Source organism: Duganella violaceipulchra (assembly GCF_019166075.1).
In the GTDB taxonomy this organism is placed as follows: Bacteria; Pseudomonadota; Gammaproteobacteria; order Burkholderiales; family Burkholderiaceae_D; genus Rugamonas; species Rugamonas violaceipulchra.
Window position 1 is genome coordinate 56,850 of sequence record NZ_JAHTGR010000017.1, and the last position, 57,671, is coordinate 114,520.

The window sequence follows — 57,671 nt, forward strand, 5'->3', positions numbered from 1 at the left end:
GGATGAATCTTTATTTGGACGACGCATAGCGCAATAAGAGTCTCATAAAAGTGGATAAAGCGGATCAGTCATGCAGATGATAACCCTTATGGACCGTATTGTAGTTGATTCGCCCGGCAGCCTCATATTAGTTCTGAACGAAGCGCTAAATTGCCGCCCGGCGACAAAGTTTGCGCAAGCCGGGAACGCGGCGCCCCCGGTCGCCATCTAATGCCGCACAAACAGTTATCAGACGGGAAGCCCCGGCATGCAAGACCATCCCAGCCTTCCGCTTTCCCCGGACGTTCCTGGGCCATCCGGTGGCGGCCAAGGCCAGATATGCCTTCCCGACCCGACAAGCTGCAATCGCAGGAAGACGTGCTGCGCTTCGCCGGTGCCGTCGGCCTTCATGTCGTGAGTGTGATGAGGACGCTCTTGGCGGCCACGCTGCTGGCGCTGGCCGGCGGCGCGGCCGCCTACCTGAAGCAGGCCAACGGCACGCCGGATTGCAATGGCGTGAAATAAAAAAACGCCCTGGGGCCGAGGCCGCAGGGCGTTTTTTAGGTGGAGCTTAAAGAATTAAGCAGCCAGCAGCTGACGCAGCACGAATGGCAGGATACCGCCATGCTTGTAGTAGTCGACTTCGATCGGGGTGTCGATACGCAGCAGCACTTTGACTTCCTGTGCCGGCTTGCCTTCGCGATGGATGACCAGGGTAGCCAGTTGCTGTGGCTTGATCTCGCCTTCCAGGCCCTTCAGGTCGTAGACTTCCTTGCCGGTGATGCCCAGCGATTCAACGCTGTCGTTGCCGATGAATTGCAGCGGCAGCACGCCCATGCCGACCAGGTTCGAGCGGTGGATACGTTCGAACGAACGCACGATCACAGCCTTCACGCCCAGCAGCTGGGTGCCCTTGGCTGCCCAGTCGCGCGACGAGCCGGTGCCGTACTCTTCGCCGCCGAACACCATGGTTGGCGTGCCTTCAGCAACATACTTCATCGCCGCGTCGTAGATCGACAGCTGTTCGCCGGTCGGCTGGTGAATCGTGATGCCGCCTTCAACCGCCGAACCGTCCGCCTTGGCAGGAATCATGCGGTTCTTGATGCGCACGTTGGCGAAGGTGCCGCGCATCATGATCTCGTGGTTGCCGCGACGCGAGCCGTAGGAGTTGAAGTCCGCCTTCATCACGCCGTTGGCCAGCAGCCATTTGCCCGCTGGACCGTCTTCCTTGATCGAGCCGGCAGGGGAGATGTGGTCGGTGGTGATCGAATCGCCGAACACGCCCAGCGCGCGCGCGCCGGTGATGCCGGTGGCGGCCGCTTTCGGGACCATCTCGAAGCCGTCGAAGAACGGCGGCTCGGCGATGTAGGTCGATGCAGGCCAGTTGTAGACATTGCCTTCGGTCGACGACACATGTTCCCACAGCTTGCCCGGGTTGCCCTTGACGTCGGCGTAGTTCGACTTGAACACTTTCGAGTTCATCGCGAACTTCATCAGCTTGGCGATCTCTTTCGAGGTCGGCCAGATGTCGCCCAGGTACACGTCCTTGCCGTCCTTGCCCTTGCCAACTGGCTGGGTCATCAGGTCGACGGTCATGTTGCCGGCGATGGCGTAGGCCACCACCAGCGGTGGCGATGCCAGGAAGTTCGAGCGAATGTTCGGGTGAATCCGCGCTTCGAAGTTGCGGTTACCGGACAGCACGGCCGAAGCGACGATATCGTTGTTGCTGATGGCGGCGTTCAGTTCCGGGGTCAGGTCGCCGGCGTTACCGATGCAGGTGGTGCAACCGTAGGCGGTCACGCCGAAGCCCAGTTGCTCCATGTATGGCAGCAGGCCGGCGGCGGTCAGGTACTCGGTCACCACGCGCGAGCCAGGCGCCAGCGAGGTCTTGATGTGCGGAGCGACGGTCAGGCCGGCTTCGACAGCTTTCTTCGCCAGCAGGCCGGCGGCCAGCAGCACGCTCGGGTTCGAGGTGTTGGTGCACGAGGTGATCGCAGCGATCAGCACGTCGCCGTTTTTCACGTTCACGCCGTTGGTGGTGGTGTAGGTCTTGTTCAGGTCTTCGGCTTTTTTGTTGAAGCCGTTGTCGGTGGTCGGCTTCGAGAACAGTTCGGTGAAGTTGTTCTTGACGTTGCCGATTTCGATACGATCCTGTGGACGCTTAGGGCCAGCCAGGGAAGGCGTAACGCTGGTCAGGTTCAGTTCCACCACGCGGGTGTAGTCGATGTCGCCGGCCTTGGGCACGCCGTACAGGCCCTGGGCCTTGAAGTAGGCGGCGAAGGCGGCGATTTCGTCCTTGGTGCGGCCGGTGCCTTCGAAGTATTCGATGGTGGCGTCGTCAACCGGGAAGAAGCCCATGGTCGCGCCGTATTCAGGCGCCATGTTGGCGATGGTGGCGCGGTCGGTCAGCGACAGCGTCTCGGTGCCTTCGCCGAAGAACTCGACGAACTTGCCGACGACTTTTTCCTTGCGCAGCAGTTCGGTGATGGTCAGTACCAGATCGGTCGCGGTGCAGCCTTCGCGCAGGATGCCGGTCAGGTTCACGCCGATCACGTCCGGGGTCAGGAAGTAGACTGGCTGGCCCAGCATGCCGGCTTCCGCCTCGATGCCGCCCACGCCCCAGCCGACCACGCCGATGCCGTTGATCATGGTGGTGTGCGAGTCGGTGCCGACCAGGGTGTCCGGGTAGTAGACGCCGTCAGCGGTCTTGTGCACGCCGCGCGCCAGGTATTCCAGGTTGACCTGGTGGACGATGCCGAAGCCGGGAGGCACGACGCCGAAGGTGTCGAAGGCTTGCATGCCCCACTTCATGAACTGGTAGCGCTCGTTGTTGCGCGAGAATTCCAGCTTCATGTTCAGGTCCAGCGCGCCTTTTTCACGGAAGTGATCGATGGTGACCGAGTGGTCGACCACCAGGTCAACTGGGACCAGCGGTTCGATCTTCTTGGCGTTGATGCCCATCTTGTAGGCGACGTTGCGCATCGCGGCCAGGTCGGCCAGCAGTGGTACGCCGGTGAAGTCCTGCAGCACCACGCGGGCGACTACGAACGGGATTTCGTCGGTACGGTCGGCGGTCGCGCCCCAGTTGGCCAGCTGCTTGACGTGTTCTTCGGTGACTTTTTTGCCGTCGCAGTTACGCAGCACGGATTCCAGCACAACACGGATCGATACCGGCAGGCGGGAGATTTTGGCGCCCAGGCTCTTTTCCAGGGCTGGCAGGGAGTAGAACTTGCCCTTTTTGCCGGAAATGTTGAAATCCTTAAGCGTGTTCAGAGTGTTGCGGGACATGACCTCTCCTTCGTGGGTATCGTCTATTATTGAAGTTAAAACCGTGGTGCTGGCGCCCGTGCCGGCGCGCCCCTTTGGAACTAGACCACCCCGCACTTCGCTGCGGCCGGGGTCTGACCCCGCATGGGGTCAGACCCCTTCGGTTTGGGGTTGGTTTGAATCTAAAACGGTATTACTGAATCGTGATCTTGGTGCTGGTCGGCTCGGTGGCGCTCGGGGCGACCGGCTTCAGTTGCTCGGCGTTGCGGCATTCATTGGCCAGCTGGCGGTTCTGCTTGGAGTCCAGCAGCATGCCCTTGGCCGGAATGCCGATCCAGATCAGGCCGTACAAGCGGTTTTCGAAACGCTGCGCGCCGGTGGTGGTGCCCACGCGGGTCAGGCGGTGCAGGCGCTTCTTCCAGCGCAGCGCGATGTGCGCTTCGTCGTTGGTGTTGGCGTAGATGGTGATCTTGTTGCCCAGTTCGCAGTCGAAGTCGGTCACGGCCGCGTCGGTGACGGCCGGCTCGTCGGCGTCTTCATCCGGCGCCTTGGTTTCGACCGGCTTGGCGGCGGCTTTGGACTTGCCCGCCTTCTTGACGGATTTCTTGGCTGGCTCGGTGCTCTGCGCTTGCGCGCCGGCGGCCAGGGTCATGGAGGCCAGCGCGAAGCTGCAGGCCAGGAGTAGTTTGGAGATGGACGTCATGGTGTTTCCAGTGTGGGGTCGGTGGGGCTGCCGTTCATCAGCGTGGTGGCGGACTCGGGCAAGCTCAGCCCGGCCAGCTTGGCGCGCTGTAAAACGGTCCAATAGTATCTGTAGCTTGCACGGTCATGCAAGCGCCCGTTTTGGGAAATTGGCCCCCATTGCTTCGCCTCTGCTTCAAGCAGGATGGCGGCCGCCTCGCTGACCTCGGACAGGCGCGGCGTGAAGGTCTTGATAATTGGTTTGATCTGGTTCGGGTGGATGCTCCACATGCGCGTGTAGCCGAATTCGGCGGCGGCGCGCTGGGCATCGTTGGCGGCGACCGCCGTGTCCTTGATTTCGGTGGTCACGTTATGCGACGGCACCTTGCCGTGCGCGTGGCAGGCGGCGGCGATCTCCAGCTTGGCGCGCACCACCAGCGGGTGCGTGAACTGGCCCGGCGTGCGCATCGCGTTGGCGGGAATCGCGCCGTAGTGCGAGGAGACGAAATCCATGATGCCGAACGACAGGCACTGCACCTGGGGCAGGGCGGCGATGTCGTAGGCTTCGCGCAGCGCGCCGTGGGTTTCGATCAGCACGTGCACCGGCAGGTCCTTGCGGCCGGCCTTGGCGGCGTGGGTGTTGATCAACTTGATGGCGGCCGCCACTTCCTTGGCGCCGTGCACCTTGGGCAGCACGATATAGGCCAGGCGCTGGGCGGCGGCGCAGATGATCTCCACGTCCTGCGCGAAGAACGGGCTGGCGACATCGTGCACGCGGGCGCCGATGCGGTTGAATTTGTTATCGTCCGACAGCAGCAGTTCCGCCACCAGGCGGGCGTGGGCTTCCTCGTTGCCGGCGCTGGCGCCGTCTTCGCAATCGAGGGTGATGTCGAACAGGGGGCCAAGCTCTTGTTGCAGGGCGATCGATTTGCGCATCAGCTTTTCGGAGCCGGCGTAATGGTCGCAGGCCGGCAGCAGCAGCGGCTGGCGATTGCCCTGGAATAAAACCTCGGATGGGTGCATGCGGGAATCTTGAGTAGATACAGACACCGCGCTGCTCTCGGCAGCGCGGCGGGTGCGGCGGATCGGTGGTTTAACCGGTTCCACTTGCGGGTGGTGTCAGAACTTAGGCTGGCAGCAGGTGCTTGACGCCTTCGCGCTCTTCGGTCAGTTCTTTCAGCGTCAGGTTGATGCGCTCTTGCGAGAAGGCGTCGATTTCCAGGCCCTGGACGATTTTGTATTCGCCGTTTTCGGTGGTCACCGGGAAGCCGAACATGGTGCCTTCAGGGATGCCATACGAACCATCCGAAGGAACGCCCATGGTGGTCCACTTGCCGGCGGTGCCGACGTGCCAGTCGTGCATGTGGTCGATGGCGGCGTTGGCTGCCGATGCTGCCGACGACAGGCCGCGTGCTTCGATGATCGCTGCGCCGCGCTTGCCGACGGTTGGCAGGAAGGTGTTGGCGTTCCATTCCTGGTCGTTGATCAGGTCCTTGACGGCCTTGCCGTTCACGGTAGCGAAACGGTAGTCGGCGTACATGGTAGGCGAGTGGTTGCCCCATACGCACAGCTTTTCGATGTCCTTGACGGCGGTGCCGGTCTTGGCAGCCACTTGCGACAGCGCGCGGTTGTGGTCCAGGCGCAGCATGGCGGTGAAGTTCTTGGCCGGCAGCGAAGGCGCCGATTTCATGGCGATGTAGGCGTTGGTGTTGGCTGGGTTGCCGACCACCAGTACTTTGACGTTGCGCGATGCGACAGCGTCCAGCGCCTTGCCTTGTACGGTGAAGATCTGGGCGTTCGCTTCCAGCAGGTCTTTACGTTCCATGCCTGGGCCGCGTGGACGGGCGCCAACCAGCACTGCGTGATCGACATCCTTGAAGGCGGTCATCGGGTCGGAGTGGGCGGTCATCTCGGTCAGCAGCGGGAAGGCGCAGTCGTCGATTTCCATCATGACGCCCTTGAGTGCTTTCTGGGCTTTCTCGTCGGCGATTTCCAGCAATTGCAGAATGACTGGTTGGTCTTTGCCCAGCATGTCGCCGTTGGCGATGCGGAACAGCAGAGCGTAACCGATTTGACCGGCGGCGCCGGTGACAGCGACACGCATTGGGGTTTTAGCCATGATGAATCTCCAAAGTGGGAATTAAAACGTTCTCGAAGCTGGACCGGTGCCGGTCCGGGAAATCGTAATCATACTGCAAATTGAGCGCTTAGAATGGTTGCCGAGGCGTTAGCTAATGCGTCTCGCCGGGGAGTGTAGGCGTGTGGCAGGTATCTGTCAATCCTATCTTATGTCTTATATAAGACAGATAAGTTATTGCTTGTTTTTGCTGGACGGCACCGGGCATTTGTGGTGAAATCTTGGTCTATGAATTCCGTCCCGCCCAATCCGAACAGCAATTCCACCGTCAGCAACGGCGGGGCTGCCGAACCGTCTGCGGGCTCCGCAGCCGCGCCGTCGCCGACTTTCTCCCCACTGTACCAGCAAATCAAGGCGCTCATCACGCAAAGCCTGCAATCGGGCGAGTGGAAACCGGGTGAATTGATCCCCAGCGAGGTGGAGCTGGCCAACCGCTTCAAAGTCAGCCAGGGCACGGTGCGTAAGGCGATCGACGAACTGGCGGCGGAAAACCTGGTGATGCGCAAGCAGGGCAAGGGCACCTTCGTGTCCACCCACCATGAGGCGCGCGCCCATTTCCGCTTCCTGCGCCTGATGCCCGACGAGGGCGTGCCGCACTACCCCGAAAGCAAATTCATCGAAGTCAAGCGCATGCGCGCGCCGGCCGACGTGGCGCGCCTGCTCGACCTGAAGTCCGGCGACGCCGTCATCTTCATCAAGCGTGTGCAATCGTTCGACAGCCTGCCGACCATCGTCGAGGAGCTGTGGTTGCCGGGCATGACCTTCAAGGGACTGACCGCCGAGCGCCTGGTGGAATACAAGGGCCCGATGTACGGCCTGTTCGAATCCGAATTCGGCACCCGCATGATACGCGCGACGGAAAAGATCCGCGCCGTCTGCGCCGGCGCCGATGACGCCGAATTGCTGCATGTTCCCGTCAATACGCCCTTGCTGGCGTCCGAGCGTGTGTCGTTCACCTATGGCGACAAGGCGGTGGAATTGCGCCGTGGCTTGTACTCCACCGAGCGCCATCATTATCACAATGAGTTGAATTAGGAGACCCTGGAGCAGCTTGACACCCGCTTCAGGCAGCGCGAACAGGGCGCCGTCACACCCCGGTAGCATTGTTGCGCTGATAATACGTTGAGCTACAGAAAGTAGCCGTCGCATAGTGTCGCCAAACACTATTTTAGTTATATGTAACAATAGATATTGGTTATGAGTGCGAAAATCGGCGAAAATCGCAGTCTCGATATTTTTGTTTAAGCTTAGGAGGTCTTGTTATGTCAGAAGCCGTAAGGGAAACCCCAAAAAAAGAACGGCCGGAGTTCCGTAACATTCATGTTACCGAATTGTCCAACTACCGCATGCCTTTGGCGAGTATTGTATCCATCCTGCACCGCATCAGCGGCTTCATGATGTTTGCACTGCTGCCTTTCGTGCTTTATCTGTTGGAGCAGAGCTTGCGCTCCGAGATCTCCTTCGCCTACTACCAGGGGATTGTTTCCTACCCGCTGGTCAAACTGATCATCCTGGCCCTGGTCTGGGGTTATATGCATCACTTCTGCGCTGGCGTGCGCCACCTGGTGATGGATGCCCACATCGGCCTGGACAAGGATTCCGCCCGCAAATCGTCCGTTGGCGTGCTGGTCGTCAGCCTGACGCTGACCGCGATCGTCGCCCTCAAATTGTTTGGAGTTTTCTGAGATGGCAAATAACAATATTGGTCCAAAACGCCTGGTCGTCGGCGCCGGCTACGGCATGCGCGATTGGCTGGCACAACGCGTGACCGCCGTGATGATGGTGCTGTACACCGCTATCCTGCTGATTTCCTTCCTGACCGGCCAGAACTTCACCTATGAAGGCTGGGCTGGCCTGTTCGCGCAACAATGGTTCAAGCTGATCAGCGCCGTGACCCTGTTCGGCCTGTTCTTCCACGCCTGGATTGGCGTGCGCGACATCTGGATGGACTACGTCAAAGCCGTCGGCCTTCGCCTGACCCTGCAAATCGCCACCATCCTGTGGTTGGTCGCTTGTGCCGTTTGGTCGGTACAGATACTCTGGAGTGTGTAATCGTGGCAGCTATCAAATCTGCAATCCCTACCCGCCGCTTTGACGCGGTAATCGTCGGCGCCGGCGGCTCCGGCATGCGCGCATCCCTGCAACTGGCTGAAGCCGGTCTGAACGTGGCGGTGCTGTCGAAAGTTTTCCCTACCCGTTCGCACACCGTGGCGGCGCAGGGCGGCATCGGCGCATCGCTGGGCAATATGGCGGAAGACAACTGGTTCTGGCACATGTTCGACACCGTCAAGGGCGGCGACTACCTGGGCGACCAGGATGCGATCGAATTCATGTGCCGCGAAGCACCGAAGGTCGTCTACGAGCTGGAACACTTCGGCATGCCGTTCGACCGCAATCCTGACGGCACCATCTACCAGCGTCCGTTCGGCGGCCACACCGCCAACTTCGGCGAGAAAGCCGTGCAGCGCGCCTGCGCCGCGGCCGACCGTACCGGCCACGCACTGCTGCACACGCTGTACCAGCGCAACGTCCGCGCCCGCACCCACTTCTTCGTTGAGTGGATGGCGATCGACATCATCCGCGACGCCGAAGGCGACGTGGTCGGCGTGGTGGCACTGGAAATGGAAACCGGCGAAACGATGATCCTGGAAGCGAAGACCACCATCTTCGCCACCGGCGGCGCAGGCCGCATCTTCGCCGCATCGACCAACGCCTTCATCAACACCGGCGACGGCATGGGCATGGCGGCACGCGCCGGCCTGCCGCTGCAGGACATGGAGTTCTGGCAGTTCCACCCGACCGGCGTGGCCGGCGCGGGCGTCCTGATCACCGAGGGTGTACGCGGCGAGGGCGGTATCCTGATCAACTCCGAAGGCGAACGCTTCATGGAGCGCTACGCTCCGACGCTGAAGGATCTGGCGCCGCGCGACTTCGTGTCGCGCTCGATGGACCAGGAGATCAAGGAAGGCCGCGGCTGCGGTCCGAACAAGGATCACGTCATGCTGGACCTGCGCCACATCGGCGCCGACACCATCGCCAAGCGCCTGCCGTCGATTCTGGAAATCGGCCACAAGTTCGCCAACGTCGACGCGACCAAGGAACCGATCCCGGTCGTGCCAACCATCCACTACCAGATGGGCGGTATTCCAACCAACATCCACGGCCAGGTCGTCACGCCTGGCGCCGACGGTTCGCAGAAGGTCGTCAACGGCCTGTACGCGATCGGCGAATGCGCCTGCGTCTCGGTGCACGGCGCCAACCGCCTGGGCACCAACTCGCTGCTGGACTTGCTGGTCTTCGGCCGCGCTGCCGGCAACCACGTGGTCGCGTCCAACCTGAAGCAGAAAGAGAACAAGCCTCTGCCGAAGGACGCCGCCGACTTCGCGCTGGGCCGCCTGAACAAGCTGGAAACCTCGACCGGCTCGGAAAAAGTGCAGGGCGTCGCCAACGACATCCGCGCCACGATGCAGAAGTACTGCGGCGTGTTCCGTACCGACGAAATGCTGACCCAGGGCGCCAAGGAAATCATGGTGCTCGACGAGCGTCGCAAGCACGTGTCGTTCAAGGACAAATCCATGGTGTTCAACACCGCGCGCGTCGAAGCGCTGGAACTGGACAACCTGATCGAAACCGCGAAAGCGACGATCACGTCGGCCGTGGCCCGCAAGGAATCGCGCGGCGCCCACGCCCACAACGATTTCCCGCAACGCGACGACGACAACTGGATGAAGCACACCCTGTGGTATTCGGAAGGCAACCGACTGGAATACAAAGCGGTCGTTACCAAGCCATTGACGGTTGATACCTTCAAACCGAAACCACGTACTTTCTAAGGGCTAGAACATGGCACGCACTCTCAAACTGAAAATTTATCGTTACGATCCGGACCAGGACGCCAAGCCGTACATGCAGGACGTGACGGTCGAGCTGAAAGACACCGACAAGATGCTGCTCGACGCACTGCAGCGCATCAAGTCCGACGTCGACGACTCGCTGGCCCTGCGCCGCTCGTGCCGCGAAGGCGTGTGCGGTTCGGACGCGATGAACATCAACGGTAAAAACGGCCTGGCCTGCACCACCAACCTGAACGAGCTGAGCGAGCCTATCGTGCTGCGCCCGCTGCCAGGCCTGCCGGTGATCCGCGACCTGATCGTCGACATGACCCAGTTCTTCAAGCAGTACGATTCGATCAAGCCTTACCTGATCAACGATTCGATCCGTCCAGAAAAAGAACGCCTGCAATCGCCGACCGAGCGCGAAGAGCTCGACGGCCTGTACGAGTGCATCCTGTGCGCCTGCTGCTCGACGTCGTGCCCATCGTTCTGGTGGAATCCGGACAAGTTCGTCGGCCCGGCCGGCCTGCTGCAAGCCTACCGCTTCATCGCCGACTCGCGCGACGAAGCCACCGGCGCGCGCCTGGACAACCTGGAAGATCCTTACCGCCTGTTCCGTTGCCACTCGATCATGAACTGCGTCGACGTTTGCCCTAAGGGTCTGAACCCGAACAAGGCGATCGGCAAGATCAAGGAATTGATGGTCCGCCGCGCGATCTAAGCGGCACCACACGGGCGGCGGCCTCGCCGCCCGTTTTCGTATAAAGTAGCACATCCATATGACTGAACCGAACAGCTCAGCGCATCAGGCCGACCCCGCCAACCGAGCACGCCTGCGGTGGCGTTCCCGCCGGGGCCTGCTGGAAAACGACATTATCCTGACCCGTTTTCTCGATGCGCATGAAACCGAATTGACCGACGAAGAAGTGGACGCGTTCACGCGGCTCCTCGATTTGTCGGACAATGACCTGATGGATCTGGTACTGGCCCGCAAGGAGCCCCAAGGCGAGGTCGACCTGCCGCATGTGCACGCACTGCTGCAGCGACTGCGTCGCGCGTAACGACACACCCAGAAAAGTTTCGTTTTTTTTATTTGCCGCATCTCTCCAAGAAGGAAGAGTCCATGAACACCTCTGATAACAAAGCCACCCTATCGTTTTCCGATGGCAGCCCATCGGTAGAATTCCCGATCTACAAAGGCACCGTCGGTCCTGACGTGATCGACATCCGCAAACTGTACGCCGGCACCGGCAAGTTCACCTACGATCCAGGCTTCATGTCGACTGCGGCATGCAACTCGTCGATCACCTACATCGATGGCGACAAGGGCGAGCTGCTGTACCGCGGCTACCCGATCGAGCAGCTGGCCGTGAACGCCGACTTCCTGGAATCGTGCTACCTGCTGTTGAACGGCGAACTGCCGAACAAGGTCGAGAAAGCCGAATTCGTGGAAACCGTGACCAAGCACACCATGGTCCACGAGCAGATGCAATTCTTCTTCCGCGGCTTCCGCCGCGACGCGCACCCGATGTCGGTACTGGTCGGCACCGTCGGCGCGCTGGCTTCGTTCTACCACGACTCGCTCGACATCAACGATGCCAAGCACCGTGAAGTGTCGGCCATCCGTCTGATCGCCAAGATGCCTACCCTGGTGGCGATGGCGTACAAATACTCGATCGGCCAGCCGTTCGTGTACCCACGCAACGACCTGTCGTACAGCGCCAACTTCATGCGCATGATGTTCGGCAATCCATGCGAAGAATACAAGGTCAACGACGTGCTGGTGCGCGCGCTGGACCGCATCCTGATCCTGCACGCGGACCACGAGCAGAACGCATCGACCTCGACCGTCCGTCTGGCCGGTTCGTCGGGCGCGAATCCGTTCGCCTGTATCGCTGCCGGTATCGCCTGCCTGTGGGGCCCTGCCCACGGCGGCGCCAACGAAGCGGCATTGAACATGCTGAAGGAAATCGGCACCGTCGAGAACATTCCTGCCTTCATCGCTCAGGTGAAAGACAAGAACTCCGGCGTCAAGCTGATGGGCTTCGGTCACCGCGTGTACAAGAACTTCGATCCGCGTGCAAAACTGATGCGCGAAACCTGCTACGAAGTGCTGGAAGAGCTGGGCCTGCAAGACGACCCACTGTTCAAGCTGGCGATGGAACTGGAAAAGATTGCGTTGAACGACGAGTACTTCGTGTCGCGCAAGCTGTACCCGAACGTCGACTTCTACTCGGGCATCGTGCAGTCCGCGCTGGGCATTCCAGTGTCGCTGTTCACCGGTATCTTCGCCATGGCCCGCACCATCGGCTGGATCGCCCAGTGGAACGAAATGATCGCCGATCCGGAACAGAAAATCGGCCGTCCACGCCAGCTGTTCGTCGGTTCGACCACCCGCGACGTCAAGCCGCTGGACCAGCGTTAATCGCCGGTCGTTGCTTCACGCGAAAAAACGGGCTTTCAAGCCCGTTTTTTTTCGCGCCGCCAATTGCGGCGGCCGTTGACCATGGCTAGGCAGGCCAAGCCGAACAACAGCGAGACGTACGTTGTTGGCTCTGGCACTGCACTGACTGACAGCATGAAGGCATGTCGGCTGGAGGTCAGGAAGTTGATGGCCTCGCCGACAATCGCGCCGTTGTCGTTGATACCGTATGCCTGCGTCAGCACCCAGCCCGCCTCCCTGGAATCGCTGTCGAGAAAGTTGTTGAGATCGATCATCCGTCCGCCATCCCACAGCGTTGCGCGCCAGGTGCGGCTGTTGATGTTGGTGTCCCCGTAGGTGTAGCCGACGACTTGGTCGCGGTTGTTGATCGCCCAAGCCTGTCCGCCATCGTTGCCGGGCGCCCCCAGATTGGTGATCTTGTCGCCGTTCCAGAGCGTCGCTTGCCAGCTGCCGTCTACCCGTTGGGAGGCGCCGACTATCCTGCCGTTGTTATTCACCGCTTCCGCGTCGCTGCCGGCGCCTCCTAGTGTGCCTAGTTCGCTGACGCCCTTGCCATTCCAAACGGTGGCGTGCACTAGTTCACCTCCGTCCAGGTAGGTGTTGCCGACCACCAGTCCGTGATCATTGATGCCGGTGGCTGCGCCGTTGCCGCCCAGTGTCGCCAGGTAGGTCGTGCGGTTGCCGCTCCAGATCGTCGCCGTTGAGGAGCCATCTTCTGCTGTTGTATTGCCGGCGATTTGGCCTGCGGTGTTAATCGCCTTCGCATTGCTTGCAACGCCGGACGCGAGAGCGTGCGCGGTCCCGGTCGCAGTATCCCAGGTGGTGGCTGTCAGAACAGAGGACGGGAACATGGAGTACCCAACGGTCTGGCCATTGCCATTGATCGCCCTGGCGGCGCTGCCGTTCGGGCCGAGTGAGCCGAGGCCGGTGGAGGTCGATACGCTCCACAGCGTCGCATGGACGCCGACGCCTGCGATGTAGCTGGAACCCACGATCTGGCCCTTGTTGTTGATTGCCCTCGCGACCCCACCGGTGTCGGGCGTCAGGTCTTTGTAAATATACGATTGAGCCTGCGCGGCGCCAAGAAACAGTACGCTTGTCGCCATTGCGGCACACCAGGTTTTCATTTTCAAGACGCCCCCTATGAGCAGTATTAAGGAAATTGCATTATCAATAATTAAATATTAATTTGAAAACACTTTGGTTTCTTGATCAATAGGGGTTGGGGGATGCGCTGCAGGATTGCTACTCCATCCGCCGGTCCGGCCGCACCACCAGCAGCCACCAGGCGATCACGCCCAGCGTCGCTTGCGGCAGGTTGAACAGGAACTTGTCGATGACGACCTGCTGGCGCTGCGGCCAGGGGAGGTTGGCGGTGTCCGCGATGATGTTGGTGTGATACAGGCAGACGCCCAGCAACAGCACCATGGCGATCGCCCAGATCGACGGCAGGCCGGTGACCCTGCGGCGCAGCAGTGCCGCGATCGGATAGACCGCGATGAGGCAAGCGAAATAGGCGAACAGATTGGCCAGCAAATCCTGCAAACGGAAATGCGGCAGCAGGATGGGCGCGGCGCAAATGGCCAGCGCGAGCATGACGGCGATGACGGGGTGAGGGCGTTCGGGCCAGTGGTTAAAGCGGCTGATCATGAGTAAGGCTCCGATGAATGGGGCCTCATTGTAGTAGAAAGCAACGGAGGGTCAAGTCCTGAACCTTCCCCTCAAATTTTGAAGATAGCGATTAACGATCTCAGCTCGCCAAGAGCGATGGTGAGCTGACTTCGAGTAATTTTGAGGTGACGGTTCTGGTCCAGCCAGAACATGGCTAGGCCTACGACAGACAAGGTGGGCGTCGACTGCTTGACACTTCCGTAGTTGATAGCGGGGGCACTGCGGCGTTTTGCCAGACCGATGATCCATAGCGCGTAGGAAGAGGAAGCCGAGGCGCCAATGGGTAGCAGCATAGCCATCCGTGGCCCGCTGCGGGTTTGGCAGGTACTCAATCCCAATGCCGAGCGTTGGCACTTCAGATCACGAAAGGTCTGTTCAATCTGCATGCGTCCTGTGCAAGCACGAATCACCTCCCTTGCACTGAGCGACTTCAGACGAGGCGACACCGCCAACAACCAGGGTTCTTTTTGAGCTGCACGCGCCTTGTTGCTATTGGAGCTACGGCAAGGCTTGCCCAGCTTGGTCTTATGGTGACGCTGCTTGGGTGGGCGGCGATGAATCATCAGACAGCATCGAACGGGATTGGCGCGGGCGTAAGAAAAATTGCCGAGATCGCGGGGCTGTAAGGTCTCGCTGCTATTTCTCCTGATCCCAAAGCGCCTGGATTTCCTCGCGTTCCTTCTTGCTGACATGGCCGCCGCGCAGCGCGGCCAGCACCAGCGCCTTGCCTGAGCCGGAGATGGCTTTCTGGATCAGCTCTTTCAGCAGATTGGTTTGCAGCGAATCTTGCTCCTGCTCCGGTGCATAGCCTTGGGCGCGCTGGCGTTCGTCGGGACCGGCAGGGCCTAGCGTTGCCTTATCTGGTGCAGCTGCGACTGAAGCATCGTTACTAAACCCATGTCAGTGCTGGATGCCGCGACTTCCCGAAGTCTGCTTGGTTGCGGAAGTCGCTAGCTGGGAGATGTCAGTTACCACTTTCTATCCTGAATATTTGTTTTTGGTAATTAGTTGCGATACAGCAATGGCATTTCTGAAGATCCGATCAAAATAGCATACAGCTACCACAGAGATTGGGGCAGGAGGTACACATGAGCAGCATGCTATTTCGAGAGGAAGTTTTGGCAGCGCAGACGCGTCAGTCTCTGGGGGCGATAGTGCTGATGCAGCCGCTGTCGATGCGCTGCGCTGCATGGACTTCCGTGTTCTTAGTCGCCGCGCTTGGCTTTTTTCTAGTGACGAGTGAATACGCGCCGAGAGTGCGGGTGAGCGGGCACATCAGGCCCATTGGCGGCCTCATTAAGGCGGTAACGCCGCAATTTGGTCGCGTTGTAGTGTGCCACGTTCGCGAGGGGAGCAAGGTAGCGGCGGGCCAAGTTATCTATGAGCTGTCTTCTGAGCGCAATTCAGAGAACCGCAATATTGATTCGGGTATTACTGCTGTCTTTGCCGAGAAATATAGGTTACTGGAAAGAGAACAATCACTTCAGGTTGAGCAGTGGGCAGGACGCGAGAGAGCGTTGAGCGAACGTCTTCAGTTCATAGCTGCCGGCCTGATCCGATTTGAACAGGAAATATCTCTTCAAAAACAACGCGTGGCTATCGCTGCACAGGTAGTGACGCGCTATCGCTCCTTACGGGACGCAGGATACGTCTCGGAGTTGCAAATAATGCAGCATGAGAGCGAACAGAGCGAACAGTTTGCTCGACTGCAGGCGTTGGAACGCGCCAAGCTAGAGTCACAGCGAGATTTGGCGCAAACCAGATCAGAAGTAGAGCAGCTTCATAGCCAAATCGCGATCAACAATCTTCAGATACTTCGCGCTAGAGCGATGTTGGATCATGAGTCCGCTGAGCAGTTGGCGCATTCCCGGATTCAGGTAGTAGCCCCGGCTTCCGGCATGGTTACCTCGTTGACCGCAGTGGTAGGGGAGTCGGTGAGCGCGGGGGCTTCCCTAGCCACAGTCGTTCCCACTGGCGGTGAGTTGGAAGCGCAACTCCTGGCGCCGTCGCGCGCAATCGGATTTGTCATGCAGGGACAAAGTGTTCGACTTCGTTTAGACGCATTCCCCTATCAGAAATACGGATACCTGGAGGGTTCGATTGTAAGCGTTGAGCAGAGTCCGCTGTCTGCGGGAGGCTCGGAGCCTACATATCGAATTACTGTCCGACTTGCTCAACAATTCCTAAGTGTCACCGGGCAACGTCAGCAGTTTAGGCCGGGGATGGGGCTTGAAGCGGACATCCGTCAGCGGCCGCAGCGTCTTGTCAGTTGGTTATTCGGGCCGATGCTGGGTGCCGTGAAAGAGCATAAAAGTTGATACTCGTGCAGAATTTTCGGCCTTGCGCCGGAAAGATCGTGCACCAGATAGGCGCACGAAGATAACAAACCATTCTATGCGAATGGCCATCTAACCAAGCATTGGAGGTTCACATCATGCGTGCAATTACTCACCACGAATTAGCGGCCGTTGTAGGAGGGGGATATCAAGCAGTCACTATCACTAGAAAGAAAGATGATGGTTCTAGCCTTGGAACGCTACAGCTTGCCGTCGGTGTTCACGGCGCCAATAGCGCTGGTGCTGCTGCGGGAGGCGCTGGGGGAGGCGCTGTGGGAGGTACCCCAGCCAGAACCACCTACTCATGCGTCGAGACTATCGAGCAAACCTGCCAGACCGCGCAATACACCAAATTCTCATTTGGAGTTCAGGGCGCAGCAATCGAAAAGACGGCAGGCGGTTGCGTGGTAAAACAAACCAGTGTCTGTACGCCAATCCCCCAGATAAGCAAATAATTGCTTTTCGGCATATCCATGGTGAATAGTTTGAATCGCCGGTGAGCCACTCACTGGCGATTCATGAAATTTTCGCAGGGAGGTTCTATGAAGTCAGCTATTTTCGTTGAAAAGTTACTATTTGGTTTTGCGATACTTCTGCTCTCGCTAACATCTACTGCCTTTGCAGCGGAGCATCGCCAGTTTTCGGTAGCTCAAACTGAGCGAACGGAAGCGATTACCGGTCAAATTGATTGGCCCGGAGGGAAGCTTGATCGTTGGCACGGCCCCGTGGTGGCTTTCGTCTCATCGGGAAATCCCAACGATCGCGATGGTTGGCTTGTGCGGGCAATGGAGACTGTCTGGGCGGATCGTCTGCCGTTGAAAGAACTCTCCAACGCTCTGGTCAGCGAGGGGGTAGCAGTGATCCGATTTGATAACCCTGGTGTCCTCCGACCTCAACTGAAATGTAGAGAGACGATATTGAAGGCCGGTCTCTCCGCTGATGTCGTGCGACATCGGTGTCTGGACGCCAGGATTCTCGCCGGCTTTACCGTTGAAAAGTATCAACGCAGCATAGAGGCGGTGCTCATGCATGTTCAGCGCGTGATGCCAGCTGCTCGTGATCGACTGGTCCTATTTGGCTTTTCTGAAGGGCTGGTTCACGCGGCGTCGATTGCCGATAGAGGGTTTGTGAGGTTGCGAGGTTTAGTTTCGATTGGTTCACCCGCCGAACCCTTGGAGTCCTTAACTCGTTGGCAGGCCGTTGATCGCATGATGGAAACTCTTTCTGAATTCGATCTTAACGCCGATGGGATCGTTAGCAATAGCGAGATTCAAGAGGGCTATGGGCGTGGGATTGGTAATGTGATGGGGATCGAGGGGTGGTTCAGCAAGACTGGATATTGGAACGCCGAGAATCGGGATGTATTGAAAGCCGAACTGGAAGCCGTGTATGCGGTGTTTCGCCGAGAGACCGATACTGGCACCGAAGCCGGAAAACTGGAGTGGACGTCCCAGAAAAATGGCGTGCTAATTCCGGATATGACTGACGCCCTATGGCATTTGCATTTTTACGGTCAAGTCGCTTCAGCTGAGGTGATGCACAGATTGGGAATTCCGGGGCTGTTTATGTGGGGGGGTAAAGATAAACAAGTGAGCGTGCCTCGTCAGGTTAAATTAGTTGATGAGCTGAACCAGCAGGGAGGCAGCATCCGATATCTTCGATTCCCTGATCGTCACCACCTGCTTTCCCTGCGTAGGGATCTGGACTGGGTTGAGCCGGGTTTTATGCCTGTCATCGCCAAGGAGGTTCGGACTTTCTTGGAGCACTGCCTCTCGACAAACACAGGGACGCAGCCGCAGGTGCCTAAGGTTTCAGATACCCACAGTGAGCGAAAAAACGTTGATCTATATAAGCCGATTGCTGGGCCACGATAGCGCTGTCTAATTCGTTCAAGAACTCCGCTTTTAGACTCGATTACAACGTTTTGTCTCAGGGCTACCGCAAAATGAAAACATCTCATCTTGAGTTCGGCACAAAACGTGTCCCTTTGCAATTGCAGACTGAGGCTGCGGAATGTGGGTTGGCCTGTTTTACACTAGCCGGAGACATGGGGACCACTCTCTCTGGGCGGCAGTAGCAGCGCATTCTTTTGGCTCGCGCTCTATACAAGTCGCCTCGAGTTCTAGTGCTTGACGAGGCTACTAGCCATCTTGATATTTTGCGTGAGCGCGCGGTTAATCATTTAATCAGCGGGTTGGACATTACTCGGATTTGCGCAGCGCACCGTCCCGAAACGATCGCCATGGCCGGACGCGTCATTCGTCTCGACGGTGGCAACTTGGCAATCGAAGACGCTGAGACAATTCCACGGAAACCTTAAATCGACGCGCTATTTCTCCTGATCCAAAAGCGCCTGAATTTCCTCGCGTTCCTTCTTGCTGACATGGCCGCCGCGCAGCGCGGCCAGCACCAGCGCCTTGCCGGAGCCGGAGAAGGCTTTCTGGATCAGCTCTTTCAACAGATTGGTTTGCAGCGAATCTTGCTCCTGCGCCGGCGCGTAGACGTGGGCGCGCTGGCTTTCGTCCCGGGTCAGCAGGCCTTTGGTGTGCATCACCTGCAGCAGCCGCAGCACCGTCGCGTAGTTCATGTCGGGACGCGCCTCCATCGCCGCCTGGTGCACCTGCTTGGCGGTCGCCGGCCCGCTTTGCCATAACAGGCGCAGCATTTCCAGTTCGGACGGGGTGGGCTTCGGTGGGGCAGTGGTCATGATGATGGTGGAATGCGGGATAATGCATCTAGAATAAAATATCTAGATGCATTTGTCTAGTTCTACCGCGTTCTTTACATCACCACTTCATCTCGCCCTTGGCGACCTTGGCGCTGGTATCCAGTGCGCCGTTCAGGCCTGCGCTCGGATACAGTTCCTTCATGCGGGCGATCAGGGCGGCCGAGTTGGCTGCCCTGGCCGTCTCGGCCTCGAAGCGCACCAGATAGTCGCGGGTGAACGCGATGCTGTCCGGCGTCAGCGCGGTGCCCAGTTTGAAGTGGCCAGGCACGATGGTGGCCGGCTTCAGCGCGGCGATGCCGTCCAGCGTCGCCAGCCACTGCTTACGCGATTCGGCAGTTTGCGTGTCGGCGGTCCAGACGTGCAGCTCGTTGAACAACACCACGCCACCCACCACCGCCTTGATCGATGGAATCCACACATAGCTGCGGTCCGGCGTCGCGCCCTTCAGGCCTTCGATCTTCAGCGACTGGCCTTCCAGCTGGATGGTGTGCCAAGGCAGCGGCTGCGGCACGATGATGCTCTGCGGCGCGTTGTCTTTCAGGATGGGACCCCAGAAAGCCACCTTGGCATCCTTCTTCTTCTCGATGCCGGCGATGGTTTGCGGCGTGGCGACGATCTTCGCGTCCGGGAAAGCGGCGTGGATTACGTCCAGGCCGAAGTAGAAGTCCGGGTCGCTATGGCTGACATAGACCGTGGTCAGGTGCTTGCCGCCGGCGCGGATCTGTTCGACCAGCTTGAGCGCTTCGTCGCGCGAGAACTGGGCGTCGATCAGCACCGCATCCTTGGCGCCGCTGACGATCACCGAGGCGACCGGGAAGATGGCCGCTTCGCCCGGATTGAACACTTCCAGTGTCAGCGGTGCGGCGGTGGCGCCGGCAACGGTGGCGGCGAGGGCGGCGGACAACAGGCTTTGCTTGATCATGATGGTCTTTCGTGTGAAGTTGGAGTGATGCCATCTTAAATTTCTTTATCCGATAGAAAAATAGGGTAATCTGCACCAGTTAATTGCATAAATCGGACGAATAGATGGACAGGATCACGGCAGCGCAGGTTTTCGTTAGCATCGCCGAGCGCGGCAGCATGATCGCGGCGGCCGAGGCGTTGGACATGTCGCGCGCCATGGTCACGCGCTATCTGGCTGAGATGGAGCAGTGGGCTGGCGCCCGTCTGCTACACCGGAGCACTCGTCGCTTGAGCCTGACCGACGCCGGCGACCTCACGCTGGCGCGCTGCCGCCGCATGCTGGAGCTGGCCGAGACGATGGAAGTAAGCAGCGGCGTCGATGCCGATACGCCGCAAGGCCTGCTGCGCATCACTTGTTCGCAATCGCTGGCGCAGGCCGCGCTGGCGATCGCCGTCACGGCCTTCCTGAAGCGCTACCCGCGCACGGCGGTCGACCTGCAGATGAATAACCGCGCCGTCAATCTGGTCGAACAGCGCATCGATCTGGCGCTGCGCATCACCAACGCGCTGGAACCGAACCTGATCGCGCGCCAGCTGGGCTGGTGCGATTCGGTGGTGTGCGCGGCGCCGTCCTACCTGGCAGAGCGCGGCTCGCCGCTGCGGGCAGAGGACCTGGCCGTGCACAACTGCCTGACCTACACGTATTTCGGCAAGAGCCTGTGGCAGTTCACGGACCGCGATGGCGAGGCGGTGTCTGTGCCGGTCAGCGGCAACCTGTCGGCCAATGAGGATTTGATTTTGCTGAAGGCGGCCGAGGAGGGCGCCGGCATCGCGCTGCAACCCTTGTACAGCGCGGCCCCTCTGATCGCCGAAGGCCGGCTGGTGGCGCTGCTGCCGGACTACGCGCCGCAGCAGATGGGCATCTACGGCATCTACACCTCGCGCCAGCACATGTCACCGGCGCTGCGGGCGATGTTGGACTTCCTGCTGGACTGGTTCGCCCGCGACCCGGCCTGGCTAGGCCACGCCACGCCGCGTTAAACTTGAAGCGCCATGATCCGCTGCTCCACATCCGCCAGCGATGGCCGGGCGGCGGGATCGGTTTGAACGCAGGCTGCTTGTAGTTCCGCCAGTGCCGCCTGCTGCGCGGCCGGCAGATCGCAACGCGCCATCAACTCATCGAGCAAATGGCCGAAGGCCCGTACTTCCAGCCGTTGCAAGCCGCCCGCGTGCGGCGCGCCCGGCGCGAACAGCGAGGCCGCGCCGAAGTCGCCCAGCAAGCTGCGGCCCTGGTCGCAATGCAGGATGTTGTGGCCGTAAAGGTCGCCATGCATGATGCCTCGTTCATGCAGGTGGCGCGCAGCTGAAGCAATGCCGCCCGCAATGCCGAATAATTCCGCCGGACTGAAGCGTTTGCCATCCGGGTAGGTGTCGCGGGTGCAGCTCTCCAGGCTGGGCGGCCCGGCCAGGTTGCCGAAGCCTGGATCGATCAACGGCATCACGCAGCCGCTCGCGCCTTCCGGGTGATCGTACACCTCGCCAAGCACTGGAATCAGACTGGGATGTTCGCCCGAACTCACACAGGCCGTCATCTCGCAGCGGGGCAGGCCATCACTGGTCACCGCGCCCTTGAACATCTTGACGGCCACGGCCCGTTCGCCGTCGGCCTGCCGCAGCGCGGCCTGGTGGATCACGCCGGATGCGCCTTCGCCCAGCTTCTGCTGGAATTGCAAGCGATCCCACGCGATACCGGCGATGCCGGCGCTGGTTTCAGCGGCCAGTTCGTCCGCCGCGCAGAAGGGATTGCCGGCGTAAGCCAGCCAGGACAGGTGCGGCATGTCGAGCAGCCAGAGCGGCAGCTCGGCCAGCTGGTTGGCCGCGATGCGCAGCAGTTCCAGCCGCGAGCAGGCGGCCAGTTCGGTTGGCAGGGCGGTGAGCCGGTTCCCCGCCAACATCAGCTTTTGCAGTTGGCCGCAGTGGCCGATGGCGGCCGGCAGTTCCTCGACCTGGTTGTCGGTCAGGATCAGCCAGCGCAGGTCCGGCGGCAGCGCGGCGACCGGAACTTCGCGGATCTGGTTGCTTTTGAAGCCGATCATCGTCAAAGCGGGGCAGGCGCCCAGCACCGCCGGCAGCGTCGTGAACTGATTGAGGGAGCAGAAAATCACGCGCAGCTTGCGCAGGCGCGGCAGGTCGTCCGGCAGCGAGGACAGGACGTTGCCCGATAAATCCAGGATTTCCAATGTGTCGGCGAGGTCGAATATCTCTTGCGGGAACTCGGTCAGGCCGCAGGACATTTGCAGGCGCTGAACGCCGGCCAGTTGTCCGGCGCGTAACTGCTCTAAGGTGTGCATGAAGGGCGGACGGGATCAGAAAGCGCTATTCTACAACCTTCGCGGCCAGCCCAAAAAGCCGTTAAATATATGGAAACATTACGCCCGAACCGCGCAGCCATGCGGTTTAAGTGAAAACGCGTACCGAAACATTTGTTACGCTTTTTGTCGCGGAATTGGTTGTTGGGATACAATACCGGTGCTATCCTGAATGACCGATTTTTGTAGTACTGAAGAACTATAGCCCTTCCCCACAACTTGATGTGCAATCCGCTAACCGGTCAGGCCGTGTCGCGGAAGGTTAGATTAACCCGCTAATTCCTCGCGAAGCGCGAAGAAAGGTGAGCAAGATGATGCAACAATATACGTCCAATTCCTACCTGTTTGGTGGGAACGCACCGTACGTCGAAGAACTGTACGAGGCGTACCTCAACAACCCAGGTTCCGTGCCAGACAACTGGCGCGCCTACTTCGACGCCATGCAGCACGTGCCGGCCGTCGACGGTTCCAATAAGCCAGACGTCGCCCACGCTTCGGTCATCGCCTCCTTCGCCGAACGCGCGAAAGCCGGCCCGATCCGCACCGTGGTTGCCTCCGCCGACGCTGAAATGGGCCGCAAGCGCGTCGCCGCGACCCAACTGATCGCCGCTTACCGCTACCTGGGTTCCCGCTGGGCCAACCTGGACCCGCTGCAACGCCAGGAGCGTCCATCGATTCCCGAGCTGGAGCCGACCTTCTACGGCTTCACCGATGCGGACATGGACACCGTATTCAACATCAGCAACACCTACTTCGGCCCCGAGACCGCGACCCTGCGCGACCTGCTGAACTTCCTGCGCGACACCTACACCCGTTCGATCGGCGCGGAGTACATGTACATCTCCGATCCGGCCGAAAAGCGCTGGTTGCAGGAACGCCTGGAATCGATCCGTTCGACCCCGAGCTTCACCGCCGAGAAGAAAAAGCACATCCTGGAGCGCCTGACCGCGGCCGAAGGCCTGGAACGCTACCTCCACACCAAATACGTCGGCCAGAAACGCTTCTCGCTGGAAGGCGGCGAAACCTTCATCGCCTCGATCGACGAAATCATCCAGCGCGCCGGCGAAAAAGGCGTGCAGGAGATCGTTATCGGCATGGCCCACCGCGGCCGCCTGAACGTGCTGGTCAACACCCTGGGCAAGTCGCCCAAGGAACTGTTCGAGGAATTCGAAGGCAAGCACGGCGACGACCTGCCGGCCGGCGACGTCAAATACCACCAAGGCTTCTCGTCGGACATCTCGACCGCTGGCGGTCCGGTCCACCTGTCGCTGGCGTTCAACCCGTCGCACCTGGAAATCGTCAACCCTGTGGTTGAAGGTTCGGTCAAGGCGCGCATGGACCGTCGCGGCGACACCCTGGGCAAGCAAGTGCTGCCTATCCTGGTGCACGGCGACGCGGCCTTCGCAGGCCAGGGCGTTGTGATGGAAACCCTGAACCTGGCGCAGACCCGCGGCTACGGCACGGGCGGCACGGTGCACATCGTCATCAACAACCAGATCGGCTTCACCACGTCCGACCCGCGCGATGCGCGCTCGACCATCTACTGCTCGGACGTCGTCAAGATGATCGAAGCACCTGTGCTGCACGTGAACGCCGACGATCCTGAAGCCGTGGTTCTGGCTTCGCAGATCGCCATGGACTACCGTCTGCAGTTCCAGAAGGATATCGTTGTCGACATCATCTGCTACCGCAAACTGGGCCACAACGAACAAGATACGCCAGCGCTGACCCAGCCGCTGATGTACAAGAAAATCGGCACCCACCCAGGCACCCGCAAGCTGTACGCGGACAAGCTGGTGGCGCAGACCGTCATCGCAGCCGATGGCGGCGAGCAGATGCAAGCGGCCTTCCGCGACGCGATGGACGCCGGCAAGCACACCGTCGATCCAGTGATCTCCAACTTCAAGAACAAGTACGCGGTCGACTGGCTGCCGTTCCTGAACCGCAAGTGGACCGACTCGGCCGACACCGCCGTGCCGATGACCGAACTGAAGCGCCTGGCCACCCGCATCACCACCGTGCCGGAAAACTTCAAAGTGCACTCGCTGGTCGAGAAAGTATTGGGCGACCGCGCCAACATGGGCAAGGGTGAACTGAACCTGGACTGGGGCATGGGCGAACATCTGGCCTACGCGTCACTGGTCGGTTCGGGCTACGCAGTGCGCCTGACCGGCCAGGACGCCGGCCGCGGCACCTTCGTGCACCGTCACGCAGTGCTGCACGACCAGAACCGCGAGCGTTGGGATGCAGGCACCTACGTGCCGCTGCAGAACATCGCCGAAGGCCAGGCGCCGTTCACCGTGATCGACTCCGTGCTGTCCGAAGAGGCGGTGCTGGGCTTCGAATACGGCTACTCGACCGCGGAACCAAACACGCTGACGATCTGGGAAGCCCAGTTCGGCGACTTCGTCAACGGCGCGCAAGTGGTCATCGACCAGTTCATCAGCTCCGGCGAAGTGAAGTGGGGCCGCGCTTCGGGCCTGGTCATGATGCTGCCGCACGGTTACGAAGGCCAGGGGCCTGAGCACTCGTCCGCGCGTCCGGAACGTTTCCTGCAGCTGTGCGCCGACAACAATATGCAAGTGGTGCAGCCGACCACCGCGTCGCAGATCTTCCACGTGCTGCGTCGCCAGATGGTGCGTCAGTTCCGCAAGCCGCTGGTGATCCTGACGCCTAAGTCGCTGCTGCGTAACAAGGATGCAGGTTCGGCGCTGACCGAACTGGCCAAGGGCGCATTCCAGACCGTGATCGGCGAAGTCGACGAGAAAATCGACGCCAAGAAAGTCAAGCGCGTGGTCGCCTGCTCGGGCAAGGTCTACTACGACCTGGTCAACGCACGCAAGACCCGCGGCCAGACCGACACCGCCATCATCCGCGTTGAACAGCTGTATCCGTTCCCGCACAAATCGTTCGCTGCCGAACTGAAGAAGTTCCCGAACCTGGCGGAAGTAGTGTGGGCGCAGGACGAACCGCAGAATCAGGGCCCATGGTTCCAGATTCAGCACAACATCTTCGAGAGCATGGACGCAGGTCAGCGCCTGGCATACGCCGGCCGCCCAGCGTCGGCATCGCCGGCTGTCGGTTACTACGACAAGCACTACGCCCAGCAAAAAGACCTGCTGGAGACGGCGTTCTCGAAGCTCAAAGGTTTCATCCTGACGAAATAGAGGTCAAAGGCGTCGTGCGAGTCGCACGACTCCTGACCAAATAATCGCACTTAATGACGGAGCGCCCTGCTGCTACGCGGCGGGGCGCCGCAACAATAAAATAAACGGAGTTTTACATGGCACAAATCGAAGTCAAAGTCCCCCAGCTGTCGGAATCGGTAGCAGAAGCAACCATGCTGACCTGGCATAAAAAAGTCGGCGACGCAGTCGCTCGCGACGAAAACCTGATTGACATCGAAACCGATAAAGTAGTTCTGGAACTGCCTGCGCCAGCCGCCGGCGTTCTGATCAAGATCATCAAGGGCGACGGCAGCACCGTGGTTGCTGACGAACTGATCGCTGTTATCGACACCGACGGCGTTGCAGCCGCCGCCGCTCCAGTAGCCGCAGCAGCTCCAGCAGCAGCCGCACCAGCACCAGCAGCAGCCGCCGCAACCGGCGGTTCCAAAGGCGACGTGGCCATGCCTGCTGCCGCCAAGATCCTGTCGGAAAAAGGCCTGAGCGCTGGCGATGTCGCCGGTTCGGGCAAAGACGGCCGCGTGACCAAGGGCGACGCCCTGGCCGCTTCCGCTCCATCGACCCCAGCCGTTGCCGCACTGGCGCCGGCCGCCGCCAAGCCGGCCCTGCAGCAAGTCGCCGCTCCTACCGTCGCCAGCCTGGGCGCACGTCCGGAAGAGCGCGTGCCGATGAGCCGCCTGCGCGCACGTATCGCCGAGCGTCTGATCCAATCGCAATCGACCAACGCCATCCTGACCACGTTCAATGAAGTGAACATGGCGCCGGTCATGGAACTGCGCAACAAATACAAAGACAAGTTCGAAAAAGAGCACGGCGTCAAGCTGGGCTTCATGTCCTTCTTCGTCAAAGCCGCTGTGGCAGCGCTGAAGAAATACCCGATCATCAACGCATCGGTCGACGGCAACGACATCGTCTACCACGGCTACTTCGACATCGGTATCGCGGTCGGTTCGCCACGCGGCCTGGTCGTGCCTATCCTGCGCAACGCCGACCAGATGTCGATCGCCGACATCGAAAAGAAAATCGGTGAATTCGGCGTCAAGGCCAAGGAAGGCAAGCTGACCCTGGACGACCTGACCGGCGGCACCTTCTCGATCTCGAACGGCGGCACCTTCGGCTCCATGCTGTCGACCCCGATCATCAACCCGCCACAATCGGCCATCCTGGGCGTGCACGCGACCAAGGACCGCGCCGTGGTTGAAAACGGCCAGATCGTGATCCGTCCGATGAACTACCTGGCAATGTCCTACGACCACCGCATCATCGACGGCCGCGAAGCCGTGCTGGGCCTGGTCGCCATGAAAGAGGCGCTGGAAGATCCGGCACGCCTGCTGCTGGACCTGTAATTTTGCCGTGACTCCCGAGGCCCGGCCGGGCCTCGGGGAATTCTCAGAGGGTCATCAATGAGCGTATCTGAAGAAATCAAGCGTTTGCACGAATTGCACCAGGCTGGCGTGCTGTCGGACGAAGAGTTCGCCGCTGCCAAGGCCCGGTTGCTGGACAAGGAAGCCTCTTCCGGCATCTCCAACGACATCACCCGATTACGCCGCTCGAACACCGATCGCTGGCTGGGTGGCGTATGCGGCGGGCTGGGCCAGATCACCGGGGTTGAATCCTGGATCTGGCGCTTGCTGTTCGTACTGTTTGTGCTGACCTTTGGCTTCGGACTCGCCATCTACATTCTGCTATGGATTTTCGTACCAGAAGAGAACTGATTGGAAAATAAAAAATGAGTAAACAATTTGACGTGGTAGTCATCGGCGCCGGTCCTGGCGGTTACATCGCGGCGATCCGCGCAGCGCAACTGGGTTTCTCGGTCGCTTGCGTCGACGCATGGGAAAATGAAAAGGGCGGCCCGGCCCCAGGCGGCACTTGCACCAACGTAGGCTGCATCCCGTCGAAGGCGCTGCTGCAATCGTCGGAGCACTTCGAGCACGCCGGTCACGCGTTCAAGGAACACGGCATCGATGTCGCCGGTCTGTCGCTGAACCTGCCGCAAATGCTGAAGCGCAAGAACACCGTTGTGAAGCAAAACAACGACGGCATCCTGTTCCTGTTCAAGAAAAACAAGGTCACCTTCTTCCACGGCCGCGCAGCGTTCGCCGGCGCCGCCACCGCGGACGGCTACCCGCTGACGATCTCCGCGCCCGCCAACGAGACCATCAACGCCAAGCAAGTGATCATCGCCACCGGCTCCAACGCCCGTGCCCTGCCGGGCGCGGAGTTCGATGAAAAACTGATCCTGTCGAACACCGGCGCGCTGGCCATCGAAGGCGTGCCTGCCAAGCTGGGCGTGATCGGCGCCGGCGTGATCGGCCTGGAAATGGGTTCCGTATGGCGCCGCCTGGGTTCCGAAGTGACCGTGCTGGAAGGCCTGCCTGTGTTCCTGGGCGCGGTCGATGAGCAGATCGCCAAGGAAGCCGGCAAGCTGTTCGCCAAGCAGGGCCTGAACATCAACCTGGGCTGCAAGATCGGCACCATCACCAAGGGCGCCAACAACGTCACTGTGGCCTACGACAACGCCAAGGGCGAAGCGCAGACCGCCGTGTTCGACAAGCTGATCATCTCGATCGGCCGCACCCCGAACACCGACGGCCTGGCCGCCGACAAGGTCGGCCTGAAGCTGGACGAGCGCGGTTTCGTGGCCGTCGACGACGACTGCAAGACCAACCTGCCAGGCGTCTGGGCAGTGGGCGACGTGGTACGCGGCCCGATGCTGGCGCACAAGGCGGAAGAAGAAGGCGTTGCCGTGGCGGAGCGCATGGCTGGCCAGCACGGCCACACCAACTTCAACACCATCCCTTGGGTCATCTACACCTCGCCGGAAATCGCGTGGGTAGGCCGCACCGAGCAGCAACTGAAGGCGGACGGCGTGGCTTACAAGGCCGGCACCTTCCCGTTCCTGGCGAACGGCCGCGCACGCGCGCTGGGCGACACCTCGGGCATGGTCAAGTTCCTGGCCGATGCGACCACCGACGAAATCCTCGGCGTGCACATCATCGGACCGATGGCTTCCGAGCTGATCTCCGAGGCGGTCGTGGCGATGGAATTCAAGGCTTCGGCTGAAGACATCGCGCGCATCTGCCACGCACACCCGTCGCTGTCGGAAGCGACCAAGGAAGCTGCGCTGGCGATCGACAAGCGCACGCTGAACTTCTAAGCAGCACCCCTAAGCGGACTGCGGGCGGACTGCGGTCCGCCCGTTTTTATTTGCGCGCCGCCACAAAGAATCGAACACATGAACGTCGAAGAGTTTTATCAGCATGCGCTGCAAGAGCGCAATTTCAAGGCCGACGCCGCCCAGCGGCGCGCGGTCGACCGCCTGCAGCTGTGCTATGACGAATGGGTGGCCTACAAGGGCCAGCGTTCCAGCACGTTCAAGCGGTTGATCAATCGTCCTGGCGTGCCGAAAGGCGTCTACATGTGGGGTGGGGTGGGGCGCGGCAAGTCCTTCTTGATGGACAGCTTCTATTCGGTGGTGCCGCTGGTGCGCAAGACGCGCCTGCACTTCCACGAGTTCATGCGCGGCGTGCACCGCCAGCTCGACGAGCTGACCGGCGTCGCCAATCCGCTGGACGAAGTGGCCAAGCGCATCGCCAAGAAATACCGTTTGATCTGTTTCGACGAATTCCACATCTCGGACGTGGCCGACGCCATGATCATGTACAACCTGTTGAGCGCATTGTTCGACAACGGCGTGTCCTTCATCATGACCTCGAACTACGATCCAAAACTGCTGTACCCGGACGGCCTGCACCGCGACCGCATCCTGCCGACCATCCAGCTGCTGTACGACAAGCTGGACGTGATGAACATCGACGCCGGCGTCGACTACCGCGGCCGCGCGCTGGAGCAGGTCGATTCCTACCTGACGCCGCTCAACGCCCATACCGACGAGGCGCTGCGCGAGGCCTATGCCCGCATCGCCGAGACCGCCGACGAAGATCCTGTGGTGCGCATCGAGGCGCGCGAAATCCGTGCGCTGCGCCGCGCCGGCACCATCATCTGGTTCGACTTCAACACCCTGTGCGGCGGTCCGCGCTCGCAGAACGATTACCTGGAAATCGCCAGCCGCTTCCATACCGTGATATTGTCCGGGATTCCGATGATGTCGGCCGCGATGTCGTCGGAGGCGCGGCGCTTTACCTGGCTGATCGACGTGTTCTACGACCAGGGCGTCAAGCTGCTGATGTCGGCCGAGGTGGAGCCGGAAGAGCTGTACACCAACGGCACGCTGGCCAACGAATTTCACCGCACGGTGTCGCGCATCGTCGAGATGCAATCGCGCGAGTACATGGATAAAGAGCAGCGCGCCGCGGCCGGCGCGCTGGCGTGATGCAACAGGAAAAAAATATGAGACCAAGTTTGAAACCGCTGGGCGAGATGATTGCGGTCGCCGCGCTGGCGGCCCTGGCGGCGCTGGCCGCGCCGGTGCAGGCCGAGACGGCCGGCCAGACCCATTCGGTCGAGCAGGCCAACGCCACGCTGGAGCAAGTGGCCAAGGACCGTGCGGTGGTCCAAGACGAATTCGCCGCCAGCGAGAGCGTGTGCTACACCAAGTTCTTCGTCAACCACTGCCTGGACCAGGCCAAGGAAAAGCGTCGCGCCGCGCTGGCCAAGTTGCGCGCCACCGAGGTGGAGGCCCAACATTTCAAGCGCGCCGACTCGGTCGAGAAGCGCGACGCCGACCTGGCCGAGCGCGCCCGCAAGGATGCGGCAGACGAAGCGCAACGCGCAACGCTGCCGCCCAAGGAAGCCAAGGTCGTGGATGAAACGCCGCGCCCGGCGCCTAACGGCGGCAAGCTGGTGAACCGCGAAGCCGAGCATGCGGCCAAGGTCAAGCGTCAGGCAGAGCAGGACGCGGCCGACGCCGGCAAGCGCGCCGCCAATGTCGCCGCGTTCGCGCAGAAACAGGCTGAATCGGAAAAACGCCTGGCGCAGGTCGCCAAGAAGAAGGCCGAAAGCGACGCCAGGCGCGCCGCGCATGAGGCGTCCGAGAAGAAGAAGGCGGCAGCCGCCGAGGCGGCCGCTGCCGCGGCCTCCGCCAGGAAGTAGCCAGCGTGCCGCGCCTCAGACCGCGCGGCGCATTTTCTGGATGGTGTAGTTCGGAATTTCCTTGGGCTGTTCGACCAGTTTGATGATGGCCATCGAGCAGTTGTCGCCCTTGCCCTGGGCGCGTTCGCCGGCCTTGCTGATCAGGCGTTCGGCTGCCTGGCGCGGCGTGTTGCGCGCCACGGCCGCGGCCAGTTCCGTGTCCTTGAATAATTGCCACAGCCCGTCCGAGCACAGCAGGAAAGCGTCGCCCGCCTGCAAGCCGTCGTGGTAGCCGGCCGTCACGAAGGGGGCGTTGAAGTTGTTGCCCAGTGCGTTGTTGAGCAGCTTGGAGCTGCGGTGGCGCTTGGCCGCTTCCAGCGGCAGCTTGTCCTGCTGGACCAGGTGTTCGATGTAGGCGCCGTCGTTGCTGCGCATGGCGCAGGTCTCGCCGTCAAAGCGGTACACCCGCGCATCGCCGACATGGGCCCACACCGCCTGGCCGGCCGGCGTCAGCACCATCAGCGCCAGCGCGCTTTGCGGTTCGGCAGTCTTGGCGATCGGGTTCATCTTGATGACCTGGTGCGCTTCCTCGGCTATGTTCCGCATCAATTCTTGCAGGCGCGGAATGCTGGGCGTGTCGCCGACGCGCATTTCGTCGAACAAGTGTTTGCTGGTCAACAGCACCTGGTCCGAGCCGATGGCGCTGGTGTTGCCGTCGGCTAGCACCGCCATCACATAGCCGGGCGCCTGGGCGGCCGTGTACAGGGCCACCCGGTCGTTTTGCTGGGACCGGTTTCCAATATGTTGGGCAGTGCCTGCTTCTATTTTGTATGCGCTCATATGCGACACTGTATCCTAGACGACGGGTGAGCGATCATTATGTTGGCGGCAAGCCCGCCGTAGATTAAACTATGCACCGTGTCGCAGTTTGTTTGCAATACTTTTGTTGTTCCAGTGAAACTATTTGTGTGGGTAAAGACTGAGAATTATGACTGATGTACAAGATATCCAGCGTCGTCTGATAGAACTCGACGTCGAACACCGCGATTTGGACGCGGTCATCGACCTGCTCACGCTGGACGGCCATCACGACCAGCTGCAATTGCGCCGCCTCAAAAAGCGCAAGCTGCAATTGAAAGACCATATCACTCTGCTGAAAATGCAATTAGTGCCCGACGTTCCGGCCTGAGTCCGGCTCAGCGCCACAACTAAGTTTACCTTGACCGACCACCTTCCCACGCCCGCCGACACCATCCCCGCCGTAGTCGGCGCCACGCCCGACCAGCCCCCCGGAAAACATGACGCCGAGGTCGAACGCCTGTTCGGCGCCGGTGGACCGCTGGGGCCGGCTGTGGGCGAGTACCGTCCGCGCCGCTCGCAGACCGAGATGGCCAAGGCGGTGGCCGACGCCATCGCCAACCAGACCACGCTCATCGCCGAGGCCGGCACCGGCACGGGCAAGACCTTCGCCTACCTGGTGCCGGCGTTGCTGTGGGGCGGCAAGACCATCGTTTCCACCGGCACCAAGAACTTGCAGGATCAACTGTTCCTGCGCGACATCCCGACCGTGCGCGCCGCCTTGCAGGCGCCGGTGTCGGTGGCGTTGCTCAAGGGCCGCTCGAATTATGTCTGCCATTACCATCTGGAACGCACGCTGCAAAACGGCCGCATGACCTCGCGCGACGACGTCGGCCACCTGCGCGAGATCTCGCGTTTCCTGAAGATGACCAGCTCCGGCGACAAGGCCGAACTGGCCCGCGTGCCGGAAAATGCGCTGATCTGGAACCTGGTGACCTCGACCCGTGACAATTGCATGGGCGCCGAGTGCCAGTATTACCAGGATTGCTTCGTCATGAAGGCGCGCAAGGAGGCCCAGCAGGCCGATGTGGTGGTGGTCAACCACCACCTGTTCTTCGCCGACGTGGCGCTGAAGGATTCCGGCATCGCCGAGTTGCTGCCGTCCGCCAACACCGTGATCTTCGATGAGGCGCACCAGTTGCCGGACACCGCCACCTTGTTCTTCGGCGACACGTTTTCCACCTCGCAGGTGCTGGAATTGTGCCGCGACGTGCTGGCCGAAGGCTTGTCCAATGCCCGCGACGGCGCCGACTGGGGCAAGGTCGTCACGGTGGTGGAGAAGGCCGCGCGCGACCTGCGTCTGACTTTCCCGCAAGATATCGTCCGTTTATCGCTGCCGCAAATCGCGCCGTCGAGCGACTTTTTCCCGGCTTTGCAGACGCTGAAGGATGAGCTGGATGGCATGCTGGCGGTGCTGGAAACCCAGGCGGCCCGCGCGGAAACGCTGGAACAATGCCGCCAGCGCGGCCTGGAACTGGCGCAAAAATTAAAAGACTGGAAATTCGATCCCAAGGCGCGGGTGGAAAAAGGCGCCGAGGCGGTGTTCTGGGTCGAGGCTTATGCGTCGTCCCTGCAGCTGCACAAGACGCCTTTATCGATCGCGCCGATCTTCAACGGCCAGCGCGAAGGCGTGCCGCGCAGCTGGATTTTCACCTCCGCGACCTTGGCCGTGAAGAATGATTTCAGCCATTTTTCCGAGCAAATGGGACTGGACGGCGAGCCGTCGAAGACCTGGCCGAGCCCGTTTAACTACGAGCAGCAGGGGATTTTGTACGTCCCGCAAGGCTTGCCGGACCCGAATTCCATGGGGTACACCGACGCCGTGCTGGACCATGCGCTGCCGATTATCGAAGCGGCGGGCGGAAAAACTTTCCTTTTGTGCACGACTTTGCGCGCCGTCAAACGCGCCGCAGAGCGTTTGCGCGACGAATTCGAGAAGCGCGGCCTGCCATATCCGCTGTTTGTCCAGGGCGACAAGGGCCGCACCGAGCTGCTCGATCAGTTCCGCAAGGCGGGAAACGGCGTGCTGATCGGCTCGCAAAGCTTCTGGGAAGGCGTCGACGTGCGCGGCGATGCGCTGTCTTTAGTGATTATCGACAAGCTTCCATTCGCGCCGCCGGACGATCCGGTGCTGGCCGCGCGCATCGAAGTGATGGAAAAACAGGGCAAGAACGGCTTCATGCATCACACTTTGCCGGAGGCGATTATTAACCTGAAGCAAGGTGCCGGTCGTTTGATCCGCGACGAAGGCGATCGCGGCGTGCTGATGTTGTGCGATCCGCGGGTGATTTCCAAGCCGTATGGCAAGCGAATCTGGCAGAGTTTGCCGTCCTTCAAGCGCACCCGCGAACAGGCGGAAGTGATCGAATTCTTTAAAAACAAGAATTCCGATCAGTAACTTTTAGTATCAAACTTGGCGTGAGCGGCGAACCCCGCAAAGCCAACCGGGGTCGGACCCCATGCGGGGTCCGACCCCAGCGGAGCGCAGTGCGGGGTGACAGTTTGCCGCTAAGGCAAGATCACAACCTTCCCCGTGATCTTCCTGGCCGCCATGTCGTTGAGCGCCTGCGCCGTCTCATCCAGCTTGTACCGGCCCGAAATATGCGGCTTGATCTTTCCCTCTTGCAACCATCCCATCAACTGACGCATGCCGGCCAGGTTGGCCTTCGGCTCGCGCTTGACGAACTCGCCCCAGAACACGCCGACCAGTGACGCACCTTTGAGCAAGGTCAAATTGAGCGGCAGTTTCGGAATGTCGCCGTTGGCGAATCCCACCACCAGATAACGCCCGCGCCACGCAATCGAGCGGAACGCCGGCTCCGCATATTCACCGCCGACCGGGTCGTAAATCACGTCCGGACCCCGGCCGCCGGTGGCCGCCTTGATGGCTTCGCGCATATCCTCTGTGCTGTAGTTGATCAGCACGTCCGCGCCATGCGCTTTGCACACTTCCAGCTTCTCATCGGTCGAAGCGCAAGCAATGACGCGGGCTCCAAGGGCTTTGCCGATCTCGATCGCAGCCAGCCCCACACCGCCAGCCGCGCCAAGTACTAGCATGGTCTCGCCAGCTTTTAGCGCGGCACGGTCCACCACCGCATGATGCGAGGTGCCGTAGGTGAGGGTGATGGCCGCCGCCGTCTCGAAATCCATACCGGGCGGCATGGGCGCCAAGGCTTGCGCGGACGCCACTAGTTGTTGCCCAAAACCACCGGTCGGAGTGAAGGCGATGACCTGGTCACCTGGCTTGAAAGTTGTCACATCGTCAGCAACCGAGCGCACCACACCGGCCACTTCGCTGCCTGGAACGAAAGGCAACTCCGGCTTGAATTGATACTTGCCCTGGATGATGAGTACGTCCGGAAAGTTCACGCCGGCCGCTTTGACATCGATCACAACCTGTCCCGGACCGGCTTGCGGATCGGGCAATTCCTGGACGGTGAGAGTGTCCGGCAATCCCCAGCTTTGACATACGACAGCTTTCATGGTGGTCTCCTTGGTTTAAAAATAGAACGGTCGTTAGATTTTTATGATACCTGAATCCGCCACCGTTTTGCGCAAAGTTCGGCCTGCCGCACGTTTGCGTTTGCACAAAGTGTCGACTGAGGCGATTGTTAGAGTTGGTTAAACGCTGCAACTCTGTAGGGCAGCAACGGAGGATGTCATGACTATCCGTCACGGCTGCTTTTTCAGTTATGCACACGGCCAGCACGCGTACATGAGCAAGTTCAAGAACGATCTGGTCGAAGCGCTCAAGTGCTACCTGGAGCCGCACTTCGACAACGAGAACGAACTCTTTGTTGATAGCGAGCAACTTGGCGGCGGAGACGACCTGGACCAAAAGATCGCGCGCGCCATGTGTGAGAGCGCTTGCATGATTGTGATTTATACACCGAAGTACGAAGCCCACGCCTACACCCGCCGCGAGTTTGCAGCAATGCAACTTATTGAAGGTGAACGCAAGCAGTGGTACCCGCTGCCCAGCCACCTGATCATCCCCGTCATCATGACCCGCCACCCGGACGGTTTGCCGCCGCAAATTTCCGGACCCGGCATGTATGTCGATTTTTCCCGCTACACGCTGGCCAGCGGCGATCTGAAAACCAATCCCGAATTTCTGCCGGACATAGAAAAAATTGTTTTGCGCATTGCCGAGCATTACCACTACCTAAAACGATGCACGCCGCCGGGGCATGACTGTGGCCGTTTTGTCATGCCGGAGATCCCGCCTGAATGGCGTGCACATCCTCCTCCACACTTCCCACGCTAAAGGTTTGCCATGGATATCACTGCCTTGTCGCTGCCGCCGTTGACTGGAACCGGCGAAGTCGTCACTTTCTATTCTTACAAGGGCGGGACGGGGCGCACGATGGCCCTGTCCAATATCGCCGTGTTGTTGGCGCGACAACAGAACGCCACCACGCCGGTATTGATGATCGACTGGGACCTGGAGGCGCCGGGCCTGCATCATTACTTCGACCACCACGACGAGGGGCCGGGCGTGCTGGAACTGTTCGAAGCTTGCCGCGAGCAACTAATGCGCCGACGCAAGGGGACGGCGGCGCTGCTGGACGAGGAGGAGCTGGCGCGCGAAGTGCTGGCCGCCGTCGGCTGGGAGCAGTATGTCAGCCGGGTCGACCAGAGCAGCCAGCTGTACCTGATGCGCGCCGGCCGCTTCGACGACAGCTACGGCGAGCGGCTGGCGGCGATGCACTGGGACGAGCTGTTCAACAGCTGCCCGGCGCTGTTCCGCAGCTTTGCCGACAATCTGGCGCGGCATTTCCGTTACGTGCTGGTCGATTCCCGCACCGGCCGCACCGACAGCGCCGGCATCTGCACGACCTTGCTGCCGCGCAAGCTGGTGGTGGTGTTCACGCCCAACCGGCAAAGCCTGGAGGGCGTGCAGGCGCTGGTCACCCGCGCGACCGCCTATCGCCGCAGTCATGAAGACGAACAGCGGCCATTATTGGTCTATCCTCTGCCATCGCGCATCGAAATGGGCGACAGCGCGCAGCGCGCGCAATGGCGGCGCGGCGACCAGCAGCAGCGCATACTGGGCTACCAGCCGATCTTTGAACAGTTGCTGTGTTCCTGCTACGGCATGTCGCAGATGTCGCTGGACAGTTATTTCGACGAAGTCCAGCTGCAACAGACCCGCACCTTTGCCTACGGCGAGCAGCTGGCGGTGCGCATGGATCAGGGCGGCGACCGTTTTTCGCTGACGCGCACCTTCGAAGCCTTCCTCGACTGGCTGGGCGGCGGCTATTTCCCGTGGCAATCGAGCCGCGAGATTCACCTGCTGGCCTCGATCGGCGATGCGCGCCGGGCGCTGGAGGATGGCGGTGTGCGGGCGCTGTCGCAGCCGCTGGCGCGCGACCTCAACCTGCTGGGCGAACTCTATCGTCGTGAAGGACGGCTGCGGCAAGCGCTGGCGTGTTTCGAGGAGAGCATGAGCCTGCGCCAGCGCGGCCTGGGCGAAGACCACCCCGACACACTGGCCAGCAAGAGCAATCTGGCCGGCGTGCTGCGCGTGCAGGGCCAGCTGGACGAAGCGCAGTTCCTCGAAGAATGCATCGTCGAGGCGCGCGAGCGCCTGCTGGGGCGCGAGCATCTCGATACGCTGGCGGCGCGCGCCAACCTGGCGGCCACGCTGGCCGAGCAGGGGCGGGCGGCCGAAGCGCTGGCCATGCTGGACGCGGTGCTGGACGCCTATCTGCGCCTGCTGGGCTCGGAACACCTGCTGACCCTGGCCTGCAAGGCCAGCCGGGCCGACATGCTGTTCCGGCGCGGCGACAGCGAACACGCCCGCATCGCGCAGGAGCAGGTGCTGGCGGCGCGCAAGCGCCTGCTGGGCGCCGAGCATGCCGATACCCTGCGCAGCAAGACCGCGCTGGGCTGCACCTTGCTGCGGATGCAGGAGCTGGAAGCGGCCGGCAGCCTGTTCGAGGCGGTGCTCCAGGCGCAGATCCGGCGCCTGGGGCCGGACCACCTGGACACCCGCAAGGCGCGCGCCCAGCTGGCGGACGTGCAGGTGCAACTGGGCGGGCCGGTCGGCGGGCGGATGGGCGAGCCGGCGCTGGTGCCGGAGCTGCATCAGGACGCCGCCGGGGCCGATTACGGCGACGCGTTGTCCCGGCCGCCGCTCCCGCGCGAGCGGCCCGGCGCCAGCGACTTGTGGACCCGCGCGGCCGAAGAGTTGCTGGCGTTGGACGGCCATTTGTCCGCTTCCCGGCCGCCGTCGCGCTAACGCAAATTTATCTGGTTTGGAGGCCGCAGGTACGCGCAGTCAGGCCATTGCTTCAGGTAAAATCTCCGTATGAGAATCCTGATCAGTAATGACGACGGCTACCTTGCGCCGGGCATCAACGCGTTGGCGGAAGCCCTGGCGTCCATCGCCGACATCGTGGTCGTGGCGCCGGACAGCAACCGCTCCGGCGCTTCCAATTCGCTGTCGCTGGACCGGCCGCTGTCGGTGCAGCGCGCGGCCAATGGTTTCTACTTTGTCAACGGCACGCCGACCGACTGCGTCCACGTGGCGCTGACCGGCATGCTGGACTACAAGCCCGACCTGGTGGTGTCCGGCATCAACAACGGCCCCAACATGGGCGACGACACGCTGTACTCCGGCACCGTCGCCGCCGCCACCGAGGGCTATCTGTTCGGCATCCCGGCCATCGCCTTCTCGCAGGGCGCCTACGGCTGGGAGCACATCGACGACGCCGCCCGTCATGCGCGTGACATCATCCAACGCTATTATGCAACGTTGCCGGCGCCGTATCTGCTCAACGTCAACATCCCGAACCGGCCCTACGACCAGCTGACCAATCCGGTCGCCACGCGGCTGGGCCGCCGTCACCAGGCCGAGCCTGTGATACGGGCCAGGGACCCGCGCGGCAAGGAAATTTTCTGGATCGGCCCGCCGGGCGCGACCAAGGACGCAGGCGAGGGCACGGATTTCTTTGCCTGCGCCCAGGGCCAGACCTCGATCACGCCGCTGCAGATCGACCTGACCCACAAAACTCAACTCGATGCATTGGCAAAGGCCCTGGCATGAACGACAAGAACCGTAGTTTTCCCCTCCCGCTATCCTCGGTAGTCGATAAGGGGGCCAGGAAGGCGACGGTGTTCGCGCCGGTGGCGACGCCGCAGACGGCGACCCAGAACGCGGCCCGCCACGTGGCGCCGCAGCACGGTTATGCCACGCCGCGGCCGGTGGCGGCGCCGTCCAAGTCGCACAGCTACGCGATGGAACGGGCGCAGCCGGTGGCGGCGCCGGCGCCGCGCGGCAATCCGCTGGTGTCGGACGCGGTGCGCCGCGCCATGGTGCAGCGCATCGCCAGGCAGGGCGTCAAGGATGCGGTGGTGCTGGCGGCGATGGAGAGCGTGCCGCGCCATCTGTTCATGGACGAGGCGCTGGCCTCGCAAGCCTACATCGACGCCTCGCTGCCGATCGGCCACCACCAGACCATTTCCCAGCCCTACATCGTGGCCCGCATGATCGAGGTGATGCGCAACGGCGGTCCCTTGCAGCGGGTGCTGGAGATCGGCACCGGTTGCGGCTACCAGGCGGCGGTGCTGTCGTGCGTGGCGCAGCAGGTGTATTCGATCGAGCGCATCAAGCCGCTGCACGAGCTGGCCAAGTCCAATCTGCGGCCGCTGCGCGTGCCGAACCTGCGCTTGCACTACGGAGATGGTATGCTAGGCCTGCCGCAAGCGGCCCCGTTCGACGGTATCATCCTGGCCGCGGCCGGCCTGGAAGTGCCGCAAGCACTGCTGGAACAGCTGACCATCGGTGGCCGGCTGGTGGCGCCGGTGGGCGTCCGCGCGCAGCACCTGGAATTAATTACACGCATCGGCAAGGCAGAATGGGCCAGCGTCACGCTGGAAGACTGCCATTTCGTGCCGCTGCGTCCGGGCACGATATGACGTGCCCGTATCATTAGACTAAGATGAGAATGACAAATAAAAGTAACTTGCTCGCCATGAGCTTTGCGCTCGCTTTATTGAGCGCCTGCAGCACCACCCCGAATCAGGCACCGGTCGTCGACCGCACCGTGCCGCCTCCAGTCAAGCCCGCCACCCCCAGCGAAACGGCGCAGATCGCCCGCGACGAGCGCGGCCTGTACACCGTCAAGAAGGGCGACACGCTGATCCGCATCGCGCTGGAATACGGCCAGAACTACCGCGACCTGGTGACCTGGAACAACCTGGCCAACCCGAACGATATCAAGGTCGACCAGGTGCTGCGCGTGCTGCCGCCCGACAGCGCGGCCAACGGCGTGCAGACCGGCGCCATCGTCATGCCGCCGGTGGAAAAGACGCCGCCGGCCCCGCCCGTGGTCAAGAAAACCGAGCCCAAGGGCGAGAAGAAGCCGTACTCGGACAGCGCGCTGGCCGAACTGCAGCGCGCCGACAGCAACGGCAACGGCAAGGCCGAGGGCAGCGTCAAGCCGGCACCGGCGCCATCGCCCGCCGTCACCGCCGCGCCGCCGGCCGCCGCCGGTACCGCCGCCAGCGCCGACGATGAAAAATTGAGCTGGATGTGGCCGTCCGACGGGCGCGTCATCGCCACCTTCGACGAGGGCAAGAACAAGGGCGTGGACATCGCCGGCAAGGCGGGCCAGCAAGTCGTGGCTGCCGGAGCCGGAAAAGTGATGTATGCCGGCAGCGGCATCCGTGGATATGGTAATCTCGTTATTGTGAAACACAGTAATAGCTTGTTGTCGGCCTACGCCCACAATCGTACTATTGTGGTCAAGGAAGGCCAGAGCGTGACCAAGGGACAAATGATTGCTGAAATGGGCGATTCGGATGCCGATTCCGTCAAGCTGCACTTTGAGATCAGGCAGCAGGGCAAACCGGTGGACCCGTCCAGATTCCTGCCTAACCGCTAGCTGAACCATGACACAGACGCCGCACGACCCGATGGATGACGACGCTGCCCCGGACGAATTTCCGGACGAGGGCAATGATGATGTCGCCATCGAAGCTGCGGATGGCGAGGCGGAAACCGTCGAGCCGGGCGCGGTGCTGGAAAGCGTCGACGAACTGAAAAAGGTGCTGGCGGCCGAACTGTCGACCGACACCACCCAGCACTACCTGAACCAGATCGGCACCCGTCCGCTGCTGACGGCGCCGCAGGAAGTGCACTACGCCACGCTGGCCAAGGCCGGCGACTTCAGCGCCCGCCAGACCATGATCGAGCACAACCTGCGGCTGGTGGTCTCGATCGCCAAGCACTACATCAACCGCGGCGTGGTCCTGCTCGACATGATCGAGGAGGGCAACATCGGCCTGATGCGCGCCATCGACAAGTTCGAGCCGGAGCGCGGCTTCCGCTTCTCGACCTACGCCACCTGGTGGATACGCCAGAGCATCGAGCGCGCCATCATGAACCAGGCCCGCACGGTGCGCCTGCCGGTGCACATGGTGCGCGAGCTGAACCAGATCCTGCGCGGCAAATACCACCTCGAAGCCCAGCACCACAACGGCAAGGACGCCACCGCCGAGGACATCGCCGAGCTGGTCGGCCGCCCGGTGGAGGAGGTGCAGGACATCCTGGCGCTGTCCGAGCACGCCACCTCACTGGATGCGCCGCTGGACAACGATCCGCAATCGTCGCTGATGGACATGTTGCCCGGCGACGCCGACGACAGCCCGGACGCGCGCGCCGAGCACCACGAGATGACCTTGCTGGTGCGCGACTGGTTGACCAAGCTGCCCGACAAGCAGCGCATCGTCATCATGCGCCGCTTCGGCCTCGACAACGACGATCCGGCCACGCTGGAAACGCTGGCCGAGGAAATGGGCGTGACGCGGGAGCGGGTGCGCCAGATCCAGCAGGAAGCGCTGGTCAAGCTGAAGCGCGCCATGGCCGCGCGCGGCGTGGTGCGCGATTCCCTGCTGTAGTTCATTCCCATTCTGCTATCATGTTGGCCCCGGCATTTAAGTGCCGGCGCCAGCCATTCCCTATCCAACATTGAACGTTATGCAAGAAAATACAATCTTCATCAAGTCGCTCGACATGGACGCCCGCGGCGTCGGCCATCTGAAAAATGAAGATGGCTCCCAAGGTAAAGTGGTGTTTGTCGAAGGCGCGCTGCCTGGCGAGACGGTGAAATTCACCACGTTCAAGAAGAAGAAAAACTGGGAGATGGCGCGCATGGACGAGCTGCTGCACGAATCCCCCATGCGCGTGAAGCCGGAGTGCGTGCACTTCGAGATGTGCGGCGGCTGCTCGATGCAGCATCTGGAGCCGACCGCGCAGGTGGCGATCAAGCAGCGCGTGCTGGAAGATAACCTGCAACACATCGGCAAGGTGCGTCCGCTGTCGGTGATGCGTCCGATGTACGGCCCGACCTGGGGCTACCGCTACCGCGCGCGCCTGTCGGTGCGCCACGTGGCCAAGAAGGACACGGTGCTGGTCGGCTTCAACGAAAAGAAAACCATCTTCGTGGCCGACATCAAGAGCTGCCTGATCCTGCCCAAGCATGTGTCGGACCTGCTGCTGCCGCTGCGCGCGCTGATTGGTTCGCTCACCTTGTTCGACCAGATTCCGCAAATCGAACTGGCGATCGGCGAAGGCGTGACCGCGCTGGTGTTGCGCATCATGTCGCCGCTGGGCGACGGCGACGATGTCAAGCTGAAGGCTTTCGCCGACCAGCACCATATCCAGTTCTGGCTGCAGACCAAGGGCCCGGAAACGGCCGCCCCCTTCTATCCGCTGGACCAGCCACTGTTCTACCGGCTGCCGGAATTCGGCATCAAGATGCCGTTCAAGCCGGTCGACTTCACGCAGGTCAACCACTACATCAACCGCGTGCTGGTGGTCAAAGCCCTGCGCCTGCTGGACGTGCAGCCGGAAGACCGCGTGGCCGACCTGTTCTGCGGCCTGGGCAACTTCACGCTGCCGCTGGCCACGCAGGCGCGCGAGGTGGTCGGCATCGAAGGCCTGACCTCGCTGACCGAACGCGCGCAGGACAACGCCAAAGCCAACGGCCTGTCGGACAAGACCACCTTCTACACCCGCAACCTGTTCGAGGTCACCGCCGATCACCTGGTCGAACTGGGCAAGTTCGACCGCATGCTGATCGACCCGCCGCGCGACGGCGCCATGGCGCTGAGCGAAGCGCTGGTGGCCCTGAGCCAGACCCGCGCCGACCTGCTGCCCAAGCGTATCGTCTACGTTTCGTGCAGCCCGTCGACCCTGGCGCGCGACGCCGGCATCCTGGTCAACGCCGGCTATGTGCTCGACAAGGCCGGAGTGATCAATATGTTCCCGCACACCTCGCACGTGGAATCGATGGCCGTATTTAATCTGAGTTGATGCGCCGGCCTGATGTTTTTTCTGTAATATTGTTGACTTTGCCGGGGGCGTTTGCAACACTGGTCTGATTCCTCATCAGCACCGGAGATGGCATGCGCCTCCTGTCCCGCTTTATCGGCATGGCCGCCTTGTGCAGCCTGCCGCTGGCCGTCCTGGCCCAGACTTCCGTCACCTCCTTTTCTCCCTCCGGCGTCGTTAAAGGCGTGCGGCAGGCGACCGCGCGCTTCAGCGGCCAGGTGGTCCCGCTGGGCGACATGCGGCTGGGCGATCCGTTCACCGTCGAGTGTCCGGAAGAGGGCAAGGGCCGCTGGATCGACGGCAAAAACTGGAGCTACGATTTCGTCCGCGACCTGCCGGCCGGCGTGGCGTGCAGCTTCACGCTGAAGCAGGACGCCAAGGACCTGGCGGGCAAGCCGCTCGCCGGCGAACGCCGCTTCGCCTTTAACACCGGCGGTCCCGCCATCGTGCAGTCGATGCCGCGCGAGGGCGCCTCGGATATCGACGAGCAGCAGATCTTCATCCTCGGCCTGGACGCGCCGGCCAGCGACGAAACGGTCGCCGCCCATGCATGGTGCCGCGCCGAGGGTATCAACGAAAAAATCGGCGTGCGGGTGCTGGCCGGCGCGGAACGCGAGCAGATACTGGAGCAGCGCAAGTCCTTCATGGACCGCTACCTGACCGTCTACTTCAAGGCGCGCGGCGTGGTGTGGGGCGCGACGGCGACGGTGCGCAGCAAGCGCCTGGAAAAGCTGCCGCTGGCGGTCCTGCAGTGCAAGCGCCGCCTGCCCGCCAACGCGGAAGTGTCGCTGGTCTGGGGCGCGGGCATCGCGGCCGACAGCGGCATCGCAACCACGCAGGAGCAGACCTGGACGTACAAGACGCGGCCTGAATTCAGCGCCAAGTTCAGTTGCGACAGGCTGAAAACCAACGGCGGCTGCATTCCCTTCCTGCCTGCGCGCCTGGAGTTCACGGCGCCGGTCCGCATGGCCGATGCCCTGGCCGTCAAGCTGACCGGCCCTGGCGGAAAAGTCTTCAAGGCCAGCGTCGACAAGGAAGAAGCCAAGGCCGATTACGTCAACTCGCTGACCATCGACGGCCCGTTCCCGGAGAAGTCCAAACTGATGCTGTCGCTGCCGGCCGGCCTGAAGGACGACGCCAAGCGCCCCTTGTTGAACCAGGCGCGCTTCCCGATGACGGTGCTGACGGATGTGCAGCCGCCGCTGGTCAAGTTCCCGGCGCGCTTCGGCATCATCGAGGCCAAGGGCGACCGCCTGCTGCCGGTCACGGTGCGCAATGTCGAGGGCAGCCTGGCCGGACGCACGTCGCGGGTCGACGGCGCCGCCTTGCGCGTCAACGACAGCGGCGTCGCGCAGGATGAGCAGGACCGCCAGATCATGTCCTGGCTGCGCCGCATGTCCGGCTATGGCTGGGAACCGCAGGAACTGTATGGCGACGCGCTGTATCAGCCGCTGCTGGGCGAGAGCAGGAAGGCGCCGGTCGGCGCGGTCGAGCGCTTCACCATGCCCAAGCCGGGCGGACGCCAGGCGTTCGAGGTGGTCGGCATCCCGCTGCGCAAGCCGGGCTTCTACGTGGTCGAACTGGCCAGCCCCAGGCTGGGCGCGGCGCTGAACGTCAAGCCATCCACCGCCTATATCAGCACTGCTGCCTTGGTGACCAATATGGTGGCGCACTTCAAGCGCGGCGCGCGGTCGTCGCTGGTGTGGGTGACGTCGCTGGACAAGGGCAAGCCGGTGCCACAAGCGCAGGTGACGGTGCGCGATTGCGCCGGCAAGCAGATATGGCAGGGCGCCACCAACAGCATGGGCGTGGCAGGCATCGCACAGGAACTGCCGGAGAGCAGCTGCGAATCCGCCGGCGGCTACTTCATCAGCGCGCGCAATGGCGCCGACATGACCTTTACGCTGTCCAGCTGGACGCGCGGCATCGAGAGCTGGCGCTTCAACCTGCCGACCGAAGGCAGCAACGCCGACAACGTCATCGCCGTCACGGTGTTCGACCGCACGCTGCTGCGCGCCGGCGAGACGGTGCACATGAAGCACTTCCTGCGTCGTCATGTCAATCAAGGCATCGCACTGGTCGGCGGGCACGACGCCGCGCACAAGGCGCAGCCGGGCAGCATCTTCGTCATGCATGAAGGGAGCGAGCAGAAATATGAGCTGCCGATCGCCTGGAGCGCCAACGGCAGCGCGGAAAACCAGTGGGTGATCCCGGCCGACGCCAAGCAAGGCTGGTACACCGTCATGCTGGGCGGCCGCACGGCGGGGCGCTTCCGCGTCGAGCAGTTCCGCGTGCCGACCATGAAGGCCGTGCTGCAAGGGCCGAAGACGCCGGCCATCCAGGCGCCGGCGGTGGATCTGGATGTGCAGCTCAGTTATCTGTCCGGCGGCGGCGCCGGCGGCGCGGCGGTGCAGTTGCGCACCGTGGTGCAGGACAAGGCGGTCAGCTTTGAGGACTATGCGGACTTCACCTTCAGCACCGGCGATGTCAAGACCGGCGTGGAGCGCAGCAACGGCGCCTTCGACGAGGATGAGGGCATGTTCGAGGAAGGCGAGGCCGATGCCGATGCCAACGGCGGCGCGGTCAGCGGCCTGTCCGGCATCAAGACCCGCAGCCTCACACTGGACAAGGCCGGCGGCGCGCGGGTCAAGCTGGACCAGCTGCCGACGGTGCAAACGCCGCACGACCTGACGGCCGAAATGTCCTACCAGGACGCCAACGGCGAGACGCTGTCCGTGTCGACCCGCATTCCCCTGTGGCCGTCCAGCTACGTGATCGGCATCCAGCCGGACGGCTGGGTGCTGAGCAAGGACGCGCTGAAATTCCAGGTGGTGGTGCTGGACCTGCAAGGCAAGCCGGTGGCCGATGCGCCGGTGTCGGTGGACTTCTTCCAGCGGCAGTCGTACTCGCACCGCCGGCGCCTGATCGGCGGCTTCTACGCCTACGAGAACAACAACGAAGTCAAGGCGCTGGGCGCCGCCTGCGAAGGCAGGACCGACAACAAGGGGCTGCTGATCTGCCAGGTCAAGGCGCCCGCGTCGGGCAACCTGATCCTGCGCGCCAAGACGCAGGACGGCCAGCAGCGCGTGGCGATGACCAACCGCGAAACCTGGGTGGCCGACGGCGCCGACTGGTGGTTCAACGCCACCGACAACGACCGCATCGACCTGCTGCCGGAGAAGAAGCGCTACGAGCCCGGTGAAACGGCCAGCTTCCAGGTGCGCATGCCGTTCCGCGAAGCGACCGCGCTGATCACCGTGGAGCGCGAAGGCATCATCGACACCTATGTGCGGCCGTTGTCGGGCAGCTCGCCGGTGTTCACCATCCCGGTCAAGAACAGCTACGCGCCGAATGTGTACGTGTCGGCGCTGGTGGTGCGCGGCCGCGTGGCCGGCGTGCAGCCGACCGCGCTGGTCGACCTGGGCAAGCCCGCCTACAAGCTGGGCATCACGCCGCTGCGGGTGGGCTGGTCGGCCAATGAGCTGAAGGTGCAGGTCACGGCCGACAAGCCGGTCTACAACATCCGCGACAAGGCCACGGTGGCGGTCAAGGTCACGCGCTCGGACGGCACGGCGCCGCCCGCCGGCGCCGAGGTGGCGCTGGCGGCGGTCGATGTCGGCCTGCTGGAGTTGATGCCCAACACCAGCTGGGATCTGCTGGAGGCGATGATGCAGCAGCGTAGCCTGCAAGTGGAGACGGCGACCGCGCAGATGCAGGTGGTCGGCAAGCGCCACTTCGGCCGCAAGGCCGTGCCACACGGCGGTGGCGGCGGCAAGGGCGCGGGGCGGGAGCTGTTCGACACGCTGCTGTTCTGGAAGGCGCGCGTCACGCTGGACGCCAATGGGGAAGCCACGGTGCAGGTGCCGATCAACGACTCGTTGACGGCCTTCCGCATCGTCGCCATCGCCAGCGCCAACGCCGATTTGTTCGGCACCGGCCGCACCGAGGTGCGCAGCTCGCAGGATCTGATACTGCTGTCTGGCCTGCCCGCGCTGGTGCGCGAGGGCGACCGGTTCCGCGCCGGCTTCACATTGCGTAACACCACGAATGCCGCCGTCAAGGTGGCGCTGAGCGCCAATGCGGGCGGCAAGGCGTTGGCGCCGCAGCAGGTATCGCTGGAGGCGGGGCAGGCGCAGGATATCGGCTGGGATTACCAGGTGCCGCTGTCCGTCAGCACGCTGGCGTGGGACGTGAGCGCCAGCATCGTCGCGGAAGGCGAGGGCGGTGCGGCGACGCACGACCGTCTGAAGGTCAAGCAGAAGGTGGTGGCGGCCGTGTCGGTGCGCACCACGCAGGCGACCTTGCTGCAACTGGACGGCAAGCAGTCCATGCAGGTGCGCCTGCCGGACGACGCGCTGCCGGGACGCGGCGGCGTGCAGGCGCAGTTCAGCGCCAGGCTCGGGAGCGACCTGCCGGGCGTGCGCGACTACATGAGGGATTATCCATACCGCTGCTTCGAGCAGGTCAGCTCGCGCGCCATCGCGCTGCATGACAAGGCGATGTGGCAGTCGGCGGTCGATACGCTGCCGGCGCACCTGGACGCCGATGGCCTGGTCAAGTACTTCGCCAGCATGCAGCAGGGTTCCGACACCTTGACCGCCTATGTGCTGTCGGCCTCACAGGAAGCCGGCTACGCCATTCCCGATGAACTGAAGGGCCGCATGGAGAGCGGCCTGATGGCCTTCGTGCAAGGCAAGGTGACGCGCTACTCGTCGCTGCCGACCGCCGACCTGGCGATCCGCAAGATGGCCGCGCTGGAGGCGCTGTCGCGTTCCAACGGCATCTTGCCGGAAGCGCTGGAGTCATTCTCGGTCGAACCGAATCTGTGGCCGACCTCCGCCGTCATCGACTGGTACCTGGTGCTCAAGCGTTCGCCCAAGCTGCCGCAGCACGCGCAGCGATTGGCGCAGGCGGACCAGATCCTGCGTTCGCGCCTGAACCTTCAAGGCACGACGATGGGCTTCTCGACCGAACGCACCGACGACTGGTGGTGGCTGATGGCCTCCGCCGACAGCAACGCCAACCGCTTGCTGCTGGCAATGGTCGACAACCCGGCCTGGAAGGAAGACATCGGCCGCCTGGCGCGCGGCGCGCTGGGGCGCCAGAAGAAAGGCCGTTGGGGCACGACGGTGGCCAATGCCTGGGGCACGCTGGCGATCGACCGGTTCTCGCAGAAGTTCGAGAACGTCGCCGTGACCGGCACCAGCAGCGCCACGCTGGCGCAGGCCAGCAAGAGCATCGCCTTCGGCGGCGCGACCAAGGGTGGCAGCGTGCTGCTGCCATGGCCGCGCGGCAGCGGCGAGTTGGAACTGGCCCACGCCGGCACTGGCAAGCCGTGGGTGACGGTGCAGACACTGGCCGCGCTGCCGCTCAAGGCGCCGGTATCGAGCGGCTACAAGATCGCCAAGACCATCACGGCGGTGGAGCAGAAGAAGGCCGGCGTCTGGTCGCGTGGCGACGTCTATCGCGTGCATCTGGACCTGGAAGCACAGTCGGACATGACCTGGGTGGTGGTGGATGATCCTATCCCGGCCAGCGCCACGGTGCTGGGCTCGGGCCTGGGACGCGATTCGCAGCTGCTCAGTAGCGGCAACAAGAGCAGCGGCTGGACGTGGCCGGTGTTCGAGGAGCGCACCTTCGAGGGCTATCACGCGTTCTACCAGTTTGTCCCGAAAGGCAAGTGGAGCGTAGAGTACACTGTGCGCTTGAATAATCCGGGCCAGTTCAACCTGCCAACCACGCGCGTCGAAGCGATGTACAGCCCGGAGATGTTTGGCGAAACGCCGAACGCACCGATGAGCGTTAAATGAAACTGATTGCAGCAACCGTGCTGGCGCTGGCCGGCGTCGCCGGCCCGGCCGCATCCGCCGCTGATGCCGGCGTGCCCACGCCGGCGCAGGTGCGCGCAGGCTACCGCTCGTCGGAAGCGCAGCTGCTGGACCGTCACGGCCAGCCGGTGCAATCGCTGCGCATCGACATGAAGGTGCGCCGCCTGCCGTGGGTGGCGCTGGCCGATATCTCTCCCAGCCTGCCGGCGGCGGTGCTGCAAGCCGAAGACCAGCGCTTCTATGAGCATGGAGGCGTCGACTGGAGCGCGGCCACCAAGGCCGCTTGGGATAATCTGTTCCGCAGCCGGCCGCGCGGCGCCTCCACCATCACCATGCAGCTGGCCGCCCAGCTGGACCCGCATCTGCAGGCATCGGCCAAGGGCCGCAGCTGGGGCCAGAAGTGGGACCAGATCAAGGCCGCCCGCCAGCTCGACGCCACCTGGACCAAGCCGCAGATCATGGAAGCCTATCTGAACCTGGTGTCCTTCCGCGGCGAGCTGCAAGGCGTGGGCGCGGCGGCACGCGGCTTGTTCGGCAAGGCGCCGTCGGGACTGAACCTGACCGAATCGATGATCCTGGCCAGCCTGCTGCGCGGGCCGGGCGCGGCGCCCAAGGTGGTGTGGCAGCGCGCGTGTGCGCTGTCGCGCGAGCTCAAGGCGCCGGCCACCTGCAGCGAGATCGAGCTGCGGACCTTGATTGCGATGGGCCGCCCGTTGCTGGCGGCCGAGCTGCCGCAGGCGCCGCAAGTGGCGCAGCAACTGCTGACCAGCGGTGGCCAATCGGTGCGCAGCACGCTCGATGGCGATTTGCAGCGATTTGCGCAAACAGCCCTGCGCCAGCAGTTGATGACGCTGAGGGAGCGCAACGTCAACGACGGCGCGTTGGTGGTGCTGGATAACGCCAGCGGCGAGATACTGGCCTACGTCAGCAATTCGGGTGGCGGCGAGGTCGATGGTGTGGCGGCGCTGCGGCAGGCAGGGTCCACGCTCAAGCCCTTCCTGTACGAGCTGGCGCTGGAGCGCAAACTGATCACGGCGGCGTCGGTGATGGATGATACGGCGATCGACATCTCCACGCCGTCCGGCCTGTACATCCCGCAGAACTATGACAAGGACTTCAAAGGCCACGTCAGCGTGCGCACCAGCCTGGCCAGTTCGCTCAACGTGCCGGCGGTGCGCACATTGGTGATGACCGGCATGGAGCGCTTCTACGAGCGCCTGCATGACGTGGGATTGAGCAGCCTGACCGAGTCGCCGGATTACTATGGCTATTCGCTGGCGCTGGGTTCCGCAGAGGTGTCGCTGCTGGAGTTGAGCAACGCCTACCGCACGTTGGCCAACGGCGGCATGTACGGTGTGGTGACATTGGCGCCGCGCGCTGCTGCCGCGCCTTCGTCGCGCCGGGTGCTCGATGCCAGAGCCGCCTTCATCGTCGGCGACATCCTGTCCGACCGCGCCGCGCGCAGCCTGACCTTCGGCCTGAAGAACGAGCTGGCCACCACATTCTGGAGCGCGGTCAAGACCGGTACCAGCAAGGACATGCGCGACAACTGGTGCATGGGTTATTCGGACAAATACACGGTCGGCGCCTGGGTCGGAAATTTCGATGGTCAGTCGATGTGGGACGTTTCCGGCGTCACCGGCGCGGCGCCCGTGTGGCGCGATGTGATGGACTACCTGCACCGAGGCCAGGCCAGTCGCGCGCCGCAAGCGCCGGCCGGCGTGCTGCGCCAGCAGATCGTCTACCAGCCGGCGCTGGAGTCGGCGCGCGGCGAGTGGTTCATCGCCGGCACCGAAACGCCGGTCATCGCGTTGGTGCAGGACACGCAGCGTGCGCCCAAGATCCTGTATCCGGGCGAAGCCAGCATCATCGCCATCGACCCCGACATCCCGGACGCCGTGCAGCGCGTGTTCTTCCAGGCCCAGGCAGGGAAGGGGCTGTACTGGCGCCTGGATGGCGCCGACCTGGGCCAGGCCAGCGCCGACTACGCCTGGCGCCCCAGCCCCGGCCCGCACCATTTGGCCCTGATCGACGCCAACGCCCGGGTCGTCGCCAGCACCCGCTTCCACGTCCGCTAACCGTGGGGGTCAAGTCTGACATTCGGACACGGCCTCTGCCGTAGCCGTTGCTACGGCAGAGGCCGTGTCCGAATGTCAGACTTGACCCCCGCCATAAAAAAAGCCGGCGCTGGGCCGGCTTTCGAGGGTGTTGCGGGTGCGCTTAGTCGCGGTTGCCGCCGAAGATGCCCAGCAGCGACAGCAGGTGGACGAAGATGTTGTACACGTCCAGGTAGATGTTCAGCGTGGCGCGGATGTAGTTGGTCTCGCCGCCGTTGATGATCTGCTGTACGTCATACAGGATGTAGGCCGAGAAGATCGCGATCGCCACCACCGAGATCACAATCGCCAGCGCCGGGATGCCCAGGAAAATGTTGGCGATCGAGGCCAGTAGAATCACCACCACGCCCGCAAACAGCCAGTTGGCCATGCCCGAGAAGTCGCGCTTCGAGACGGTGGCGATGGTCGCCAGCACCGCGAACACCGACGCCGTGCCGCCAAACGCGGTCATGATCAGGAAGCCGCCGTTGGAGAAGCCCAGGATGCGCGACAGCAAAGGCGTCAGCATCAGCCCCATGAAGAAGGTGAAGCCCAGCAGCAGGGCCACGCCCAGGCCGGAATCCTTGTTCTTTTCAATTGCCCAGATGAAGCCGAAGGCCACCGCCAGGAACAGCAGCGTCATCAGCCCGCCGCCCAGCGGCAGGTGCAGCGAGACGCCCAGCACCGCGCCAAAGATGGTCGGCACCATCGACAGCGCCAGCAGCCAGTAGGTGTTGCGCAGCACTTTGTGCTGCACCGACTGGCGGCTTGCCGCCAGGTCGTAGGTGTTTTGCATGTTGTTCATAAGGAACCTCCTTCAGAGTGATTCAAATACCGCTTGCCAAAAGGATAGCACGCCGGGGTAAAAATGCGCAAAACAGGCCCCGAAACCCGCTTAAAGATGGCTTAATCTAGCCATAGTCCTAATATTTGCCCGCCAATCCGGCAAATATGGCCGCTCTTGCAAGCTTATCTACGCCCGATTCTCGGTATATGGGGTGTTCTATGGTAAAATCAAAGGTTGATTGAGTTATCAATTTTGTTTTAAACCTTTCTTTTTATTGGAGTTTTTTAAATGGCAATCGAACGCACCCTGTCGATCATCAAACCAGACGCAGTTGCAAAAAACGTCATCGGCCAAATCTACAGCCGTTTCGAAGGCGCTGGCCTGAAGATCGTTGCTGCTCAAATGAAGCAACTGTCGCGTGAAGAAGCTGAAGGCTTCTACGCTGCGCACAAAGAGCGCGGCTTCTTCAAGGATCTGGTTGACTTCATGGTCTCCGGTCCTGTCATGATCCAGGCGCTGGAAGGCGAAAACGCAGTCCTGAAAAACCGCGAACTGATGGGCGCTACCGATCCTAAGAAGGCAGAAAAAGGCACCATCCGCGCCGACTTCGCCGACTCGATCGACGCTAACGCTGTTCACGGTTCCGACGCTGTCGAAGCCGCCCAAGTTGAAATCGCTTACTTCTTCGGTAAGTAATTTTTAGTAGATCCGTTTCCGCGCCGCGGTGCGGAAACGGAAAAAATGATTAGTACTGTTTTGAACCAGAATATGAACGCACCTCTGACCAACTTGCTGGACTTCGATCCCGCGCAACTTATCGCTTATTGCGCCGAGTTGGGAGAGAAGCCGTTCCGCGCCAAGCAACTGCAACGCTGGATCCACCAATTCGGTGCGTCGGATTTCGACAGCATGACCGATCTGGCCAAGTCGCTGCGCGACAAACTGAAAACCCGCGCCCACGTCACCGCACCGGCCGTCATCAGCGACCACACGTCCACCGACGGCACCCGCAAGTGGCTGGTCGACGTCGGCAACGGCAACGCGGTCGAAACCGTGTTCATCCCGGAAGAGAACCGCGGCACGCTGTGCATCTCGACCCAGGCCGGCTGCGCCGTCAACTGCCGCTTCTGCTCGACCGGCAAGCAGGGCTTCTCGCGCAACCTCAGCGTGGGCGAAATCATCGGCCAGCTGTGGATGGCGGAATTCGAACTGCGCCGCACCAAGGGCATCGAGCCCGGCCCGAAAGGCGAGCGCCAGATCACCAACGTGGTCATGATGGGCATGGGCGAGCCGCTGCTGAACTTCGAGCCGACCGCCACCGCCCTCAAGCTGATGCTCGACGATAACGCCTACGGCCTGTCGCGCCGTCGCGTCACGCTGTCCACCTCCGGCGTGGTGCCGATGATGGACAAGCTGTCGCAGGAAGTGCCGGTGGCGCTGGCCGTCTCGCTGCACGCCTCGAACGACAAGCTGCGCGACAGCCTGATCCCGCTGAACAAAAAATACCCGCTCAAGGAGCTGATGGCCGCCTGCAAGCGCTACCTGGAATTTGCGCCGCGCGACTTCATCACCTTCGAGTACTGCATGCTCGACGGCGTCAACGACTCCGACGACAACGCCCGCGAACTGCTGGCCCTGGTGCAGGACCGCGAGTTCGGCGTCAACTGCAAATTCAACCTGATTCCGTTCAATCCCTTCCCGGAATCGGGCCTGCTGCGCTCCAAGAACCCGCGCATCAAGGCCTTCGCCCAGATCCTGGTCGACGGCGGCATCGTCACCACCATCCGCAAGACGCGCGGCGACGACATTGACGCCGCTTGCGGCCAGCTGGCCGGCGAAGTCCAGGACCGCACCAAGGTCGCCCAGCGCATGGAAAAAATGGCCGAGTACCAGCAGAAATTCGGCGCCGACTTCGGCAAGATCGTGGAGATCCGTTCCTGATGACCTTCCTGGCGCAGCGTAGCCGGCTCAGCCTCGTCGCCTTGTGCGCGGCGGGGGCGTTGGCCGGCTGCGCGTCGTCGGGACCGGAGCGTGGCAAGAGCGGCCAGGCCGAGCTGACCACCGTATCGGACCAGACCGCCGTGCAGCGCAAGGTGGAAATCCGCATGCAGCTGGCGGTCGGCTACTTCGAGCAGGCGCAGTACACCTTCGCGCTGGACGAGGTGAAGCTGGCGCTGGCCGCCGATCCGAACTATGCCGACGGCTACGGCATGCGCGGCCTGATTTACCAGGCGATGGGCGAGCAGGGCCTGGCCGAGGATAACTTCGTGCGCGCCCGCAAGCTGGCGCCGGCGAATCCGGATTTGGCCAACAATTACGGCTCTTTCCTGTGCCAGGCCGGCCGCGTGGCCGAGGCGCTGCCGCTGTTCGATGCGGCGCTGGGCAACCGTGCCTACCGTTCGCCGGCCAACGCCGCGAACAACGCCGGTTCCTGCGCACTGAAGATCAAGGATTACGCCAGCGCGGAGCGTTATCTGCTGCAAGCCTTGCAGTTGACGCCCGACCTGCCGGCCACCAACGCCAATCTGGCGCGGGTTTATTTTGAAAAGCGCGATTATGTGCGCGCCAATTTCTTCATTACCCGTCTGAACAAGGTGGCAAAGATGGAGAGCCTGACGGCCGATGTGCTGTGGCTCGGGATTAAGGTGCAGCATAAAGTGGGCGACACGGGTGCGGAAACCAGCTGGGCGACGCAGTTGCGCCGCCACCACCCCGGTTCGACCGAGTATGCTGCTTATCAACGTGGGGCGTTTGATGAGTGAGACAGGGATACCAATGAATTCAGAGTGGGCAGAACCGCCAAAGGACCAGGGCAGCAGCCTGGCCGCGCCCGGAGCACAACTGGCAGCCCAGCGTGAAGCGATGGGATTGACGGTCGAACAGATTGCCGATCAACTGAAACTGGCGCCGCGCCAGGTCAAGGCGCTGGAAGCAGGCGACTATGCCGCGCTGCCCAATATGGCCGTGGTGCGCGGCTTTGTGCGCGCCTACGCCAAGGTCGTGAAGCTGGACGCCACGCCGCTGGTGGCGATGATCGAAGTCATCTCGCCAACCAGCCACGAAGCGGCGCCGCCGCGCAAGGAAATCGCGGCCACGTTCACCGAGTCGCGCTTCCCGTCGATGACGGGACGTTCGCCTGGTCCTGCCGCATGGCTGGTCGGCGTTGCGGTCGTGGTGGTGGTGGCCGCCGCCGGCGCCTACGCCTACCAGGCAGGGTTGATACCGGCCACGCTGTTCCAGCGTTCGGACAAGGATGCAGCGGCCAGCGCCGCCGTCGAGGCGCCCAAGCCGGCCGATGTGGCGGTCGCGCCGATCGAAACCGCGCTGATTAAGCCGGGCCAGGAAACGGCGCCGTTGCAGTCGCCAAGCGTGCCGCTGATTTCGGTGCCGCCGCAAGGCGCGGCGACGGATGCGGCGCCAGCGCCGGCAACCACCGCGCCGGCCGCAGCAACGCCGGCGCCAGCGCCGGCTCCAGCCACGCCGGTCGCGCAGGTGGTGCCGCCAGCCGCCGCCGCGGCGACGGCCAACGGCAGCCAGCTGGTGCTGAAGGTAACGCAGGATTCGTGGGTGGAAATCCGCCGCCCGGGCACGACGCCGCTGATCTCGCGGCTGGTGAAAGCCGGCAGCACCGAGACCTTTGACATCAAGGACCCGGCGCTGCTGATCGTCGGCAAGCCGAGCGGCGTGGAAGCCACGCTGGGCGGCGCGCCGCTGGCGTTGCCGCCGGTCGCGGGCGGTACGATTTCGCGCGTCAATATCAAATAAGTCAAATAAGTCAAATAAGTTAAAAGCACGAGTACAACCATGTCTTCAACGCAAACAGCTATTCCTTCGGGACCATTGAATCGCCGCGCCAGCCGCAGCGTGCTGGTTTCGCACGGCCAGCGCAAGATCTGGGTGGGCGGCGACGCCCCAGTGGTGGTGCAGTCGATGACCAATACCGACACCGCCAACGTGATCGAGACCGCGATTCAGATCAAGGAACTGGCGCGCGCCGGTTCGGAGCTGGTGCGCCTGACGGTGGACCGGCCGGAAGCTGCGGCCGCGGTGCCGTACATCCGCGAACAGCTGGACAAGATGGAGATCGACGTGCCGCTGGTCGGCGACTTCCACTACAACGGCCACACGCTGTTGAACGATTATCCCGACTGCGCCAAGGCGCTGTCGAAGTACCGCATCAATCCCGGCAACGTCGGCAAGGGCGCCAAGCGCGACACGCAGTTCGCGCAGATGATCGAAGTGGCCGCGCGCTACGACAAGCCGGTGCGCATCGGCGTCAACTGGGGCAGCCTGGATCAGGCGCTGCTGGCCCGCATCATGGACGAAAACGCCGGCCGCGCCGAGCCGTGGTCCGCACAGGCGGTGATGTACGAGGCGCTGATCACCTCGGCCATCGAGAACGCCGTGCGCGCCGAGGAACTGGGCCTGGGCCGCGACAAGATCATCCTGTCGTGCAAGGTCTCCGGCGTGCAGGATTTGATCGCCGTGTACCGCGAGCTGGCCAAGCGCTGCGACTATCCGCTGCATCTGGGCCTGACCGAGGCTGGCATGGGCAGCAAGGGCATCGTCGCGTCGACGGCCGCGCTGTCGGTGCTGCTGCAAGAGGGCATCGGCGACACCATCCGCATCTCGCTGACGCCGGAACCGGGCGGCGACCGCACCAGGGAAGTCGTGGTCGGCCAGGAGATCCTGCAGACCATGGGCCTGCGCAAATTTACGCCGATGGTGATCGCCTGCCCAGGTTGCGGCCGCACCACCTCGACCACCTTCCAGGAACTGGCCGACAACATCCAGACCTATTTGCGCGACCAGATGCCGGAGTGGAAAAAGACCTATCCGGGCGTGGAGGCGATGAACGTGGCCGTGATGGGCTGCATCGTCAACGGTCCCGGCGAATCGAAGCACGCCAACATCGGCATCAGCCTGCCGGGCACCGGCGAATCGCCGGCCGCGCCGGTGTTCGTCGACGGCGCCAAGTTCGCCACCTTGCGCGGTGAGCGCATCGTTGAAGAGTTCCAGGAAATCGTACTGAATTACGTGAAAAAGAATTATGTCCAAAACTGAAAAAATTGTCGCCGTCAAAGGCATGAACGACATCCTGCCGGCCGATTCGCACCTGTGGCAGCTGTTCGAGAACACCGCGCAATCGGTGGTGCAGAGCTACGGCTTCCAGCAGATCCGCACGCCGATCGTGGAAAACACCGCGCTGTTCTCGCGCGCCATCGGCGCCGTGACCGACATCGTGGAAAAGGAAATGTACTCCTTCGAAGACTCGATGAACGGCGACAAGCTGACCCTGCGCCCTGAAGGCACGGCCGGCGTGGTGCGCGCGGTGATCGAGCATAACCTGGTCTACGAAGGTCCGAAGCGCGTCTGGTACACCGGTCCGATGTTCCGCCACGAGCGTCCGCAGCGCGGCCGCTATCGCCAGTTCTACCAGTTCGGCTGCGAAGCCGTCGGCTTCAACGGCCCGGACATCGACGCCGAGATGATCATGCTGTGCCGCCGCCTGTGGGATGACCTGGGCCTGGAAAACATCCGCCTTGAACTGAACTCGATCGGCGACGCCGAAGAGCGCGCGCGCCACCGCGTCGACCTGATCGCCTATCTCGAAAAGCACGAGGACGTGCTGGACGCCGAAGCCAAGCGCCGCCTGCACAGCAACCCGCTGCGCATCCTCGACACCAAGAATCCGGCGCTGCAGGAAATCGTCACCGCCGCGCCCAAGCTGCTGGACTACTTGGGCGAGGAATCGTTGGCCCACTTCAATGGCGTGCGCAAGATCCTCGACCACAACAACATCCCGTACGTGATCAACCCGCGCCTGGTGCGCGGCCTCGATTACTACAACCGCACCGTGTTCGAATGGGTGACGGACGCACTGGGCTCGCAAGGCACCGTGTGCGCCGGCGGCCGTTACGATCCGCTGATCGCCTCCTTCGGCGGCAAGCCGACGCCCGCCGTCGGTTTCGCGATGGGCATCGAGCGCCTGCTGGAGCTGATGAAGGAAGCCGGCGAGCCGGCCGCGCCTGACCAGTGCGACGTCTACCTGGTGCATCAGGGCGAGGCGGCGCAGCTGCAAGCCTTCGTGCTGGGCGAGCGCCTGCGCGACGCCGGCCTGGATGTCGTGATGCACGCCTCGACCGCCAACGGCCCTGGCAGCTTCAAGACCCAGATGAAAAAAGCCGATGGCAG

Annotated in this window: 48 protein-coding genes and 2 pseudogenes (2 of these 50 cut by a window edge); 35 read left to right on the forward strand and 15 right to left on the reverse strand. The window is 62.3% G+C overall.

Features of this window, described 5'->3' with window-relative positions:
• Positions 1-27 carry the 5' portion of a DUF2863 family protein gene (locus KVP70_RS26180; RefSeq protein ID WP_217945357.1) on the reverse strand. 1,242 nt of this gene lie to the left of the window's left edge, so only the first 27 of its 1,269 coding nucleotides appear in the window; its start codon is at positions 25-27; its stop codon lies off the left edge, out of view.
• A 291-nt stretch (positions 28-318) separates the two neighbouring features.
• Here KVP70_RS26180 and KVP70_RS26185 point away from each other — a divergent pair, with 291 nt between their 5' ends.
• A complete protein-coding gene (locus tag KVP70_RS26185) occupies positions 319-504 on the forward strand; it encodes a hypothetical protein (protein WP_217945358.1) in 186 nt (61 codons plus the stop codon).
• Between the two features lie 54 nt (positions 505-558).
• On the opposite strand, the gene acnA is transcribed toward KVP70_RS26185, so the two are convergent.
• From acnA to KVP70_RS26205, 4 genes are all read right to left on the reverse strand, one after another.
• On the reverse strand, positions 559-3,267 hold the full coding sequence (gene acnA, locus KVP70_RS26190) for an aconitate hydratase AcnA (protein WP_217945359.1): 2,709 nt from the start codon (positions 3,265-3,267) through the stop codon (positions 559-561).
• A 172-nt stretch (positions 3,268-3,439) separates the two neighbouring features.
• Positions 3,440-3,949, reverse strand: coding sequence for a hypothetical protein (locus tag KVP70_RS26195; RefSeq protein ID WP_229225101.1), 510 nt, complete (start codon positions 3,947-3,949; stop codon positions 3,440-3,442).
• On the reverse strand, positions 3,946-4,950 hold the full coding sequence (locus tag KVP70_RS26200) for an HpcH/HpaI aldolase/citrate lyase family protein (protein WP_217945360.1): 1,005 nt from the start codon (positions 4,948-4,950) through the stop codon (positions 3,946-3,948). Before KVP70_RS26200 ends, KVP70_RS26195 begins: the two co-directional genes overlap by 4 nt.
• Positions 4,951-5,053: 103 nt before the next feature.
• The gene (locus KVP70_RS26205; RefSeq protein WP_217945361.1) at positions 5,054-6,046 is read right to left on the reverse strand and encodes a malate dehydrogenase; all 993 of its coding nucleotides are present in this window, start codon (positions 6,044-6,046) and stop codon (positions 5,054-5,056) included.
• Positions 6,047-6,292: 246 nt separating this feature from the next.
• Here KVP70_RS26205 and KVP70_RS26210 point away from each other — a divergent pair, with 246 nt between their 5' ends.
• The 7 genes from KVP70_RS26210 (at position 6,293) to gltA (ending at position 12,322) form a co-directional block, all read left to right on the forward strand.
• A complete protein-coding gene (locus KVP70_RS26210; RefSeq protein ID WP_217945362.1) occupies positions 6,293-7,099 on the forward strand; it encodes a GntR family transcriptional regulator in 807 nt (268 codons plus the stop codon).
• A gap of 227 nt (positions 7,100-7,326) precedes the next feature.
• Positions 7,327-7,749, forward strand: coding sequence for a succinate dehydrogenase, cytochrome b556 subunit (gene sdhC / locus KVP70_RS26215; RefSeq protein ID WP_026334261.1), 423 nt, complete (start codon positions 7,327-7,329; stop codon positions 7,747-7,749).
• Between the two features lies 1 nt (position 7,750).
• Positions 7,751-8,116: a succinate dehydrogenase, hydrophobic membrane anchor protein gene (sdhD, locus tag KVP70_RS26220; protein WP_026334262.1), complete on the forward strand. Its 366-nt coding sequence runs from the start codon at positions 7,751-7,753 to the stop codon at positions 8,114-8,116.
• 2 nt (positions 8,117-8,118) lie between these two features.
• A complete protein-coding gene (sdhA, locus tag KVP70_RS26225; protein ID WP_217945363.1) occupies positions 8,119-9,897 on the forward strand; it encodes a succinate dehydrogenase flavoprotein subunit in 1,779 nt (592 codons plus the stop codon).
• Between the two features lie 10 nt (positions 9,898-9,907).
• A complete protein-coding gene (locus tag KVP70_RS26230) occupies positions 9,908-10,618 on the forward strand; it encodes a succinate dehydrogenase iron-sulfur subunit (RefSeq protein WP_217945364.1) in 711 nt (236 codons plus the stop codon).
• Positions 10,619-10,676: 58 nt separating this feature from the next.
• Positions 10,677-10,958, forward strand: coding sequence for an FAD assembly factor SdhE (locus KVP70_RS26235; protein WP_217945365.1), 282 nt, complete (start codon positions 10,677-10,679; stop codon positions 10,956-10,958).
• A 62-nt stretch (positions 10,959-11,020) separates the two neighbouring features.
• Positions 11,021-12,322: a citrate synthase gene (gene gltA, locus KVP70_RS26240; RefSeq protein ID WP_020701960.1), complete on the forward strand. Its 1,302-nt coding sequence runs from the start codon at positions 11,021-11,023 to the stop codon at positions 12,320-12,322.
• Positions 12,323-12,357: 35 nt separating this feature from the next.
• Here gltA and KVP70_RS26245 read toward each other — a convergent pair whose 3' ends face one another.
• The 4 genes and pseudogenes from KVP70_RS26245 to KVP70_RS26260 form a co-directional block, all read right to left on the reverse strand.
• Positions 12,358-13,467, reverse strand: coding sequence for a PEP-CTERM sorting domain-containing protein (locus tag KVP70_RS26245; protein ID WP_229225111.1), 1,110 nt, complete (start codon positions 13,465-13,467; stop codon positions 12,358-12,360).
• Between the two features lie 118 nt (positions 13,468-13,585).
• A complete protein-coding gene (locus KVP70_RS26250; protein ID WP_217945367.1) occupies positions 13,586-13,990 on the reverse strand; it encodes a hypothetical protein in 405 nt (134 codons plus the stop codon).
• Positions 13,991-14,061: 71 nt separating this feature from the next.
• Positions 14,062-14,574, reverse strand: coding sequence for a transposase (locus KVP70_RS26255; RefSeq protein ID WP_229225102.1), 513 nt, complete (start codon positions 14,572-14,574; stop codon positions 14,062-14,064).
• Between the two features lie 73 nt (positions 14,575-14,647).
• A pseudogene (locus tag KVP70_RS26260) lies at positions 14,648-14,842 on the reverse strand (BlaI/MecI/CopY family transcriptional regulator); the annotation flags it as partial.
• A gap of 257 nt (positions 14,843-15,099) precedes the next feature.
• Between KVP70_RS26260 and KVP70_RS26265 the strand changes: the two are divergent.
• From KVP70_RS26265 to KVP70_RS34435, 3 genes and pseudogenes are all read left to right on the forward strand, one after another.
• Positions 15,100-16,329, forward strand: a complete 1,230-nt coding sequence (locus KVP70_RS26265; RefSeq protein WP_217945369.1) for a beta-barrel domain-containing protein — start codon at positions 15,100-15,102, stop codon at positions 16,327-16,329.
• 536 nt (positions 16,330-16,865) lie between these two features.
• Entirely contained in the window at positions 16,866-18,221 is a 1,356-nt protein-coding gene (locus tag KVP70_RS26270) for a hypothetical protein (RefSeq protein WP_217945370.1), read from the forward strand.
• Positions 18,222-18,379: 158 nt separating this feature from the next.
• Positions 18,380-18,667 (forward strand): annotated as a pseudogene (locus tag KVP70_RS34435) (ATP-binding cassette domain-containing protein); the annotation flags it as partial.
• A 9-nt stretch (positions 18,668-18,676) separates the two neighbouring features.
• Here KVP70_RS34435 and KVP70_RS26275 read toward each other — a convergent pair.
• Positions 18,677-19,054, reverse strand: coding sequence for a BlaI/MecI/CopY family transcriptional regulator (locus tag KVP70_RS26275; protein WP_217945371.1), 378 nt, complete (start codon positions 19,052-19,054; stop codon positions 18,677-18,679).
• 79 nt (positions 19,055-19,133) lie between these two features.
• Entirely contained in the window at positions 19,134-19,997 is an 864-nt protein-coding gene (locus KVP70_RS26280; protein ID WP_217945372.1) for an MBL fold metallo-hydrolase, read from the reverse strand.
• A 104-nt stretch (positions 19,998-20,101) separates the two neighbouring features.
• On the opposite strand from KVP70_RS26280, the gene KVP70_RS26285 reads away from it, so the two are divergent.
• Complete coding sequence (locus KVP70_RS26285) at positions 20,102-21,019, forward strand: LysR family transcriptional regulator (protein WP_217945373.1); 918 nt, start codon at positions 20,102-20,104, stop codon at positions 21,017-21,019.
• Here the strand turns inward: KVP70_RS26285 and KVP70_RS26290 are convergent.
• Positions 21,016-22,329, reverse strand: a complete 1,314-nt coding sequence (locus tag KVP70_RS26290; RefSeq protein ID WP_217945374.1) for a leucine-rich repeat-containing protein kinase family protein — start codon at positions 22,327-22,329, stop codon at positions 21,016-21,018. The two genes, KVP70_RS26285 and KVP70_RS26290, sit on opposite strands and share 4 nt — an antisense overlap.
• A gap of 329 nt (positions 22,330-22,658) precedes the next feature.
• Between KVP70_RS26290 and KVP70_RS26295 the strand changes: the two genes are divergently transcribed.
• The 6 genes from KVP70_RS26295 to KVP70_RS26320 all read left to right on the forward strand — a co-directional run bounded on the left by KVP70_RS26295 (position 22,659) and on the right by KVP70_RS26320 (position 30,587).
• Positions 22,659-25,514, forward strand: coding sequence for a 2-oxoglutarate dehydrogenase E1 component (locus KVP70_RS26295; protein WP_217945375.1), 2,856 nt, complete (start codon positions 22,659-22,661; stop codon positions 25,512-25,514).
• 116 nt (positions 25,515-25,630) lie between these two features.
• Positions 25,631-26,878: a 2-oxoglutarate dehydrogenase complex dihydrolipoyllysine-residue succinyltransferase gene (odhB, locus tag KVP70_RS26300; protein WP_217945376.1), complete on the forward strand. Its 1,248-nt coding sequence runs from the start codon at positions 25,631-25,633 to the stop codon at positions 26,876-26,878.
• Positions 26,879-26,935: 57 nt separating this feature from the next.
• Positions 26,936-27,247: a PspC domain-containing protein gene (locus tag KVP70_RS26305; RefSeq protein WP_217945377.1), complete on the forward strand. Its 312-nt coding sequence runs from the start codon at positions 26,936-26,938 to the stop codon at positions 27,245-27,247.
• A 14-nt stretch (positions 27,248-27,261) separates the two neighbouring features.
• Positions 27,262-28,692 carry a dihydrolipoyl dehydrogenase gene (gene lpdA, locus KVP70_RS26310; protein ID WP_217945378.1) on the forward strand — a complete coding sequence of 477 codons (1,431 nt, stop codon included), beginning with the start codon at positions 27,262-27,264 and terminating at the stop codon, positions 28,690-28,692.
• Between the two features lie 78 nt (positions 28,693-28,770).
• Positions 28,771-29,868, forward strand: coding sequence for a cell division protein ZapE (gene zapE / locus KVP70_RS26315; protein ID WP_217945379.1), 1,098 nt, complete (start codon positions 28,771-28,773; stop codon positions 29,866-29,868).
• Between the two features lie 17 nt (positions 29,869-29,885).
• Positions 29,886-30,587, forward strand: a complete 702-nt coding sequence (locus tag KVP70_RS26320; RefSeq protein WP_229225103.1) for a hypothetical protein — start codon at positions 29,886-29,888, stop codon at positions 30,585-30,587.
• A gap of 15 nt (positions 30,588-30,602) precedes the next feature.
• Here the strand turns inward: KVP70_RS26320 and KVP70_RS26325 are convergent, their stop codons facing one another.
• A complete protein-coding gene (locus tag KVP70_RS26325) occupies positions 30,603-31,406 on the reverse strand; it encodes a PP2C family protein-serine/threonine phosphatase (RefSeq protein WP_217945380.1) in 804 nt (267 codons plus the stop codon).
• Between the two features lie 148 nt (positions 31,407-31,554).
• On the opposite strand from KVP70_RS26325, the gene KVP70_RS26330 reads away from it, so the two are divergent.
• The gene (locus KVP70_RS26330) at positions 31,555-31,755 is read left to right on the forward strand and encodes a YdcH family protein (RefSeq protein ID WP_026334267.1); all 201 of its coding nucleotides are present in this window, start codon (positions 31,555-31,557) and stop codon (positions 31,753-31,755) included.
• Between the two features lie 30 nt (positions 31,756-31,785).
• Positions 31,786-33,822: a DNA repair helicase YoaA gene (yoaA, locus tag KVP70_RS26335; protein ID WP_020701974.1), complete on the forward strand. Its 2,037-nt coding sequence runs from the start codon at positions 31,786-31,788 to the stop codon at positions 33,820-33,822.
• Positions 33,823-33,932: 110 nt separating this feature from the next.
• Here the strand turns inward: yoaA and KVP70_RS26340 are convergent, their stop codons facing one another.
• On the reverse strand, positions 33,933-34,907 hold the full coding sequence (locus tag KVP70_RS26340) for an NADPH:quinone oxidoreductase family protein (RefSeq protein ID WP_217945381.1): 975 nt from the start codon (positions 34,905-34,907) through the stop codon (positions 33,933-33,935).
• 178 nt (positions 34,908-35,085) lie between these two features.
• Here KVP70_RS26340 and KVP70_RS26345 point away from each other — a divergent pair, with 178 nt between their 5' ends.
• The 9 genes from KVP70_RS26345 (at position 35,086) to pbpC (ending at position 50,671) form a co-directional block, all read left to right on the forward strand.
• A complete protein-coding gene (locus KVP70_RS26345; protein ID WP_217945382.1) occupies positions 35,086-35,691 on the forward strand; it encodes a toll/interleukin-1 receptor domain-containing protein in 606 nt (201 codons plus the stop codon).
• Between the two features lie 9 nt (positions 35,692-35,700).
• Positions 35,701-37,668: a KGGVGR-motif variant AAA ATPase gene (locus tag KVP70_RS26350; protein ID WP_217945383.1), complete on the forward strand. Its 1,968-nt coding sequence runs from the start codon at positions 35,701-35,703 to the stop codon at positions 37,666-37,668.
• Between the two features lie 69 nt (positions 37,669-37,737).
• Positions 37,738-38,475 (forward strand): 5'/3'-nucleotidase SurE, encoded by a 738-nt coding sequence (gene surE / locus KVP70_RS26355; RefSeq protein ID WP_217945384.1) that lies wholly within the window; start codon positions 37,738-37,740, stop codon positions 38,473-38,475.
• Complete coding sequence (locus KVP70_RS26360) at positions 38,472-39,347, forward strand: protein-L-isoaspartate(D-aspartate) O-methyltransferase (protein ID WP_217945385.1); 876 nt, start codon at positions 38,472-38,474, stop codon at positions 39,345-39,347. Before surE ends, KVP70_RS26360 begins: the two co-directional genes overlap by 4 nt.
• Before the next feature lie 29 nt (positions 39,348-39,376).
• Positions 39,377-40,315, forward strand: coding sequence for a peptidoglycan DD-metalloendopeptidase family protein (locus KVP70_RS26365; RefSeq protein ID WP_217945386.1), 939 nt, complete (start codon positions 39,377-39,379; stop codon positions 40,313-40,315).
• A gap of 7 nt (positions 40,316-40,322) precedes the next feature.
• The gene (gene rpoS / locus KVP70_RS26370) at positions 40,323-41,330 is read left to right on the forward strand and encodes an RNA polymerase sigma factor RpoS (protein ID WP_026334270.1); all 1,008 of its coding nucleotides are present in this window, start codon (positions 40,323-40,325) and stop codon (positions 41,328-41,330) included.
• Positions 41,331-41,409: 79 nt separating this feature from the next.
• The gene (rlmD, locus tag KVP70_RS26375) at positions 41,410-42,747 is read left to right on the forward strand and encodes a 23S rRNA (uracil(1939)-C(5))-methyltransferase RlmD (protein WP_217945387.1); all 1,338 of its coding nucleotides are present in this window, start codon (positions 41,410-41,412) and stop codon (positions 42,745-42,747) included.
• A 92-nt stretch (positions 42,748-42,839) separates the two neighbouring features.
• The gene (locus KVP70_RS26380; RefSeq protein ID WP_217945388.1) at positions 42,840-48,575 is read left to right on the forward strand and encodes an alpha-2-macroglobulin family protein; all 5,736 of its coding nucleotides are present in this window, start codon (positions 42,840-42,842) and stop codon (positions 48,573-48,575) included.
• Positions 48,572-50,671, forward strand: a complete 2,100-nt coding sequence (gene pbpC / locus KVP70_RS26385; protein ID WP_217945389.1) for a penicillin-binding protein 1C — start codon at positions 48,572-48,574, stop codon at positions 50,669-50,671. Before KVP70_RS26380 ends, pbpC begins: the two co-directional genes overlap by 4 nt.
• Positions 50,672-50,813: 142 nt before the next feature.
• On the opposite strand, the gene KVP70_RS26390 is transcribed toward pbpC, so the two are convergent.
• On the reverse strand, positions 50,814-51,494 hold the full coding sequence (locus KVP70_RS26390; protein ID WP_217945390.1) for a Bax inhibitor-1/YccA family protein: 681 nt from the start codon (positions 51,492-51,494) through the stop codon (positions 50,814-50,816).
• A gap of 270 nt (positions 51,495-51,764) precedes the next feature.
• Between KVP70_RS26390 and ndk the strand changes: the two genes are divergently transcribed.
• From ndk to hisS, 6 genes are all read left to right on the forward strand, one after another.
• Positions 51,765-52,172, forward strand: a complete 408-nt coding sequence (ndk, locus tag KVP70_RS26395) for a nucleoside-diphosphate kinase (protein WP_020701986.1) — start codon at positions 51,765-51,767, stop codon at positions 52,170-52,172.
• 72 nt (positions 52,173-52,244) lie between these two features.
• Positions 52,245-53,417 carry a dual-specificity RNA methyltransferase RlmN gene (gene rlmN / locus KVP70_RS26400; protein ID WP_217945391.1) on the forward strand — a complete coding sequence of 391 codons (1,173 nt, stop codon included), beginning with the start codon at positions 52,245-52,247 and terminating at the stop codon, positions 53,415-53,417.
• A complete protein-coding gene (pilW, locus tag KVP70_RS26405; protein WP_217945392.1) occupies positions 53,417-54,238 on the forward strand; it encodes a type IV pilus biogenesis/stability protein PilW in 822 nt (273 codons plus the stop codon). The genes rlmN and pilW overlap by 1 nt, the downstream gene beginning before the upstream one ends.
• A gap of 13 nt (positions 54,239-54,251) precedes the next feature.
• On the forward strand, positions 54,252-55,241 hold the full coding sequence (locus KVP70_RS26410) for a helix-turn-helix domain-containing protein (RefSeq protein ID WP_217945393.1): 990 nt from the start codon (positions 54,252-54,254) through the stop codon (positions 55,239-55,241).
• Between the two features lie 39 nt (positions 55,242-55,280).
• On the forward strand, positions 55,281-56,540 hold the full coding sequence (ispG, locus tag KVP70_RS26415) for a flavodoxin-dependent (E)-4-hydroxy-3-methylbut-2-enyl-diphosphate synthase (RefSeq protein ID WP_217945394.1): 1,260 nt from the start codon (positions 55,281-55,283) through the stop codon (positions 56,538-56,540).
• A protein-coding gene (hisS, locus tag KVP70_RS26420; RefSeq protein ID WP_217945395.1) for a histidine--tRNA ligase crosses the window boundary here: on the forward strand, positions 56,527-57,671 show its 5' portion. 199 nt of this gene lie beyond the right edge of the window; 1,145 of the gene's 1,344 nt are visible here — the first part of the coding sequence; it begins with the start codon at positions 56,527-56,529; the stop codon falls past the right edge of the window. Before ispG ends, hisS begins: the two co-directional genes overlap by 14 nt.

Excerpts from the sequence above, each read along its gene's own strand:
- KVP70_RS26185 (WP_217945358.1), top strand. The coding sequence starts at position 319 with ATGCCTTCCCGACCCGACAAGCTGCAATCGCAGGAAGACGTGCTGCGC.
- acnA (WP_217945359.1), bottom strand. The coding sequence starts at position 3,267 with ATGTCCCGCAACACTCTGAACACGCTTAAGGATTTCAACATTTCCGGC.
- KVP70_RS26195 (WP_229225101.1), bottom strand. The coding sequence starts at position 3,949 with ATGACGTCCATCTCCAAACTACTCCTGGCCTGCAGCTTCGCGCTGGCC.
- KVP70_RS26200 (WP_217945360.1), bottom strand. The coding sequence starts at position 4,950 with ATGCACCCATCCGAGGTTTTATTCCAGGGCAATCGCCAGCCGCTGCTG.
- KVP70_RS26205 (WP_217945361.1), bottom strand. The coding sequence starts at position 6,046 with ATGGCTAAAACCCCAATGCGTGTCGCTGTCACCGGCGCCGCCGGTCAA.
- KVP70_RS26210 (WP_217945362.1), top strand. The coding sequence starts at position 6,293 with ATGAATTCCGTCCCGCCCAATCCGAACAGCAATTCCACCGTCAGCAAC.
- sdhC (WP_026334261.1), top strand. The coding sequence starts at position 7,327 with ATGTCAGAAGCCGTAAGGGAAACCCCAAAAAAAGAACGGCCGGAGTTC.
- sdhD (WP_026334262.1), top strand. The coding sequence starts at position 7,751 with ATGGCAAATAACAATATTGGTCCAAAACGCCTGGTCGTCGGCGCCGGC.
- KVP70_RS26230 (WP_217945364.1), top strand. The coding sequence starts at position 9,908 with ATGGCACGCACTCTCAAACTGAAAATTTATCGTTACGATCCGGACCAG.
- KVP70_RS26235 (WP_217945365.1), top strand. The coding sequence starts at position 10,677 with ATGACTGAACCGAACAGCTCAGCGCATCAGGCCGACCCCGCCAACCGA.
- gltA (WP_020701960.1), top strand. The coding sequence starts at position 11,021 with ATGAACACCTCTGATAACAAAGCCACCCTATCGTTTTCCGATGGCAGC.
- KVP70_RS26245 (WP_229225111.1), bottom strand. The coding sequence starts at position 13,467 with ATGAAAACCTGGTGTGCCGCAATGGCGACAAGCGTACTGTTTCTTGGC.
- KVP70_RS26250 (WP_217945367.1), bottom strand. The coding sequence starts at position 13,990 with ATGATCAGCCGCTTTAACCACTGGCCCGAACGCCCTCACCCCGTCATC.
- KVP70_RS26255 (WP_229225102.1), bottom strand. The coding sequence starts at position 14,574 with ATGATTCATCGCCGCCCACCCAAGCAGCGTCACCATAAGACCAAGCTG.
- KVP70_RS26265 (WP_217945369.1), top strand. The coding sequence starts at position 15,100 with ATGAGCAGCATGCTATTTCGAGAGGAAGTTTTGGCAGCGCAGACGCGT.
- KVP70_RS26270 (WP_217945370.1), top strand. The coding sequence starts at position 16,866 with ATGAAATTTTCGCAGGGAGGTTCTATGAAGTCAGCTATTTTCGTTGAA.
- KVP70_RS26275 (WP_217945371.1), bottom strand. The coding sequence starts at position 19,054 with ATGACCACTGCCCCACCGAAGCCCACCCCGTCCGAACTGGAAATGCTG.
- KVP70_RS26280 (WP_217945372.1), bottom strand. The coding sequence starts at position 19,997 with ATGATCAAGCAAAGCCTGTTGTCCGCCGCCCTCGCCGCCACCGTTGCC.
- KVP70_RS26285 (WP_217945373.1), top strand. The coding sequence starts at position 20,102 with ATGGACAGGATCACGGCAGCGCAGGTTTTCGTTAGCATCGCCGAGCGC.
- KVP70_RS26290 (WP_217945374.1), bottom strand. The coding sequence starts at position 22,329 with ATGCACACCTTAGAGCAGTTACGCGCCGGACAACTGGCCGGCGTTCAG.
- KVP70_RS26295 (WP_217945375.1), top strand. The coding sequence starts at position 22,659 with ATGATGCAACAATATACGTCCAATTCCTACCTGTTTGGTGGGAACGCA.
- odhB (WP_217945376.1), top strand. The coding sequence starts at position 25,631 with ATGGCACAAATCGAAGTCAAAGTCCCCCAGCTGTCGGAATCGGTAGCA.
- KVP70_RS26305 (WP_217945377.1), top strand. The coding sequence starts at position 26,936 with ATGAGCGTATCTGAAGAAATCAAGCGTTTGCACGAATTGCACCAGGCT.
- lpdA (WP_217945378.1), top strand. The coding sequence starts at position 27,262 with ATGAGTAAACAATTTGACGTGGTAGTCATCGGCGCCGGTCCTGGCGGT.
- zapE (WP_217945379.1), top strand. The coding sequence starts at position 28,771 with ATGAACGTCGAAGAGTTTTATCAGCATGCGCTGCAAGAGCGCAATTTC.
- KVP70_RS26320 (WP_229225103.1), top strand. The coding sequence starts at position 29,886 with ATGAGACCAAGTTTGAAACCGCTGGGCGAGATGATTGCGGTCGCCGCG.
- KVP70_RS26325 (WP_217945380.1), bottom strand. The coding sequence starts at position 31,406 with ATGAGCGCATACAAAATAGAAGCAGGCACTGCCCAACATATTGGAAAC.
- KVP70_RS26330 (WP_026334267.1), top strand. The coding sequence starts at position 31,555 with ATGACTGATGTACAAGATATCCAGCGTCGTCTGATAGAACTCGACGTC.
- KVP70_RS26340 (WP_217945381.1), bottom strand. The coding sequence starts at position 34,907 with ATGAAAGCTGTCGTATGTCAAAGCTGGGGATTGCCGGACACTCTCACC.
- KVP70_RS26345 (WP_217945382.1), top strand. The coding sequence starts at position 35,086 with ATGACTATCCGTCACGGCTGCTTTTTCAGTTATGCACACGGCCAGCAC.
- KVP70_RS26350 (WP_217945383.1), top strand. The coding sequence starts at position 35,701 with ATGGATATCACTGCCTTGTCGCTGCCGCCGTTGACTGGAACCGGCGAA.
- surE (WP_217945384.1), top strand. The coding sequence starts at position 37,738 with ATGAGAATCCTGATCAGTAATGACGACGGCTACCTTGCGCCGGGCATC.
- KVP70_RS26360 (WP_217945385.1), top strand. The coding sequence starts at position 38,472 with ATGAACGACAAGAACCGTAGTTTTCCCCTCCCGCTATCCTCGGTAGTC.
- KVP70_RS26365 (WP_217945386.1), top strand. The coding sequence starts at position 39,377 with ATGACAAATAAAAGTAACTTGCTCGCCATGAGCTTTGCGCTCGCTTTA.
- rpoS (WP_026334270.1), top strand. The coding sequence starts at position 40,323 with ATGACACAGACGCCGCACGACCCGATGGATGACGACGCTGCCCCGGAC.
- rlmD (WP_217945387.1), top strand. The coding sequence starts at position 41,410 with ATGCAAGAAAATACAATCTTCATCAAGTCGCTCGACATGGACGCCCGC.
- KVP70_RS26380 (WP_217945388.1), top strand. The coding sequence starts at position 42,840 with ATGCGCCTCCTGTCCCGCTTTATCGGCATGGCCGCCTTGTGCAGCCTG.
- pbpC (WP_217945389.1), top strand. The coding sequence starts at position 48,572 with ATGAAACTGATTGCAGCAACCGTGCTGGCGCTGGCCGGCGTCGCCGGC.
- KVP70_RS26390 (WP_217945390.1), bottom strand. The coding sequence starts at position 51,494 with ATGAACAACATGCAAAACACCTACGACCTGGCGGCAAGCCGCCAGTCG.
- ndk (WP_020701986.1), top strand. The coding sequence starts at position 51,765 with ATGGCAATCGAACGCACCCTGTCGATCATCAAACCAGACGCAGTTGCA.
- rlmN (WP_217945391.1), top strand. The coding sequence starts at position 52,245 with ATGAACGCACCTCTGACCAACTTGCTGGACTTCGATCCCGCGCAACTT.
- pilW (WP_217945392.1), top strand. The coding sequence starts at position 53,417 with ATGACCTTCCTGGCGCAGCGTAGCCGGCTCAGCCTCGTCGCCTTGTGC.
- KVP70_RS26410 (WP_217945393.1), top strand. The coding sequence starts at position 54,252 with ATGAATTCAGAGTGGGCAGAACCGCCAAAGGACCAGGGCAGCAGCCTG.
- ispG (WP_217945394.1), top strand. The coding sequence starts at position 55,281 with ATGTCTTCAACGCAAACAGCTATTCCTTCGGGACCATTGAATCGCCGC.